The organism is Flavobacterium sp. J27 (assembly GCF_004303025.1).
Classification (GTDB): Bacteria; Bacteroidota; Bacteroidia; order Flavobacteriales; family Flavobacteriaceae; genus Flavobacterium.
Window position 1 is genome coordinate 1 of record NZ_PJQW01000018.1, and the last position, 41,456, is coordinate 41,456.

50 protein-coding genes and 1 tRNA gene are annotated in these 41,456 nt (G+C 30.9%); 33 read left to right on the plus strand and 18 right to left on the minus strand.

Features of this window, described 5'->3' with window-relative positions:
- Positions 1-228: 228 nt before the first annotated feature.
- The 22 genes from CX675_RS18420 (at position 229) to CX675_RS18520 (ending at position 14,421) form a co-directional block, all read left to right on the plus strand.
- Complete coding sequence (locus tag CX675_RS18420; protein WP_130736727.1) at positions 229-1,647, plus strand: hypothetical protein; 1,419 nt, start codon at positions 229-231, stop codon at positions 1,645-1,647.
- 2 nt (positions 1,648-1,649) lie between these two features.
- Positions 1,650-2,462 (plus strand): hypothetical protein, encoded by an 813-nt coding sequence (locus CX675_RS18425; protein ID WP_130736728.1) that lies wholly within the window; start codon positions 1,650-1,652, stop codon positions 2,460-2,462.
- Positions 2,463-2,481: 19 nt separating this feature from the next.
- Entirely contained in the window at positions 2,482-2,988 is a 507-nt protein-coding gene (locus CX675_RS18430) for a hypothetical protein (RefSeq protein ID WP_130736729.1), read from the plus strand.
- 67 nt (positions 2,989-3,055) lie between these two features.
- On the plus strand, positions 3,056-3,616 hold the full coding sequence (locus tag CX675_RS18435) for a hypothetical protein (RefSeq protein ID WP_130736730.1): 561 nt from the start codon (positions 3,056-3,058) through the stop codon (positions 3,614-3,616).
- Between the two features lie 68 nt (positions 3,617-3,684).
- Positions 3,685-4,044, plus strand: a complete 360-nt coding sequence (locus CX675_RS18440; protein ID WP_130736731.1) for a hypothetical protein — start codon at positions 3,685-3,687, stop codon at positions 4,042-4,044.
- 7 nt (positions 4,045-4,051) lie between these two features.
- A complete protein-coding gene (locus CX675_RS18445; RefSeq protein ID WP_130736732.1) occupies positions 4,052-4,357 on the plus strand; it encodes a hypothetical protein in 306 nt (101 codons plus the stop codon).
- Between the two features lies 1 nt (position 4,358).
- Positions 4,359-5,099, plus strand: coding sequence for a hypothetical protein (locus CX675_RS18450; RefSeq protein ID WP_130736733.1), 741 nt, complete (start codon positions 4,359-4,361; stop codon positions 5,097-5,099).
- Positions 5,100-5,107: 8 nt separating this feature from the next.
- A complete protein-coding gene (locus CX675_RS18455) occupies positions 5,108-5,299 on the plus strand; it encodes a hypothetical protein (protein WP_130736734.1) in 192 nt (63 codons plus the stop codon).
- Positions 5,300-5,360: 61 nt separating this feature from the next.
- Positions 5,361-5,870 (plus strand): hypothetical protein, encoded by a 510-nt coding sequence (locus CX675_RS18460; protein ID WP_130736735.1) that lies wholly within the window; start codon positions 5,361-5,363, stop codon positions 5,868-5,870.
- A 2-nt stretch (positions 5,871-5,872) separates the two neighbouring features.
- Entirely contained in the window at positions 5,873-6,310 is a 438-nt protein-coding gene (locus tag CX675_RS18465) for a hypothetical protein (protein WP_130736736.1), read from the plus strand.
- A 3-nt stretch (positions 6,311-6,313) separates the two neighbouring features.
- Positions 6,314-6,706 (plus strand): carboxypeptidase-like regulatory domain-containing protein, encoded by a 393-nt coding sequence (locus CX675_RS18470; protein WP_130736737.1) that lies wholly within the window; start codon positions 6,314-6,316, stop codon positions 6,704-6,706.
- Complete coding sequence (locus tag CX675_RS20290; protein WP_255509234.1) at positions 6,703-6,828, plus strand: hypothetical protein; 126 nt, start codon at positions 6,703-6,705, stop codon at positions 6,826-6,828. Before CX675_RS18470 ends, CX675_RS20290 begins: the two co-directional genes overlap by 4 nt.
- Positions 6,828-7,283 carry a structural protein gene (locus CX675_RS18475; RefSeq protein ID WP_130736738.1) on the plus strand — a complete coding sequence of 152 codons (456 nt, stop codon included), beginning with the start codon at positions 6,828-6,830 and terminating at the stop codon, positions 7,281-7,283. Before CX675_RS20290 ends, CX675_RS18475 begins: the two co-directional genes overlap by 1 nt.
- Positions 7,284-7,346: 63 nt before the next feature.
- Positions 7,347-8,402 carry a hypothetical protein gene (locus tag CX675_RS18480; protein WP_130736739.1) on the plus strand — a complete coding sequence of 352 codons (1,056 nt, stop codon included), beginning with the start codon at positions 7,347-7,349 and terminating at the stop codon, positions 8,400-8,402.
- A gap of 8 nt (positions 8,403-8,410) precedes the next feature.
- On the plus strand, positions 8,411-9,127 hold the full coding sequence (locus CX675_RS18485) for a sialate O-acetylesterase (RefSeq protein WP_130736740.1): 717 nt from the start codon (positions 8,411-8,413) through the stop codon (positions 9,125-9,127).
- Between the two features lie 3 nt (positions 9,128-9,130).
- Entirely contained in the window at positions 9,131-9,472 is a 342-nt protein-coding gene (locus CX675_RS18490; RefSeq protein WP_130736741.1) for a hypothetical protein, read from the plus strand.
- The gene (locus CX675_RS18495) at positions 9,469-10,026 is read left to right on the plus strand and encodes a hypothetical protein (RefSeq protein ID WP_130736742.1); all 558 of its coding nucleotides are present in this window, start codon (positions 9,469-9,471) and stop codon (positions 10,024-10,026) included. The genes CX675_RS18490 and CX675_RS18495 overlap by 4 nt, the downstream gene beginning before the upstream one ends.
- Positions 10,026-10,508, plus strand: coding sequence for a hypothetical protein (locus tag CX675_RS18500; RefSeq protein ID WP_130736743.1), 483 nt, complete (start codon positions 10,026-10,028; stop codon positions 10,506-10,508). Before CX675_RS18495 ends, CX675_RS18500 begins: the two co-directional genes overlap by 1 nt.
- Before the next feature lies 1 nt (position 10,509).
- Complete coding sequence (locus tag CX675_RS18505) at positions 10,510-10,974, plus strand: hypothetical protein (protein ID WP_130736744.1); 465 nt, start codon at positions 10,510-10,512, stop codon at positions 10,972-10,974.
- A gap of 1 nt (position 10,975) precedes the next feature.
- Complete coding sequence (locus tag CX675_RS18510) at positions 10,976-13,264, plus strand: zincin-like metallopeptidase domain-containing protein (protein ID WP_130736745.1); 2,289 nt, start codon at positions 10,976-10,978, stop codon at positions 13,262-13,264.
- 20 nt (positions 13,265-13,284) lie between these two features.
- On the plus strand, positions 13,285-13,566 hold the full coding sequence (locus tag CX675_RS18515; protein WP_130736746.1) for a hypothetical protein: 282 nt from the start codon (positions 13,285-13,287) through the stop codon (positions 13,564-13,566).
- A gap of 264 nt (positions 13,567-13,830) precedes the next feature.
- On the plus strand, positions 13,831-14,421 hold the full coding sequence (locus tag CX675_RS18520) for a hypothetical protein (protein WP_130736747.1): 591 nt from the start codon (positions 13,831-13,833) through the stop codon (positions 14,419-14,421).
- Positions 14,422-14,469: 48 nt separating this feature from the next.
- Here CX675_RS18520 and CX675_RS18525 read toward each other — a convergent pair whose 3' ends face one another.
- Entirely contained in the window at positions 14,470-14,841 is a 372-nt protein-coding gene (locus CX675_RS18525) for a hypothetical protein (RefSeq protein ID WP_130736748.1), read from the minus strand.
- 186 nt (positions 14,842-15,027) lie between these two features.
- On the opposite strand from CX675_RS18525, the gene CX675_RS18530 reads away from it, so the two are divergent.
- A complete protein-coding gene (locus CX675_RS18530; RefSeq protein ID WP_130736749.1) occupies positions 15,028-15,252 on the plus strand; it encodes a hypothetical protein in 225 nt (74 codons plus the stop codon).
- 2 nt (positions 15,253-15,254) lie between these two features.
- Positions 15,255-15,575, plus strand: coding sequence for a hypothetical protein (locus CX675_RS18535; protein WP_130736750.1), 321 nt, complete (start codon positions 15,255-15,257; stop codon positions 15,573-15,575).
- Between the two features lie 187 nt (positions 15,576-15,762).
- On the opposite strand, the gene CX675_RS18540 is transcribed toward CX675_RS18535, so the two are convergent.
- The 5 genes from CX675_RS18540 to CX675_RS18560 all read right to left on the minus strand — a co-directional run bounded on the left by CX675_RS18540 (position 15,763) and on the right by CX675_RS18560 (position 21,868).
- On the minus strand, positions 15,763-16,929 hold the full coding sequence (locus tag CX675_RS18540; RefSeq protein ID WP_130736751.1) for a site-specific integrase: 1,167 nt from the start codon (positions 16,927-16,929) through the stop codon (positions 15,763-15,765).
- Between the two features lie 124 nt (positions 16,930-17,053).
- A tRNA-Leu gene (locus CX675_RS18545) sits at positions 17,054-17,135 on the minus strand.
- 131 nt (positions 17,136-17,266) lie between these two features.
- The gene (accD, locus tag CX675_RS18550) at positions 17,267-18,121 is read right to left on the minus strand and encodes an acetyl-CoA carboxylase, carboxyltransferase subunit beta (RefSeq protein WP_130736752.1); all 855 of its coding nucleotides are present in this window, start codon (positions 18,119-18,121) and stop codon (positions 17,267-17,269) included.
- 84 nt (positions 18,122-18,205) lie between these two features.
- Complete coding sequence (gene fbaA / locus CX675_RS18555; protein WP_130736753.1) at positions 18,206-19,273, minus strand: class II fructose-bisphosphate aldolase; 1,068 nt, start codon at positions 19,271-19,273, stop codon at positions 18,206-18,208.
- A 45-nt stretch (positions 19,274-19,318) separates the two neighbouring features.
- A complete protein-coding gene (locus CX675_RS18560) occupies positions 19,319-21,868 on the minus strand; it encodes a BamA/TamA family outer membrane protein (RefSeq protein WP_205728649.1) in 2,550 nt (849 codons plus the stop codon).
- A gap of 35 nt (positions 21,869-21,903) precedes the next feature.
- Here CX675_RS18560 and CX675_RS18565 point away from each other — a divergent pair, with 35 nt between their 5' ends.
- On the plus strand, positions 21,904-22,641 hold the full coding sequence (locus CX675_RS18565; RefSeq protein WP_130736754.1) for an RNA methyltransferase: 738 nt from the start codon (positions 21,904-21,906) through the stop codon (positions 22,639-22,641).
- Here CX675_RS18565 and CX675_RS18570 read toward each other — a convergent pair.
- From CX675_RS18570 to CX675_RS18625, 12 genes are all read right to left on the minus strand, one after another.
- The gene (locus CX675_RS18570; RefSeq protein ID WP_130736755.1) at positions 22,628-23,323 is read right to left on the minus strand and encodes a porin family protein; all 696 of its coding nucleotides are present in this window, start codon (positions 23,321-23,323) and stop codon (positions 22,628-22,630) included. The genes CX675_RS18565 and CX675_RS18570 overlap by 14 nt on opposite strands.
- 1 nt (position 23,324) lies before the next feature.
- Positions 23,325-24,056, minus strand: a complete 732-nt coding sequence (gene ubiE / locus CX675_RS18575) for a bifunctional demethylmenaquinone methyltransferase/2-methoxy-6-polyprenyl-1,4-benzoquinol methylase UbiE (RefSeq protein WP_130736756.1) — start codon at positions 24,054-24,056, stop codon at positions 23,325-23,327.
- A gap of 33 nt (positions 24,057-24,089) precedes the next feature.
- On the minus strand, positions 24,090-24,581 hold the full coding sequence (locus CX675_RS18580) for a dihydrofolate reductase (RefSeq protein WP_130736757.1): 492 nt from the start codon (positions 24,579-24,581) through the stop codon (positions 24,090-24,092).
- Between the two features lie 78 nt (positions 24,582-24,659).
- Positions 24,660-25,355, minus strand: a complete 696-nt coding sequence (locus tag CX675_RS18585; protein ID WP_130736758.1) for a DUF547 domain-containing protein — start codon at positions 25,353-25,355, stop codon at positions 24,660-24,662.
- 249 nt (positions 25,356-25,604) lie between these two features.
- The gene (locus tag CX675_RS18590; protein ID WP_130736759.1) at positions 25,605-28,055 is read right to left on the minus strand and encodes a zinc-dependent metalloprotease; all 2,451 of its coding nucleotides are present in this window, start codon (positions 28,053-28,055) and stop codon (positions 25,605-25,607) included.
- A gap of 89 nt (positions 28,056-28,144) precedes the next feature.
- Positions 28,145-28,924, minus strand: a complete 780-nt coding sequence (locus CX675_RS18595; RefSeq protein WP_130736760.1) for an energy transducer TonB — start codon at positions 28,922-28,924, stop codon at positions 28,145-28,147.
- A 48-nt stretch (positions 28,925-28,972) separates the two neighbouring features.
- The gene (locus CX675_RS18600) at positions 28,973-29,752 is read right to left on the minus strand and encodes a bifunctional 2-polyprenyl-6-hydroxyphenol methylase/3-demethylubiquinol 3-O-methyltransferase UbiG (protein WP_130736761.1); all 780 of its coding nucleotides are present in this window, start codon (positions 29,750-29,752) and stop codon (positions 28,973-28,975) included.
- A gap of 11 nt (positions 29,753-29,763) precedes the next feature.
- Positions 29,764-30,588, minus strand: coding sequence for a thymidylate synthase (locus CX675_RS18605; protein ID WP_130736762.1), 825 nt, complete (start codon positions 30,586-30,588; stop codon positions 29,764-29,766).
- An 87-nt stretch (positions 30,589-30,675) separates the two neighbouring features.
- Complete coding sequence (locus tag CX675_RS18610) at positions 30,676-32,337, minus strand: NupC/NupG family nucleoside CNT transporter (RefSeq protein ID WP_130736763.1); 1,662 nt, start codon at positions 32,335-32,337, stop codon at positions 30,676-30,678.
- A 17-nt stretch (positions 32,338-32,354) separates the two neighbouring features.
- Entirely contained in the window at positions 32,355-32,984 is a 630-nt protein-coding gene (locus tag CX675_RS18615; RefSeq protein ID WP_130736764.1) for a bifunctional nuclease family protein, read from the minus strand.
- A 250-nt stretch (positions 32,985-33,234) separates the two neighbouring features.
- Entirely contained in the window at positions 33,235-34,203 is a 969-nt protein-coding gene (locus tag CX675_RS18620; protein ID WP_130736765.1) for an electron transfer flavoprotein subunit alpha/FixB family protein, read from the minus strand.
- Positions 34,204-34,234: 31 nt separating this feature from the next.
- Positions 34,235-34,981 (minus strand): electron transfer flavoprotein subunit beta/FixA family protein, encoded by a 747-nt coding sequence (locus CX675_RS18625; protein WP_130736766.1) that lies wholly within the window; start codon positions 34,979-34,981, stop codon positions 34,235-34,237.
- Between the two features lie 195 nt (positions 34,982-35,176).
- Between CX675_RS18625 and CX675_RS18630 the strand changes: the two genes are divergently transcribed.
- From CX675_RS18630 to CX675_RS18665, 8 genes are all read left to right on the plus strand, one after another.
- Complete coding sequence (locus CX675_RS18630) at positions 35,177-36,157, plus strand: PKD domain-containing protein (protein WP_130736767.1); 981 nt, start codon at positions 35,177-35,179, stop codon at positions 36,155-36,157.
- A gap of 25 nt (positions 36,158-36,182) precedes the next feature.
- Positions 36,183-36,647 carry a hypothetical protein gene (locus tag CX675_RS18635; protein ID WP_130736768.1) on the plus strand — a complete coding sequence of 155 codons (465 nt, stop codon included), beginning with the start codon at positions 36,183-36,185 and terminating at the stop codon, positions 36,645-36,647.
- A 14-nt stretch (positions 36,648-36,661) separates the two neighbouring features.
- Positions 36,662-38,026 (plus strand): DUF5458 family protein, encoded by a 1,365-nt coding sequence (locus CX675_RS18640; protein ID WP_130736769.1) that lies wholly within the window; start codon positions 36,662-36,664, stop codon positions 38,024-38,026.
- A gap of 148 nt (positions 38,027-38,174) precedes the next feature.
- On the plus strand, positions 38,175-38,561 hold the full coding sequence (tssD, locus tag CX675_RS18645; protein WP_130736770.1) for a type VI secretion system tube protein TssD: 387 nt from the start codon (positions 38,175-38,177) through the stop codon (positions 38,559-38,561).
- A 101-nt stretch (positions 38,562-38,662) separates the two neighbouring features.
- A complete protein-coding gene (gene tssD / locus CX675_RS18650) occupies positions 38,663-39,058 on the plus strand; it encodes a type VI secretion system tube protein TssD (protein WP_130736771.1) in 396 nt (131 codons plus the stop codon).
- Between the two features lie 5 nt (positions 39,059-39,063).
- Entirely contained in the window at positions 39,064-39,999 is a 936-nt protein-coding gene (locus CX675_RS18655) for a polymorphic toxin type 23 domain-containing protein (RefSeq protein ID WP_130736772.1), read from the plus strand.
- Positions 39,999-40,574 (plus strand): hypothetical protein, encoded by a 576-nt coding sequence (locus tag CX675_RS18660; RefSeq protein WP_130736773.1) that lies wholly within the window; start codon positions 39,999-40,001, stop codon positions 40,572-40,574. The genes CX675_RS18655 and CX675_RS18660 overlap by 1 nt, the downstream gene beginning before the upstream one ends.
- 27 nt (positions 40,575-40,601) lie before the next feature.
- Positions 40,602-41,315: a tetratricopeptide repeat protein gene (locus CX675_RS18665; RefSeq protein ID WP_130736774.1), complete on the plus strand. Its 714-nt coding sequence runs from the start codon at positions 40,602-40,604 to the stop codon at positions 41,313-41,315.
- Positions 41,316-41,456 lie beyond the last annotated feature (141 nt).

Here is a 41,456-nt window from a genome sequence, read left to right on the forward strand (position 1 = left end):
AATCGAAAAACGTTTAAAAAAAGAGTTAGAACAATCACGAAAGCCTGTTTTTTATTTCAACATCAATTAAAAAACCAAAAGCAACCTCAAAAAGGTTGCTTTTTTTGTTACAATCGTTTCTTTTATAACTGTATCGTTCCTAATCTAGTCGTATCGCATCCTTACGCAAATAAAATCTTTTTACCTGTTGCAATTTTGTACTCAATCCTTTAGTATTAAATTGTTTTAATGAGTTTGTTTAGAAATTTAAAAAACGGAAACCAGTATAACGCCCTTTTACCTCAATCGGCTTGTGAAAGAGTTAATCTAGGTAAGGGCGATACTAGTTTTTCTGTCGAAATGATAGTTAAACAAGCGTTGCAACACCGTGAACAAGTAACTGAATTAGCTGAAAAACTAGTTGCAGAAACAAACGGCTCTTTAGAACAAGTTTGCAACAATATTCATTCATTTTTGTATTGGCATCTGCAATATAAAGCAGACGGAGAAGCGCAATTACTAAGAAGTCCTGCTTGTGCATGGCAACAACGTTATGTAGGCATAGATTGCAAAAGCTATTCCATTTTTGCAAGTGCTATTTTGTTGCAACTCGGTGTAAAACACTACATAAGAAGAATAAAACAACCCACACACAACCCCGAACATTATAGTCATGTTTATGTTATTGTTCCTGTTAATCAAAAAACGGGAAAGTTAGACAAAGGCTACTACACTATAGACGGCACGCTACCTTACACCATTGAACCAATTTACACATTTAAAGATGATTATTACATGGATAAATTACAACATTACGGGTTAAATGGAAGCGATATTAACCTATCAAACCTAAACTTCGATAGCATTAAAAACCTTTTTTCAACGCCTATTTCGTGTTGGAATGGCACTTCGTTTGATGGCGCAAGAGCGCAAGAAGTAGCCAATAACATTGGCAAATGGCACGAAATGTTATTAACCAATATTAACAATGCAGTTCAAAGCGGTAACTATTCTGCAATATCCGATTTAGAAAATAAATTCAAAGGAAAGTTAGAAGCTGGCTTATGCGGTTATCAAAAAAAGATAACAGAGGGTTATAACGCTTGTACAAGGGAATCAATTACTAAAATGATTGAAATTCTAAACTTCTATAAAAAAGTAGTTTGGACTGGTTATGATGCTTGGATTACAACCTATTTCGATTTTGAAATAGTAGGCGAAAAAAAATACTCAAACTGGGCAGTCGAAGACTTACCAGTCGGTATGTGGTTTGCTTATACTGGCGAACCTTGTTTTGCAAAAGTACCATTAAGAAAATTCGCCATAAAAGCAGGTGTAACAGCTATACCACAATTTGAGTTTACACCATATTTAGAAAGTGCAGTTCAAAACCCTAGTTCATTCGACCCGTTACAGTTTATACAAGGGCTGTCTACTATTTTAGTTTCATTCACAGGAAACAATAGTACAGGTACTTCAGGCAACGGGCAAGTGTATGACAACAACAACCCTAACGTTCCAGTTGAGCCAAAAACAACCAAAGCAGGTTTTAGTTTAATACCTAGTCTTTTATTGTTTTCAGGTGGAGTTTACGCGTGGTCGCAAATGAAAGATAAAGACAGTAAAGAGAAACAACCCGCTAACAGTAAAACTTCTAAAACTAAATAATTATGAATAGAGGTTTAAACGGTTGGTTCGGTAGATTTTTAAAAAGTGTCATTGTAAGAGTGGCAACGTTTGTTGATGCAACGGTTTCGACTTCGACAGGTACAATTGTAAATGCCAATTTTACAGAATTTGCAAATAGTATCGGTTCGGGTGGTTCTTCCTTTTGGAACAAAGGCGCAACCTATAATGAAACGCTAGCAAACATTGAAAACGACCCACGTGCAAATTATGAGCCTACTTATGAAGAGGAAATAATTTTAAATAAGTTTTCCGAAGAAATTACACCATTAATAACCAATCTAGCTACAATTACTGCTAGTATAATTAATACACCTTTTACAGAAGAAAAATTTACCATAGCAAATGAGTTGTTGCAACGTTTTGCGGTTATTAAAAGATACTATAGAGGTTCTGAAAAACAAGGTTTGTCTGCTGAAGCTATTAGTTTAAGAGATTTAATCATTGAAGTTTTATTACTTAAAATAGAAATTGACTTAACTAATGAAATGGCAAAAGAGCCAGCTTTAGTTTTAGCACCAGTTTCAACCACTTCAAATGCCAATGAAATAGTACAAGAATTATACCCACTTTCAAAAGTAGCCGAAACCACTTTTGGTACAAAATTTCAAATCTACAAGTGGCAAAAACTAGACTTACCACCAAACGACACAACACCAGTTGACACAACGCCAGTACAAACAATAAACACAAATACAACGGTTAAACGCTTTGGCTATGACTGGATTTTGTGGGGTGTGGGCGGTTACGGTGCTTTAAAATGGCTTTTGAGCATAATAAATAAAAATAATCAATAATCAAAAATCGAATAGTAAAATGAAATTACCAAAAATTAAATCAAGCGATGTAAGCATAGGTGTTGCACAAGTTGCAGGTGGCGCGGTTGGTTTTGTAATCCCTAACGGTTTGGCTAACACTTATGCTAAGGTAGATGACGAAACAATCATAACTGAAGAGCAAAAAAAGAAAAAAATGTTAGCCAATGGAGTGCTTTTAATAGGTGGTGTTTTAGCGTCCTTACTAATTAAAGGCGACAACATTCTTGCTGTAGGAGGAAAGTCTTTAGCTATGGGAATTGCATCAGGTGGTGCGGTTGGTTTAATCAAACCAGCGCTAGCTAAAAAAGTAGCTGAAAACACTACAGACGGAACGGCTGGTAGCCGATTTATTAAAGGCGCTTTAGGTTGCCCAGATATGAATACTAGTTTTTATAGTAAAACGTTAAACCGTCCTAGATTAAACATGGCGATAATGGAAAGCCAAACGCCAGTTTATAGCAACTCAAATAGTAAAGATGCTTTTGCGTCATTCACATTGAGTTAAAACGAAATAAAAATCATTTAAAAAAAAACGAATAGTTAAAAAATAAAAATCATTCAATCTTAAAATTATGAACAAAGATTTAACACCAAATGAAATTTTAGACATAGTAGCAAAAGTTAGAAAGGGAAAAAATAACCCAACTACTCCTGACGGATTTAAACTAAAATCAACTGTTAAATATGTAGCAGGTTTGTCCGATGCTATAGAACAAAACCAATTATTGCATCCTAAAAATGCAGAAGAAATAGGTATTACCAATATCGATAAAGCAAAGCTAAGTTATCCTTTCATTGTAACAGGTATAACAATTAAGTTTGACACGGCTACTGGTGCAGGTGTAACAGAATTGACTGCTGTTTTCGATGATAAAGCGCCAAATTACTGGGCAAATGGCGAAATTGAAATTAGCCAAGATGATGTATTGTTTGAATCTCCTGTTTCAGCAATTGCAAATTTAGGTTCTCCAACCTCTGTAAAAGATGATGTGTATACTGTGATTCCTTTTGTACTTAGAGAGGAAAAACCATTCAAAATCACACCTTCTTTAGTGGGTAATGCTGTTGTTAATCAAGTTTATAGACTTGAATTGCACGGTATTGAATTAGTGCCAGACGCTACTATTAGATAATATTAATCAATCATCAATCAACAAAAACCCAAAGCATAGGTTTTGGGTTTTTTTAAACAAAATTAAAAATGAAGTACACAGAGGAAGTTATAAATATTTCAGTTTCCACAGGAACAAATGGCGATACAGTAACCGAAACCACAACTCCTGACGGTACACAAATTGTGGGAGTAGCAATTTTTCATAGTGGTTTAACTGCTAATACAGACATTATAAATGCAATGGTTAGTGTTGATGGTGTTGATGTTTCAAAAATGCAACACATTGAAAACTACAGAAGCAGAGAAGCTGGTTACAATTCTAGTTATAAACCTTTAGTTCCTTTTCAATCAGGGAGAAAAGTAAAATTTGAAGTTCGTTCAGAAACAAATTTTACATCAGACTTTAAAGCGCAATTAATACTTATTAAAGAACCAAATAACTGTTAAAATAATCATGGCTAAGGTAAATCTACAAAGCGAAGAAATAAGAAAAATAGCAAAAAAAAACTATAAAAAAGTAACGCTAGTTGTGGTAAGTAATTTATCAGCTAACGCACTCTATTTTTTCTTTAATGGAATTAAAAGAGTTTTACCTGGTTATGATAGTGAAGCAGATTTAGGCAATATACCAACATTTGAATTTAGTTGCAACGGTCATTATTTTGATTGTGAGCTAAATTTTAATGGCTCTAATAATAATGTAACAATTGATTATGCAGAATTAATAGATCAAGAAAATAACCCATTAAATCCATGTTAAAATGAGGCAAGAATTTAACATTTTGGTTAACAAATTAAATACTGACCCGTTAACGGCAGTTTCAATATTTGACAACGATACGTTTACTCAAATATTAAAACCTACCTATGGTACTGATTTAAAACAGCAGTTTGGCAGCATTAAAGAATATTTTGAAAAGTTAAACCGTGAGGGTAAAAGAAATCTTACCGTACAGGAGTATCGAAAAAATGGTACTTCAAAGGAAAAGCAAGGAAATGCTTTTCCAGTTACTTTTTCAGAAACCCCACAAACATCACCGCAAATGCAAAATAATAACACAGTTGGTTTAAATGGAAATTTCGGTTTAGGCTTTTCAGATATTATGAATTTAAACACGAATTCGGTATTAAAGGAAAGGCTGGAAGTTGAGAATGATTTTTTAAAAAAAGAAAATAAACGTCTTGAAGAGAGTAACAAAGCATTAGAACGTAAAATTTTAGAAAACGAATTTTCAGACACTAAAGCATCAGGAAACAAAGAATTATTAAAAGAGGCAGTAAATACTTTTGGACCAGTTCTACAAATGCTAATGCAAAATAATTCCAGTTCCGCTTTAAATGCTCCTGCTAGTCAGAACTTAACCCCTGAAAAACAACAATTCATAACCTTAATTAGTAATCCTAATTTTTCAAATGAAAACGTGATTTTTTTGTATGAAGTAATTAATGCGATTAATACAAAAGAGGATTTTTACGATCAATTAGAAGCACTTTTAAAATAACACAAATTATGGCACAAAAAATAACATTAGAAATTAATAATTCAAACCCTATTGAGTTAAAAGCAAAAGAAAAATCGTTGCAACAAATTGCAACATTACCAACGGACGTAATTGTCTTTTTAGGCGAACTCGCAGGAAGTAAAAAAGCGGTTGATAAATTAATGAGCAATCAGAAACTTATAAAATCAATGTTGCTGTAGAGTGTTGTTTGAACCGTACGGCACACTTGCCGTGTCGTGCGGTTTTTTTAAAATTGGAAAAATGAGAAAAGAAAAATTAGGAAATCCAGCATTAATAGCAAGTGTCGCTAATTCAGAAGCGGGGCAAACTGCCATTAAAAACGCTTCAGAAAATCAAAAAGCAGTCGTCGAAACTGCAAAAAATGTAATTCCTTTTTTAGTAAAAACACTTGTTTTTTTGGGTATTGGATATGTGATTTATAAAAAAATATCCAACCGTTTTGAGCCATTACAAGAAAATAAGAACTATCCAGTTTCAAACATTACAGACAATCAGGCAAGTGCTAAAGCTGAAACTATTTACCAAGCTATGAAAGGTGCTGGAAATGGTTTTGAAACCGTAAAACAAGCTATTGCAGGCGTTAACTACAATGGGTTTTTTAAAATTTACAACGCTTTTGGCAATAGAGAGGGAGCAATTCCTTTTACTTCAAAAATGAACTTGATAGAATGGTTTAACGATCAATTTAATACATACGAACTCCAGCAGCTTAATTTTTTAGTACCTAACATTTTTTCAAAAACTATCTAACTATGAAGTTAACTAACCAACAAATAAAGTACGCAAAAAGAATAGGAGGTATTTCCTTAGCTGGTTTTTTACTGTACTTGTTTTTTAAACCTAAAAAACAAGATACTGGTGGTTTAGTTACCGACCCAACAAACAACAACGATACTTGGGGAAATAATAATAACACGAACACTTATTTCGACCCTCAAAAGGTAGCTGAAAACCTGTATCTCGCGATGAAAGATTTAGGTACGGACGAAGATTTAATTTTCAGTTCGTTAAAAAATGTCAATCAATCGCAATTTTCACAAGTTGTTGAAGCTTTTGGAGTCAGAAACTACAATCCTTTTTCTGGCAATACACTAAGCTTCGTGAAGCATCCTTTAAGTGTTTGGCTAAAGAGTGAATTGTCAGATAGTGAATACAATACCTTGAAATTAAAATACCCTAACTATTTATAAGTTATGTTGATACAAGGAAAAATAACAGATTTTGCAGGAGAACCTATACACATGGCAACGGTATCAATTAAAGATTCTAATCCTTTAATTGGTGTATCAACTGACTTTGACGGCAATTATGCTATTAATGCCCAGTCAGGGCAAGTTTTAGAGTTTTCTTATGTAGGAAATGTTCCTGTTCAAAGAGTTGTTAACAGCTATAACAACATCATTAATGTAACTATGGCAAACGAAATTGCGTTGCCTGAAGTTACGGTAACGGGTAAAAAACCGACGAATTATTGGACTTTGTTTTTAGAACTTTTATTAGTTGGTTTTATAATAAAATCGGTTGTTGACATCAACAAGCAAGAAAAAGAAGAAAAAAAACCAAAACCTAAAAAAATAACGATATGAAAGATATATTAATGCTAGCGTTGTGCTTAGGTACTTCTTATTTGCTAATTGGCAGAAAAGAAGAAAAATTAACTGAAACAACCACAACTGAAAACACAGAAAATTTAAATCTATCAAAATAATGGAAAAATCGTATTTAAATAATGGTACTTTGCCTCGTGGGTTGAGAAATAATAATCCAGGTAACTTGGTGCAAACTTCTATTACATGGCTTGGTAAAGTTCCGTTATCACAAAATACAGATTCTCGTTTTGAACAGTTTTATGAGTTACGTTACGGTATTCGTGCGTTAATGCGTGATATTATAAGCGATGTTAAAAAAGGAAAAACCACTGTTACAGGCTTAATAACTGAATTTGCACCTGCTTTTGAAAACAATACTACTGCTTATATTAACTCTGTTATTGCTTCTGTAGGTAGTAATATCATTGGAGAATTAACACAAGAAAAATTAATCGCTCTTTGTAAAGCTATTGTTTTGGTCGAAAACGGAGCAATAGTAAAGCAATATATCGATGATTCAGATTACCAAAAAGCTTTAGATATTTTGGGCATAACACTTAAAAAAAAAGCATAATTACGTTTACAAATGTTTCAATTATAGCTGGAATATCATTTATAATTTATAAACTTAATCAAAATGGGAATAGGATATAAAACAAATTTTGCTACAAAGAAAATCCCTAACAATGCTACTTTGCTGGCAGAAAATGAATATGATTTAGAAAACATTGTCCTAGATAAAGATTATATTTTAGCAGATCATACCATAACTGAAAACATTTCATTTGGATTTGTCATTGAAGAGGCTAGCAATGGAAAATCGGCATACATAAAGATTAAAGGCAACGGTATTCATGCAGTTGTTTTTAATGTAGTTAATGTTAATGCGTTAGTAGGTATTACTAATGGCGAAATTTTAGAAGAAAACAAATACTACGCCTTTAATTTCCTGTTCAACGGCACAAAAGTAGATGTTTTCGTAAGTCAAATTAATGAGTATTTAGTACAGCCTAATTTGCCCGCAAATGTTGTGAATTTATTCGACTTTACAAATGCAACTTCTTTAGTTTTAGAATCTTCTTCTTTAGTTACTCAAATTAATGAATTTTTTGCCAATGGCAATAATTTAAACCAAGCAACAACTACAAATAAACCGACTATTGTAGGTTCTTTTGCAGATTTTGACGGTACAAATGACGTGTTAAAATCGAATATTGATAATCTAGCTAATTTCAATTTGACTGGCACGCAATATACAATAGCGATGAAAATTCAGTTAAAAGAAATTAAAAACTGCGTTATTTTAGATTTGTCGCACACAGAGCCTAGTAATAGTTTGTCGATTCATGGATTATGGATTAAAAACAGTAAACTTGGTTTTGGCGCTTACTATCGTTCTACTACAAACATTACAAAAGAAGTGGCAACTTCTTCGCTAACATTAAATGAAGACATCATTCTCATTATGGAAAACGACAATTTAAACCTCTCTTTTTCTGTAAATGGAATTGCAGCTGCTACAACAGGTCAAAATCCGTTTTTTGGCTCAGGTACAAATCCTAATTTACAGTTAGGTTGTGGCGCACTTACTAATACGCTTTTTTCCAACTTTAAGTGTAGTAAAATAGTGCATTATGATAGATTATTGTCTGAAGCTGAAAAAACAGAACTCACGGAATTTTTAAATAATTAGAACTAAAAATGAAACTAAACTTTTTTTTAGGAAATAATCAAAATACTAAGAAAGTATTTCATTTAATCGGACAGTCTAACATGGACGGGCGAGGTATTTTGTCTGAATTGCCAGCCGAATTAATGGGTAAAATTCCGAATACAAAAGTTTTTTTTAACGGCAATTGGATTGATTTAAGCAACGGCTCTGCCAGCAATGAAAATTTAGCGGGTCCAATTTTAAAACTCGCTTACGAAATGAATCAACAATTCCCAAACGAAGTAAAATATTATGTAATTACCGCTTTAGGCGGAACGGACTTAAACAATGATTGGTCTAGTTTAGGAAGTATGCGGGTTTTAGCAAAAAACAATTACACTAATGCTGTTAAAAGCTTAGGGAAGCATACCTGTGAAGCTATCTTTTGGACGCAAGGAGAAAGCGATTGTGACAATTTAACTAAAGCTGACAATTACGAAGTTAACGAACAAAATTTAATTAATGACTTTAAAGATTATTGTAGTTGCAATTTTTTTGCAACATCAAACATACCCGAAATAGATCTTGTAAGCTATCCTTACAGGGAAACGGTTAGAAGTGCTAAAAACAATAATTTTCCAGCTTACGCTTCAAGTGTTATAGATACGAGTTTGTTTGATTTAAAAGCAGACAATTTGCATTTATCAACTGCGGGGCAAATTGCACTCGGTAACGCTTTTTTCAATTCATACATTAATACGATTTAAAATATGCTACAAATAATATTAACTATCATTTCATCTTCAGCAGTAGGTTTTATACTATCAATTGTTGCATTCAAATATGAAATAATAAAAATTAAAGCTTCTTCAAGTCAAGAAGTTTCAAAAAGTGACCAAGAAAAAATTACAACTGCTGAAAAAACAATTGACTTGGTAGATAAGCTTAGGGAAAGAATGGATAGCGAATTTGAAAGAATGACAAAACAAATTTTAACTGTGCAGGCAGAAAATAAAAGAATTTCGGATGAGAATAAAAAAATAAAAAACGAATTAAATCTTTATAAAAATCAATGCTCAAAATGTTCAAATAATAAAATAGATAAACAATGAAAAATATATTAAAGATATTAAGCTTTTTTGTTACAGTTGCGTTTTACATGTATTTTGTTTTTTTTCTTTTTATGGTACTTTCTTGTATAGTTTCTTGCAAATCGAAACAACCGGTAAAAGAAATTCATACCGTTGAAAAAACTATTGAAAAGCAAAAAGATAGTACTTCGGTTACAAAAATTTCAAACGCAATTATTGATAGTTTAAAAGTAAAGATAGCAGAAATTAAAACTGCTAAGCCTGAATGTGACAGTATTACTAATGCGAAAATTCAGGAACTTTTATCGCAAATTGAAGTTTCTAAAACTTCAGGAGATAACGAAATCGGGTTTTATTACGATCAAATAAAAAAGATGTTGGTTGCTTACGCTAAAACTGGGCAAAGCACCAACAAAGAAACGAATACAAATAACGTAACCAAGGAAACTGAAAAAGACAATTTAATTAAAGAAATCCCTGTACAGTTTACCCCTAAATGGGTCAAAATACTTGCAGGCTTAGGGGTCTTATTTATCATTTTCCTTGTGTGGCGTTTTTCAAAAATATTTAGATAATGAAAAAAAGTACCTGGTATATACTCGGTGGCTCTTTACTAATATTCTTAATTATGGGAACTCAAAAAGCTTTTGCTAAAATTGTAGATAATCAAAAATTTAGAGATTGTGACCCTCAAGGTTGTGGTTCTTTTGATGCAAATAGAGTAGGTCATAAACATCAAGGTGTTGATATAATCACTCTACCAAATCAAATAATAAAGTCACCAATTACAGGGCAAATTACAAGGTATCCTTTTCCTGACGGTTCTGATTTGACTAAAAAAGGTATAGAAATAGTAAACAATATCTATAAGGTTAAAATATTTTATGTTGAAGGAATTGTTCCAATTGGTACTAATATTGTCGCTGGTGAAAAAATTGCAATTGCTCAAAATATAATGGTTAAATACGGTGCAGGAATGACTAATCACGCCCATTTTGAAGCTTATAAAAAACAAGGTAACAACTGGGTTTTAATCGACCCGACAAATTTATTTTAAGATGAAACCTACAACAAAAAAAATATTAATTGGCGCTGGTATTGGTTTAGCAATAGTTTCTTATTTAGCTTACGAAAAGATTAATAAAATTAAAGAGATTTTTGCGCAAATCGATATTGTACCAAAAGCAGTAAGAAATCTTAATATAAGTTTTTCTTCAATTTCTTTTCTTACCGATGTATTGTTAGTTAATCGTTCAAATGAAGCGCTTTCTGTACAGGGTTATTTTGCTAATTTAAAGCGGTTAAACTTTTTTTATAGTGGTAAGTATATAGGAACTGCAAAACCTGTTGTTTCAGAAATTGAAATTCCAGCAAATAACGAGTTATTATTTAAAAACATACCTGTTGAGTTACCAGCTTCAACAATTTTAACAAACATTGTCGAACTTTCTTCTTTTGACTTTAATAAACTTGCAGTTGAAGCAGTTATTGAAGTTGCAGGAAAAGAATTTTATATAAAATAAAATGAGTAAATCTGTAAAAAAATTTAATGCCTTACATGGTGTTGTTGCAACTCGTGTACAACTTGAAAAGTTATCTGATTTAGCAATTAAAGAAGAACAAATACACATTTTTAATAAAATTCAAGATGTGTTGCTTTATAATGAGGAAGATTTTTTTGAAATCAATATCAAAGAACAAGCTTTTGAAATAGTTCCAAAATCAATGTTGAATGGATTGCATTTTGAAGAAACTGAAGAAGAATTTACAGGTTTAAATAAAGCGGTTACCCCGAGTGATATTTATCAAATGATTACAGATCGAATGCTTAAAATGATTAAAGAAGCTTCGGGTAACGGTTACAAAAAGAAATGGAGTGCAAAATCTTACGGTAAAGGCTATACTATACCTTTTAATTTTGAATCTAAGAAACGTTACAGAGGTGTAAACGTATTTTTGTTGACAAATTTCAAGCCTTTAGAAAATCCTTATTTTATGACTTTTAAGCAGATTGAAGCAAATAAAGGGAAATTGAAAAAAGGTTCTTCAGGCTATCCAGTAGTTTATTTCACTAAGCTTTACAAAATAGAAGATGCTGAAAAAAACATCGATTTTGGAACCTATAATTTTGATAAAGCAAAACAATTTGCTGATGATAATGGAATTAATTACGATTTAATTAAAGATTTGCCAATTTTAAAGTATTATAATGTTTTCAACGGTAAAGACATTGAGGGCATTGATTTTGATTTAAAAAACTTTAAAATTGGTTATATAGAAAATGAATTGCCACCAGTTGAAAAACTCACTATACCTGAAGCTATAATTGCTAACTATCCAAAAAAAGCGCCTGTTTTAAGACATGGTGGAGATAGGGCATTTTATAGACCTTTCGATGATCTTGTTCAAATGCCTTTTTTAGCTGATTTCGATACTGCACAGGATTATTATAGAACATTACTTCATGAGTATTCTCATAGCACAGGGAATGTTGAAAGGTTAAATAGAGATTTTACGGGTAGGTTTGGGAGTAAAAAATATGCTTTTGAAGAATTAGTTGCCGAATGGGGTGCTACTTTTTTAAGTGCTGAAGCTGGTATTATTTGGCATACTGATAAAAATCATGCGGAATATATTAAAAACTGGAATGGCGCTCTTACGTTTATAAAAGAAGATACAAAGTTTATAATGAAAGCTTGTACAAAAGCCCAAGAATTAACCGATTTTATTTTACAATTTGATGAAAACGGAAATCCAAAATATTTAAAAGACTTGCAAGCTATTGAACCTAAAATTGATATAATTAAGCCTAATTCTAATGGCCAAAAAAAGACCAATAAAATAACAGTAAAATCTAAAAAAAAGAATAAAACACCTTTAAAGTCAACAGTTATAGCTAGTTCTAATGGCCAAAAAATGGCCAAATTAGTAAAAGAACCAGCAGTAAAAAAAGTTAGGAAAAGAAAAGCAGCAGATAAGAGTAAACAAATAGCACTTTTTGATCCAAAAGAAAAATTGGCTGGTGTTCCGATTATTGAAGAAGCCAAAGAACCAAAAAAACCTTTAATTGTAAATCCAAATATTAAACCTATTTCTTCTACTGGTGCCACGCCAAGTGAATTTTTTACGGTTAATGGAGAGGTAGGAAAGTTTCTACAAGCTGTTGAAAGAAAACCGTTTCATAGTGTTGTTATAACTATGGACGGAATGCAAGGAGCAGGAAAAACCACAACATTATATAAGTTTATCGATGCTTTTGCAAGTGCTGGCAACGAATGTTTGTTTATAAGTGGAGAAGAGCATCCCGATAGTAGCTTAGCAATCGAGAAGCGAGATAAGTATTTGTCAAATGAAGCGTTGCAACATACCTCGATTGTTGGTTCTGTAAAAGATGTGCAACAATTATATGAATTTATTGAGCCTTTTGATATAATTTTTATTGATAGCTGGCAAAAATTACTTCGTATGGTAGGTGCTTTGCGTTTAGATGAAGATTTAAGACAAAAGTTTAATGGAAAAGTATTTGTTGTGATTTTCCAGCAAACAACAACGGGTAGAACCAAAGGCGGTGCTGAAGTTGTTTTTGACGGCGATATAATTACAAAAATGGTTAAAGAAGAACGGTTTGAAGATAACTATGCTTATTTTGATAAGAATAGATATACTAAAGTTCCAATTGAAACCATTCGATATAACATTGCAACTGGAACAACTTACAATCCCTTACAGAATGAAGACCCCGAAGATTTAGAAAATAATACTGAAGAAATACCAAATATTTTGCCAGTAGATTTTTCTTTTCAAGTGAATTAAAAAAATAATAATTAAGAAATATGGAAATAGTAGAAATTAGAGAAAAAATAACAACGTTAGAAAGTGAAGCTGCTTCTATAGTTTTAAAAATGCGAGCAATACAATTAACTGGCGGTGTAGGCGGTGTTTTTGTAGCAAAAGAAAAGAAAATACTTGGTAAAATAGGTTTTTTTCTTCTTGGCGCTGTATTGGGCGGTGTTGCTTCAACTATGGTTTACTCCAAGAGATTAACACAAATTTTAGGAGAAATTGAAAATTTAGAAGCCCAAATAGAAGTTAAATTAACTAATCCGAACACATAAATTAATCATTGTTATTGATTTAAGAAAAACCACAAAAAAGAAAGGTACAGTTTCAAAAGATTGTAGATGGTGGCTTGTGTAATTAGTTAATTCCTCACTTAGTGTGTTTACACTTGTTTATTAAAATAAGAAAAGCATCCCGAAAGACGCTTTAATTACAATTTTGAAAGCACAAGGAAGTTAAACTTCATTCACAACATACACTGTATCTTTGTTATGCTAACTTTGCAAATATAAAAAAAGTAACATTTAAAAGAGAAAAAAATGAAAACAATTATTACAAAATCATTTATTCAAGGTTTAAGTAAAGAAATTAAATATACTGGTGCTGGTACTGGGTCTGTATATTTAGAATTTAAAAATAAAAAAATTAGAATTTCAAATCACGAACCTAATGAAGCAATGAAAAGAATGAGAGGAAAATCGGATTTGGAAATATATATTACTGATTTAGTAGGTAATCCATTGAATGATAAGTTTGATATTTTAGAAATTGTTTCTAAATTTTTTAAATTAGAAATTACTGGAACTTTAAAAGCTTCACTAACCAAACACTTAAATAAAAAAGCAAAAGAACAAGAGCAAATTAATAAATACAAAAAAGATCATAAACAATTTTTGAATGATTTTCAAACAAAACAACAAGAACTACATGGATTAATAAAAAAAGTCGTTGGAAATAAAATTAATAATGTAAAAGTTATTATTAAAAATGCTGTTGACTATGGTAATTTAGGTTCAAATTCGTCAAAAAGAAATCAACGAAGAAGAAGTTTTTTTAAGCAAGAATTTAAAAAACAATTTGGTATTGAAGTTGAGTTGTCTGATGTTAAAGATGCTCTTTTACTCGATTAGTTCTTTAATTTAATTAATATTCATAAAACCGTTGCAATAGTGTAACGGTTATTTTTTTTCTAGTATTCTAATGCGTTCTTCTAAAGCTTCGATAAGCTTGTTTTTAGTTGCAATACTGTCTTTAAGAAGTGAATTAGTTTCTTCCAATTCTTTTATTTTTTCTTCGCTGGTAATATCTTCTTCTCCTAAAATCATTTTGCCCTCTCCAGTAATTAACCAATATAAATTTAAATTAGGGCAAACTGAAATTATATTTTCAATAGTTTTCGAATTTAAAGGTGTATTTGAAGCATTACCTCTAAAATTTGCAGATGTAACATTTATTTTTTCAAAAAACTCATATTTTTTAAATCCTTGATTTTCAATAAAAAACATCACTCTTTCTTTAATATTTGAAAATTTATTTCTCTTTTCTTGCATAAATGAAAATATTTTTTCACATTTGCTACATCAAAACGAATTGATTGCGAATTAAATGCGAATTTAAACCCTGTTTTAACCTCGCTAAAATACTAAAAATTACAGTATACTGTACCTTTTTAAATCTTTCATTCATTCGTTTGTAATAAGTGTTTAAAAAAAGTATTAAATTTATTGGTGTCAATTATGAGAAATTTAGGCAAAGTTACCCCAAAAGCAATTGTAAAAAATCTTATTATTACTGATGATGTTGCAACCATGCGAAAACATGTTACAGAAATGTTTATTTCGTACTTAATTCATAATGATTGTGATACTGAAGAAAAACTAAACAAAGAAAGAACCTATGCAGCACTCGATTTTGCGCTGGAAGAAATAGGAAATTTAAAAAATAATAAACAAATAGCTTAGTTATGGAAAACGAATTAAAAGTATATGTTATTCAATGGCATAATAGAAAAAATTTTGATGATAAATTTTTCGGAGAAGATTTTGAACAAGCAAAAAGAGAATTTGACGAATGTAATTCAAAAGATTCTTTTGATACAATTGTTCTTATCGAGGTAACTTATATTGGTAAAAAACCAATATTTAATAAAGATTATTTAATAGAGCATCTTAAAGGGTATTATCATTTAAGACTTAAAGAAGTTGATTTATTTAAAAAAAGCATTTCAAATAATGGATATTCTCCAAAACTCGATACAATAGATTTGGCTAATGCAATTTTTTAATATAATTTTAAAAATATTCTTACAAAAATACACTATAATACAAATTTGTATTTTTGTATTATAGTGTAAAATACAAATTGTATTTAGTTTTAACTTATTGTTATTCAGTATTTTAGGGTTCAAAAAAATACATAATACAAAAAATACAAAAAAAATACACTTTAAATCAGCCTACAGAAAAAAATATTTAAAAATCAAATTCGCTGTTCATTACATCAAGGTCAAAAGTTTTATTTCTTGCGGTGTATTTTTCAGTAATTTTTAAATCATGGTGTCTCGCTTGGTCACGCACTTTTATAGCTGGTAAACCCGCTTTTAGTAAATCGGTAATTCCTGTATCTTTTAAGCTGTAAAACTGGTAGATCATATCAATATCATTTTCCAACCGAAATTTATCCCACGTGCTAGAAATTTTTGCAGGTTTTAACCTAGTATCGCAAGCTTTAAAATTTTCTCCAAATAAATAATCTGTATTTTTAGCTTTTTCCAAATGTTTTATAAGCGTTGGTAAAAATTTTCTTGGAATGGTTACACTTTCCGTCTTCTTGTTTTTGGAAATATCGGCACGCAAAATAATTCTATTGTTTACCAGTTCAACATCAGAAACTTTTAACTTGGTTAATTCGGTTCTACGAATAAAACAATAATAAATGAGCATACATAAGGCGTAAAAATGAAAGTTTTTTGTTTCTAGTTCTTTTACTTTTTCTTTTACCTCTAGTGGCAAAACTTTTCTTTTCTTTTCACTTTCCTTTCTCTTCGGAATTTGTTTTACAAAATTCTCTTTAATCCAGCCACGATAATTGCAATAGTTTACAAATGTTGCAATAAAATCTAAATGATTGTTGTGTGTCCGTGCGCTATTATTTCTGTCATAGAGAATCCAGTCTAAATAATTTACTACAAATTCCTTATTTAAGTGCAAAGCCAGCTTTAAATCGATTTTTTTTTCTTTTGCGTACAAATCAATCATTTTTAAAAAAGATTTATACGTGCGCAAAGTATCTATTCTTTTTAAGCCTGTTTTTACATCTTTTTCGTTTTGATCTAAAAATTTCTGCTTACAGTATTCGTATGTTTTAAATTCTGCGCTCTTAACATCAGAATAGTAAGGAAGCCACCCAGTATACAATTTGTTGTTTATTTCTAGAACCATTTTTTTACCCAGTTTTTTACGCTCCTTATTGTTTTTCAAAGCAGGTACATAAACTCGAAAACGTTCCATTTTTTCTGAAAGTGGATTTTTAGCATAGTATACGACTATCCAGTCTTTACCGATGCATAATTCAGCAGGTCTGAAGCTTATAAAAGCTGTACTATTAACGTGTGAGTAATTTTTGTGAGTGTTAGGCATTTTTTTTTATGGCTCAAAAAATTAATATTTTGAACTATAAAAGGTTAATGACTGTAATTTGACGGAGTTTTTTTATAAAAAACCCAAAAACCCCTTTATTTTAAAGGGGTTTTGCGATTTGTCGTGCGGGTAAAAGGACTCGAACCTTCACACCTTGCGGCACCAGATCCTAAGTCTGGCGTGTCTACCAATTTCACCATACCCGCTAAATTGGAGTGCAAATATAAGTATTTTTAGATATAATCAAAAAACTTTTAGCTTTTTTTTGAAAGGAATTATAGTGCTTTTCTGCTAAGTCGTTGTAAAAGAAAATGCCAGCTATTTAGCTGGCATCTTTTTATCGAATTTCTTGATTTAAAATCAAATCAATATATAAATTGATTTTATTTTTTAACTCTTTTCTGTGAGAGATAAAATCTAAAAAGCCATGTTCTAGTAAGAACTCAGAAGTTTGAAATCCTTCTGGTAAATCTTTACCTGTCGTATCTTTTACTACACGCGGACCTGCAAAACCAATTAACGCACCAGGTTCTCCAATGTTGATATCTCCTAACATGGCATAAGAAGCTGTTGTTCCTCCTGTTGTAGGGTCTGTACAAAGTGATATATAAGGTACTTTTGCGTCTGCAAGTTGGGCTAATTTAGCAGAAGTTTTGGCTAATTGCATTAAGGAATAAGCGGCTTCCATCATTCGGGCACCACCCGATTTAGAAATCATTACAAAAGGAATTTTGTTTTGGATAGCATAATCAATTCCTCTAGCAATTTTTTCTCCTACAACAGCTCCCATGGAACCCCCAATAAAAGCAAAATCCATACAAGAAACTACTAAGTCTTTCCCTTTAGATTTGCCCACAGCAGTTCTTACTGCATCTTTTAATTTGGTTTTCTCCATGGCGTCTTTTAAACGATCGCCATATTTCTTTGTGTCTTCAAATTTAAGAGGGTCTTTAGAAGTCATTTTGGCATCTAATTCTTTAAATTCATTGTTGTCAAACAAGATTTCAAAGTATTCAGCACTACCTATTCGTACATGAAAATCATCTTCCGGACTTACCCATAAATTTTTTGCTAGTTCCTCAGTGTCTACAATTTTACCTGTTGGCGATTTGTACCACAAGCCTTTAGGAACGTCTTTTTTATCTTCTGTCGCTGTTTGAATTCCTTTTTCTTTTCTTTTAAACCAAGCCATAATTCTTGAAGTTAGAAGTTAGAAATTAAAATTTAGAACTAGAAAAACATAATTTCATAATTCTAAACTCTAAATTCTAAATTATTATAAAGTGTTTACGTTATTTAAATCGGCAAATGCTTGCTCTAGTCTTTTGTTAAATGTTACTTCACCTTCTCTAATCCATTTTCTTGGATCGTAGTGTTTTTTGTTAGGGCTTTCAGGTCCTTCAGGACTACCTATTTGAGTTCTTAGGTATTCGATGTTTTTAGTCATGTAATCGCGAATCCCTTCCGTGAAAGCAAATTGTAAATCAGTGTCTATATTCATTTTTATCACACCGTAAGAAATGGCTTCTCTAATTTCTTCTAGTGTAGAACCACTTCCTCCGTGGAAAACAAAATCAACTGGGTTTGCCGTTGTACTGTATTTGTTTTGAACATATTCCTGAGAGTTTTTCAGGATTTTTGGAGTTAATTTTACATTTCCAGGTTTGTACACACCGTGAACGTTTCCAAAAGCAGCTGCAATGGTAAATCTTGGGCTCACTTTCATTAATTCTTCATAAGCATAAGCTACTTCTTCTGGTTGTGTATATAATTTAGAGCTATCTACATCAGAATTGTCTACACCATCTTCTTCACCACCTGTAATACCTAATTCAATTTCTAAAGTCATGTCCATTTTACTCATGCGCTCTAGATATTTTTTAGATATTTCGATATTTTCTTCTATTGGCTCTTCTGATAAATCTATCATGTGAGAACTAAATAATGATTTCCCTTTTTCTTTATAGAATGCTTCAGATGCGTCTAATAAGCCATCAATCCAAGGAAGTAAGTTTTTTGCACAATGATCAGTATGTAAAATTACGGTCGCACCATAAGCTTCTGCTAATTCATGAATGTGTTTTGCTCCTGCAACTGCTCCTAAAATAGCCGCTTTTTGATTTTCGTTTGAAAGCCCTTTTCCAGCATTAAATTGAGCTCCACCATTTGAAAATTGAATGATTACTGGAGCGTTTAATTTGGCAGCGGTTTCTAATACACCGTTTATTGTGCTTGAACCTGTAACGTTAACAGCTGGCAATGCAAATCCTTTTTCTTTTGCATAAGCAAAAATTTCTTGTACTTGATTTCCAGTTGCTACACCAGGTTTTATTGAATGATTCATAGTTAGTTTGTTTAATATAATTTACAAAAATAATAATTTATAAAATTAGAATGGATAATTAATTCCAAAATTTAAAACTGTTCTGCTAAAGTTGATATCTCTAAACCATCTTTCACTTTCTTCTTTTGCAGGATTATAGGCTTTATAGCCAAAATCAATTCTAAAAACAAAGAAGTCAAAATCATATCGTAATCCAATACCTGTTCCTAAAGCAATGTCTTTTAAGGATTCAATTCCATTAAAAGTATAAGATTTGTCTTCCACATTATCAAAAACATTCCAAATATTTCCAGCATCGGCAAACAAGCCACCATTAATTTTTCCAACAATATTAAAACGATATTCTACACTAGCCGCTAATTTTAAATTAGCTTCATTAAAATCGTTAATTCCACCACTTCTACCAGGACCTAAGCTATATGCTTGCCAACCTCTATTATCATTTGATCCTCCAGCAAAATAGCTTCTGGAAAAAGGTATTGATTTAGCATTACCATATGGAATAGCAATACCACCAAAAGTTCTGAAAGCTAAAATGTTCTTTTTTCCTAAATCCCAGTGTTTAATAAGGTCTACTTCTCCTTTTACATATTGGGCATACTCAATCCCAAAAAGCGTTTTGTTGCCATTGTCGCTTTCTGGTTGGGGTACTTGTTTTGCAATAAGGCTAGCTAAATTTCCTGCGGTTTCAATCTTTGCTTTAATGGCATAAAACGTATTGTCTATAAAACCTTTTCTGGTATTTTTGTTATAGGTAAATGCAGATGATACAATTAGGTTGTTTTCTATTAATCGTTTTCTGCGTTCTCCAATACTTCGTATCGAATTAAAATCGGTTGACTGACTAATAGGTATTGTTCCATTAACTACAGCATCAATAAAAGATACAGCGCTGGTATAGGTTAAATTGCCTGAACCATCTAGATAGTTTCCTGAAGTATCATAAACTCTTGCTAAGTCATTTAATCGATTATAGGAAGAATTATAAACATTGAAATAATTATCAATGTTAAGATTTCTTACAAATTGGATATTGAGCATGTCAAATCGTATGGTCGTGTCATCTTTTGGTAACCAATTGTAATTAATGATACTAGTAAAATTTTCTTTATCTAATCCAATATTTTTCTGATTGGTTAAACCAAAACTCATTTGAGTTGTAGGTAACATTTCTTTTTTAATAATATTTGTGGTTTTGAATGGAAGAAATATCCTTGGAAAAGTTAATTTTACATCAGCACCATATTCAGAAAGGTTGAAAAATGTTCCGTTAGGATTAGGTAAATCTCTTGATGACCCAATATTTCCTCTAGTTGATATTTCTAAGGTTTCAGCTCTTCTAAATAGATTTCTAAATGTAACAGAAAGATTGCCGGAAACACCAAAATCCTGAATATTAGAATGATTAAAATCTATAGATGCATTTAAATTTTTCTTTTTTAATGGTATAAGATAAATATTTGCAATTAAATTATTTTCACCATTTGTAATGGTGTCTACAACATATTCAATTGTTGGGAAATTAAATACTTTAAGGTTGCTTAAAGATCGAGATGTTAACGTTTTGTCTTTGTCACTAAAATAATTGCCTTTTTCGATGAAAATTGCATCAGTTATGGCTTTGGGTTTATAATTTAATTTACCTATAGAATAAATATGATAATTGTTATAAACCACACTATCACTTATCTTATATTTGCCTCTTTTTATAATGCTGTTTGTGAAAATATTTACTTTGCTTATTTTATATATTTTAAATGGAGTTTTAACTAGGGTGTCACCTCTTTTTATTTTTCGATCTTCAATGTCATAAACGATATCTATTTTAGTGTCTTTTTCGTTAGTAATAACATCATAGCGGACATGATTTACTTGGAAATCGTATACTCCATTATTTCGGAAGTAGTTTGTTAGTCTTGAGCGTTCAGCATCAAATTTTTCATCATTAAATTGTTCTCCAGATTTGATTAAAGATCGGCGTTTTGCTTTGCTAAAAAGACTGTCTAATTCTTTGGTTTCAATTCGGGTTGAAATACTATCAATGATATAAGGCTTTCCAGTATCTACTTTGTAAGTTACTTTTCCTCTTTTTACTCCCACAGAATCTACCTCCGCATTTACTTTAGCATCAAAATAGCCTTGGTTATTATAAAAGCCTTGTAATCTGCTTTTTGTAGTTCCAATCTTAATAGAATCTATAATAACGGGTGCTTCTCCTGTTTTTTTTAAAAATCGACTTAAACCCGATACAAGAAAAGATTGACTTAATCGATCTACTTGTTTGTTGGAAATTATTTTGGCTAAATTTTCTCTACGGTTAGGTTTTCTATTCAGCCAAGCATAATATAGTGAATCGGGATTGTCTTTTGCCATATTATATAATCCTAAACGAAGTGGAAAACCTAGTAATTTTCCATTTGGTTTTTGACTTAATAAGCTTTCAACTCTTTCGTTTTTAACTACGGTATCATTAGTAATAACCGTGTTCTTAAGTAAGAGTTGTTTGTTCTCTGGTACTTTTTTTACAATTGAACAAGAGTAAAAGATAGTTCCAGTTAGAAATATAAATACTATTTTTGGAAAGATTTTTTTCAATGCGATTAATATAGTTAGTCAAAAATACAATTTTTATGGTTAGTAAAAACCAAATTAAGCTTATAACGAGTTTGCAACAAAAAAAATATCGAAAACTCCATCAATTATTTTTTGTTGAAGGTAAAAAAGTAATACAAGAGTTTCTAGATGCTAAGTATGAATTGCAAAGCCTTTTTACAACAGATGCTTCCTTTTGGTCAGTTGATTCAAACAAAATTCATGCCATTACACCAGGTGAATTAAAAAAAATTAGTGCACTAGCTACACCTAATACTTGTTTGGGTTTGTTTGCCATACCAGCAGATAAAAGAGCGAATATGTCGGGTCTTATTTTGGCTTTAGATGATGTAAGAGATCCTGGGAATTTAGGAACAATCATTCGTTTGTGTGATTGGTTTGGTGTTGAAACTATTTTATGCTCCGAAGCTACTGTTGATATTTATAATCCTAAAGTGGTGCAAGCGACCATGGGGTCGCTCAGTAGGGTAAATGTAGTATATACAAACCTTGAGAAAAAGCTAATTGGGAATAAATTACCTGTTTATGGAACGTTTATGGATGGTCAAAATGTTTATAATGAATCGCTTCCAAAAGAAGGGATTATTATAATGGGTAATGAAGCCAATGGTATTTCTGCCAACATTGAAAAATTGGTAAACAAGAGAATAGCAATTCCAAGGTTTGGTAATTTACAACTAACTGAAAGTTTAAATGTAGCTACAGCTACAGCAATTATTTTAAGTGAGTTTAAGCGATCTGTTAATGAAATGTAAAGTTTACAAAGACGCCTCTTGTTTTCATAGACTGAACATTTCCTGTCCAAGGACTGTTTGGGTCGTTGTCTCTTATTAATTCATCGTTTAGGCTAAAAACACCTCTAATAGACGGCGAAAACTTGAAATACTCTAGATATAAATCGATGCCAAACCCTACTTCGTAAAAATTTGTCCATTTTTTCATTCTAAAGCGATCATTGTAATTGTCATCTGGTGCTTGTGAGTTGCTGCCTAAGTTTAAAGCTGTAGATAATCCTCCTACTACATACGGTCTTATGTTTCCTGCTCGTTTAGCGGAAAACTTTAACAATAAAGGAAAGAATATATAAGTTGATTTTACTTCTCGCAAAGCATCAACAGGGTCTTCAAAGCCTGGGAATGTTAAATTTCTTTGAGTGATATATAAACCTGGTTCGAATCGTAAATCAACGTGATCTATGATTCTAAGGTTTCCAACTAATCCTACGTTAAAACCAACTGTTGTTTCAGAAACAACATCTTTTGTTGGTTGTAAATAATCAAATTTAAAGTCCAAGCTATTAAATCCTAAAAAATAACCCCAATGCACTTTTTGCTTGTCGAAATTTTCAAGATTAATAATTGGGTCTTTTCCAAACAAACCGCCTTGGGCAAAGCCGATTGTTGAGGTTAGTAACAATAAAATAAACTTTCTTTTCATACTATTTCTTGGATGCATGATAAATTGTAGCAACACCAAATGTTTGAGGTAGATGCTTTACATCTATAAACCCAATTTTTCTTAAAATATTGTTCAAAGCTTCTCCAAAAGGGAAAATATTAGCAGAATCTGATAAATATTTGTATGCTACCTTGTCTTTAGAGAATAATTTTCCAATAATTGGTAAAATAAATCGAGTGTGAAAAGCATAACCTTGTTTAAAAGGAAATTTAGTAGGTACGGAAGTCTCAAGGATAACAAAAATACCATTAGGTTTTAAAACACGAAGAATTTCGGCTAATCCTTTTTCTAGATTTTCAAAATTTCTAACTCCAAAGGCAACAGTGATAGCATCAAAGTAATTGTCAGGGTAAGGAATGTTTTCACTATCTCCTAGTACCATTTCGATTTTAGAATCTAATTGCTTTTCTTTGATTTTTTCTTTACCTACTTCAAGCATTCCAGCAGAAATATCTAAACCAATAATTTCTGTAGCAGTTGTTTTGGTCATCAAAATAGCTAAATCTCCTGTTCCTGTTGCTATATCTAAAATTGTATTTGGGGTTTTATTAGCAACAAGTTGTAATACTTTTTTTCGCCATGATACGTCAATTCCAAAAGAAATAACACGGTTTAACCCGTCATAATTGCCAGCAATTGTGTCAAACATTTGTGCAACTTGTTCTTTTTTACCTAATTCAGAATTTTTGTATGGAGTTATATTTTTTGACATGGTCTTTATTATATGGATGGCAAAAATACAAATTTAATTTTCATTTCTAATGTATGTAAGATAGGTAAAATCATAAATATGTTTTTCATCTTTAGGATGGTATTCTTCTTTTATTAATTTCCAGTCTTGCAATTCTAATTCGGGGAAAAAGGTGTCTGCTTCAATTGAAGTATGTACTCTGGTTAATTCAATTTTATCGGCTATTGCTATTGATTGTTTGTATATCTCGCCGCCACCAATAATAAAGTTTTCTTCTTCCTGTGAGCAGATTTCAATTGCTTTATTTAGATTGTCTATAACAATGCAATTTTCTGGAGCTTTATATTCTTTTTGTCTTGTAATTATGATGTGTTTTCTATTTGGTAATGGTTTTGGAAAGCTTTCAAAGGTTTTTCTTCCCATAATGATAGTGTGACCAGTGGTTAATAATTTAAATCTTTTAAAATCATCTGGTAAATGCCAAACTAAATCATTGTCTTTACCAAGAGCATTGTTTTCTGATGCAGCAGCAATTATTGTAAGCATTGTATTGTTTTTTGAAATTAAAATCGAAAATGCCTGTTTGAATTTCAAACAGGCATCGAGGATTATTTTTTTTATAAATTATTTATATAAATTCCAATCGTATTCTTTAAAAACTAATTTAGTATTGTCATTAATTTTTACAGCAGAATATTTATTGATGAAACCTACCATATTCATTGGGCCTATAAAATCAGTGAAATACCATTCGAAAATTTTTGATAGCTCACAGGTTGCTGTTCCAATTGTGTTTTGCGAGGCATCATTAATATAATTACTTGTGGCAACATCTAAATCATAATCGATGCTGTTTGAAGAATAAGCAGTATTTCTTAAATGAGGTGATGAAATTGCAGTAGAATATAATGCAAAATGAATTCTTGGGTCGTTCATTGGCCTTAAAATTTCATGTTCAATATGATCTAGTGAAATTTTTTCTCCATCAAAATCGATGAATTGCATTTTGAATGGATCTCTAATATAATTGATGCTTTTTATCGGATAATTTTCTACTAATAATTTGATAATGTTTGCGTTGTAAACATTAATCCAATACGTTTTTACTTCTGCTTCTGACCAACTTTTATTAGGTGAAATTTTTGAAAAATTTTGAGCAATATTGTTTATCTCTCTTATGTTTTTTAAAACTTTGTCATAATCAACAACCCCTTTACTCGATACATGTTTTTTTAAGAAATCATCATATTCTGAAAAATCAATAACCTGACAATAACCATTCAAACTCACAACTAATAATAATAGTAAAATTTTCTTCATAAGATTTTTTAATAATTTTTTAATAATTTAAAAAAAAACGATTGCAAAAATAATAAATCTATTTTAGAATTGCAGTAAAAATAAGTTAAATTTAATAATTTGTTAAAATTAAATTACTGTAAATCATTATAATAACTTTTACAAACCGCTTTATATTTAGTTATGCAAAAAGTGAGCCAAAAAATAATATTGTTTTGGATTTTTATTTGAATAAAAAGTTATAATTTTTGTTAAAATGTTGATAGAAAACTAATTTTTAACTGTTGTTACATTTTCTATTCGATTAATACTTTGTAAGACATGATATTTGGTTTCTGGATGAGAAATCGTGTTTTTTAAATTTGATAAATAAGTTTTAAGTTGTATTAATTCTCCAAACAATAAAGATTTGATGTCAGACAAAACAACATTATAAGATGTGTTGTTACTTTCGTCTGTATATAACTTAATTATTCTTTCCAAGTGTGCTTTTTGAATGTTTCTCTCTGAAATTGTATTGCCTTGATTTCGATTAATTTGCCAAATACCTTTTCTAATTTGTGATAAAAATTCGTTAAGAGTATAGTTTTTGGAATCCAAAAAGGCAGCATCTAATAATCTACCCATACGGTCATAACTTAAAAGGTTATTTAAATGTCTTGTTTGATATTTTAATATTTCTTGTGAATATCCGTTAGGTGAAAATTTATTTAAAATAGAGGTATCAACTAACCAGTTTTGATCTTTAAAAGCATTTTCAAGTAACCATTCAACTGCTGCTTTTTGTTTTTCTTTCGGAATTACAGTATAAACATTTCCTTCTTGATTCGGTTTTTTTTCGATTTCGTCAACGCCACCTACATAGGTTACAACATGGCCAATGTATCTACTCCAAACATTTAAAAGTTCACCATATAATTCTTCTAAGTCTTCATAATTATTTGTTTCCTTACTGGTCCAATCAGGAAGATTTGAAACAACTATTTTTAAATTACGTATGCCATAACTGCTTGCTTGTAAAGCGTTATTACTAATATCTTCTGTTTGTGAATAAGGATTAAAGGAGCTTGATTGTTTGCCAAATTCATATTTTGGATCTCCTGCTTTTTCTTCTATCCACTGATTTAGTGTAGGTATTTCTTCTTCTGGAGTTTTTGTATTTGGAATGATCCGATATCCCCAATTTACGGCATAATTGTCATAAGGTCCCATTTGTCTTATGAATCGTACATTTGTGTCGCCAGGTTGAGCAATATAATTGAATCTTGCATAATCCATAATACTCGCTGAAATACCATTTAATTTGGTAAAAAAAGGCTTTCTATAGTCTTCAACATTGTAAGCACAACTAGCACTCATATTGTGTGGGAATCCTAAAGCATGTCCTACTTCATGAGCAATTACCATTTGCATCATTTCACCCATTTCTGCATCACTAGTATGTAATGTGCGTGCAGAAGGGTTTGCCGCACCAGTTTCTAATAAATATCTGTTTCTATAGGAGCGAAGATGATTATGATACCAAATAATGTCACTTTCAATAATTTCTCCTGTTCTTGGATCTGAAATGCTTGGTCCAATGGCATTTCTTGTAGTACTGGCAACATAACGTATGACGGAATAACGTATGTCTTCTGGGTTAAAATCGGGGTCTTCATTAGTAGTAGGTGGATCTTTTGCGAGTATAGCATTTTTAAAACCTGCTACTTCAAAAGCTTTTTGCCATTCTTCAACTCCTTTTTTAATGTAGGGTCTAAGATTTTCGGGTGTAGCTGGATCCAAATAATAAATAATGGGTTTGATAGGTTCTACTAATTCTCCTCGAGCATAAGCTTCAGGATCTTTGGGTTCTAGTCTCCACCTTCTGATGTAGGTTTTTTTATCTGATTTTAATTCATTACTACTATAATCATATTTGTTTAAAGTAAACCAGCCTACACGAGAATCAAAATAACGAGGGCGCATAGGGTTTTCTGGTAGTAGAATGAGTGATTGATTCATTTGAATACTAATCGCTTCCGTGTTTTCTAAAATAGAGGGTTTTGAGGCATTATAGGTAAAATCTTGAAGAATTTCAATGTTTAATGGGAAGGTTTTTATGTAATTGATAAAACTTCTATTTTCATCGAGGTTTTTTACTTTGTAAACCTCTCTAATTCTAGGTGATAAGCCACTAATTCCTTTAACATCTGTAGAAAAAAACTTGGTTACATCTATCACTGTCGCTGTTGAATCTTTGGAAAAAGCGGTAATGTCAAAAGCATATAGAGTAACATCGTTATTGTTTGCTTTAACTGAAATACTTATTGGTAGACTATCATTGGCAATACTATTAGCAGATTTTACTTTAATAAGTAATTTGTCTTCAAAACGATCCCAAATAACCATTTGAGAACTTGTTTCTGTTCCTGCATTTACATAACCGCCACCAAGGCCTTCAGGAACTTTAGCAAACTTGCTTACTAGTAACATGTCTTTATTTAAAAGATGATTGGGAATTTCAAAATAATATTTATCTGCTACCTTGTGTACTTTGAAAAGGCCAGAAGTTGTTTTAGCCTCTTTTGTAATGATACTATTATAGTCTTTTATTTTTTCGTTTTTTTTCTTCTCTGTAGTATTACTTATTGTTGTTTTTGTGTTTTTTTTCTTTTTCCAAAATTGAGCTGAAGTCGTTTGGAAAATAAAAAGTGCCAAAAAAAGGAATGTAATTTTTCTCATCTGTTCCAAATGTAGTTTTTGCTAAAATACTAAATTGACAAAAAAAGATAGAGATAAGGATATTCTTTTAAGAAAATAATAACAAAACGCTATTCAAGTCTAAAAGTTAATGGCAATCCATAACTAACTCGAATCGGTTTTCCTTCTGAAATTCCTGGATTAAGTTTGGGTAGTTTACTAATAATATCTATTCCTGCGAAATGTAAGACAGGGTTTGATTTTGTTACAATTATTCTTTCTATGCTTCCTTCTTTTTCTATAATAAAAAAGACAAATGTTTTTCCGGTAATATTATTATTACGTGCATATTTTGGATATACAAAATTTCTTACAATGTGTTTTGATATATTTTTATTGAAGTCTTCCATTGATTTTTCTTTATCTGTACCCTTTTTTAACATACCAAAAGACGGATAAATATCAAGATTTTTTATCTGTTTGATGGTGTCCGTTTCTTTTTCGAATAGAATACTACTTAATGCAGATAAATCAGTATTTGGATGTAAAGTAAATTTACAAGTTATAAATTCTTCAGTAATCTTTGCGTTGTTTTCATCTGAGATTTCAATTAATGGAATTTTTTCCAAAATTGTTGTAAAAAAAGATTCTAAATCGCTGCTTTTATTTTCAATAAAGACTAAATTTAGTTTGCCAATAGAATCTAGTTTCATAGTCATTATTACTTGTCTTGTGCCATCTTTTCTTGATTTAACATAATTATAGTCAAAGACATTTAGTAATTGGTTCGCATGTAGGGTTAAACTGTTTTTTTGTATGCTGTCAAAATTGGAAAATATTTTTGAATAATCTTCTTCTTGAGAAAAAACAAAATGGGAAAGAATAAGGAAGAGGAATGTAATTTTTTTCATCTCTAGTTTTTGTAACTTTTTATGAGGCAATTTGTATTGTTGATACAATTATATTTTTTTAATAACATAAAATAAATCAAGACAGTCTTTGGTGTGATTTTTTAAATAAAAATCTTGTTGATTAATTGTTGCGCAAATGTCAGGTTGCTTTTTCATTAGCATAATTCTATTTATCCTATTGAAAAATTCGTAAACTATTTTAAATAAAAACGAGGGGAGTAGATTTCTTATGTTTAAGAAATCGTATCGTAAAATTTTGAGCGTGTTTTTTTTATTCAATTCAAAATAGGAGTCTACTTTTTTATTGCCAAATATACCATACTCTTTTTCTACTGTAAATTGCTTAGGATTAAAAATGTTTCTAAGTTCAATATTATTATATTCTCTAATGTGCCATGGGTTTTTGGTAATGGTTTTTTCTTTGTTTGGAGTAGAAATAATTAATATTCCACTAGGTTTTAAAACTCTGTAAATTTCATCTATGAATAAGGTGTCTTTCTCAATATGTTCAATTACATGGAATGTTATAATGGTGTCAAAACTATTATTTTTAATTTCTAATAATGGAGGAACTGTACCATGTATAAAAGAATTTTCAGGATAATTTTGAATTTGTTCTTCGATTAATTTTTTGTTTTTATCTATTCCTGTGTAAGTTTTACTCTTTTTAACTACAATTTCTAACCCTCTACCAATACCACAACCTATTTCTAATACATCACCTTGAATATATTCTTTGGCAGAATGATAGCCAAAAAGCAACCTTTGATGTACAGGATTATCTGATTTTATTTTTGCGGAAGTTACTTCTGTACTATAATGTGACATTAAAAATCTAATTAAACTGCTACAGCACCTTTTATATGCGGATGAGGATCGTATCCTTCTAAAGTGAAATCATCAAAATCAAAATCAAAAATATTCTTGATTTCTGGGTTTAATTTCATTTTTGGTAATGGTCGACATTCGCGAGACAATTGTAGTTCTAATTGTTCTATATGATTGTTATAGATGTGTGCGTCTCCAAACGTATGAATAAAATCGCCAACTTGTAAGTTGCAAACTTGAGCCATCATCATAGTTAATAGTGCGTAAGAAGCAATATTAAATGGTACACCTAAAAATATATCGGCACTTCTTTGGTATAGTTGGCAACTTAATTTTCCATCAGCAACATAAAATTGAAAGAATGCATGACAAGGCGGTAATGCTGCTTTTCCATTAGCTACATTTTCTGCAAACGAAATAGAAGTATTTGGCAATACACTAGGGTTCCAAGCTGAAACCAGCATTCTACGGCTATTTGGATTGTTTTTTAACGTATCAATTACTTCTTTTATCTGATCGATTTCTTCACTATTCCAGTTTCTCCATTGATGTCCATAAACAGGGCCTAAATCTCCATTTTCATCTGCCCATTCATCCCAAATTTTAACACCATTTTCTTTTAAGTAATTGATATTAGTATCCCCTTTTAAGAACCATAGCAATTCGTAAATGATAGATTTAAGATGTAACTTTTTTGTAGTTACCATAGGGAAGCCTTCACTTAAATCAAATCGCATTTGATATCCAAACACACTAATAGTTCCCGTTCCTGTGCGATCACCTTTTTGGTTCCCGTTTGCTAATACATGTTTTACTAAGTCGTGATATTGTTTCATTTTTTATTTTTTATTTGTCATGTTGAATTTGTTTTGGTATCTAATTTGTTTTGATTCTGAGACAAATTCGAGAGTATTAGATTGTGCTTACCCAATAATCATTCCAGCTATTGTTGCAGATAATAGGGAAGCAATACTTCCACCAATAACCGCTTTTAATCCAAACTCAGATAATGTTTTTCTTTGATTTGGAGCCAAAGAACCGATGCCACCAATTTGTATTCCAATAGAAGCAAAGTTGGCAAAACCACAAAGCATATAAGTAGCCATTATCACTGATTTTTCATAGGTAAAATGAATTTCATTAGTTGCGTTTTTTAACTCTGCTAATTGAATGTAGCCCACAAATTCTGAGGCTGCTAATTTAATGCCTAATAATTGCCCCATGAGCATCATGTCTTCTTGCGCTACACCGATTAACCACATTAAAGGAGAGAAAATAAGACCGAGTATAGTTTCTAATGAGAATTTAGAATATGGAGTGTTATCAGCAATAACGGTATTTAATCCAGACCAATCTCCAATCCATCCTAAAGTATAGTTAATCATGGCTATAAAGGCGATAAATACAAGCAACATAGCAGCTACATTGGCTGCCAATTTTAATCCTTCTGTGGTACCGGTTGAAATAGCATCTAAAATATTGGAGCCAATTTTTTCTTTTGAAACTTCTACATTGGTGTCGATTGATTCAGTTTGAGGATATAATATTTTTGAAATAACAATGGCACCTGGTGCAGCCATAACTGATGCAGCTAATAAATGTTTAGCAAATTCTAAACGTAGAACAGGATCATTACCTCCTAGAAAACCAATGTATGCCGCAAGTACTCCACCTGCAACTGTAGCCATTCCACCTACCATTACGAGTAAGATTTCAGACTTGTTCATTTTCTCTAAATAGGCTTTAATCATTAGAGGTGCTTCTGTTTGTCCTAAGAATATATTTCCTGCTACAGATAAACTTTCAGCTCCAGATATGTGCAGTAGTTTTGTTAAAACTTTTGCTAATCCTTTTACCACAACTTGTATTATTCCTAAATAAAATAACAAGGAAGTTAAAGCAGAAAAGAAGATAATTGTAGGTAAAACTTGGAATAAAAAGATAAAACCAAAACTTTCAACATTCATCATTCCGCCTAGAAGAAATTCGCTACCTGCTCTGGTAAAATCTAGTACTAAAACAAAAAGGTTTCCTACAAATTCAAATGCAGATTTAACAAATGAAATTTTTAGTACTCCAATAGCCAAAATTAATTGTGCACCCAAACCAATGAAGACCGTTTTCCAGTTTATAGCTTTTCTGTTGGCGCTAAAAACGAATGCAATAGCTAGTAATGCTAACATTCCTAAAATACCTCGAGCGATTCCACTTGCAGTTATTCCAGTGCTTTTTACTAAAGTATTGGTGGTTTCTGTTGTTTTCTTAATTTTATTTGAAGAGAAAAAAGAATAGGCTTTGTCTCCTTTTTTTAAAGTAAGGGTAGAATCAGTTTTGGTCTCTATTACAAAACGTTTTGTTGGTGAGTCTGAACCATTTTCAAAAAGAAATAAAAATTTGTCTTGTATTAGGTAGTCTCCTTTTTGAAAAAGACTATCTTTTGATAATTTAAGTTGATAGGTGCCTTCTTTTAGTTCTAGGAAATCATTTTTTGAAGTGTTTAATTGCCATTTTTTTTCAATTTCCTGTGCGTTTATATTTAAAAATGTAAATATAAACGTTAAACATAAAAATATATTTTTTATCATTCGTTTGTGAAGTTTTGTTAAGATTCTTTTTTAGAGATTTCATCTCTTATTTTTGCGGCTTTTTCATAGTCTTCATTTTGTACAGCTTCTTCTAATTTGTCATAAAGTTCTTGTAACGAAAAACCGCTATATTCTTCTTTTTGAGGTTCTAAAGGTTCGTTTGCTCCAAACGTTTCTGGAGATGATAATACGTCGTCAGATTCGTCATTGTTTTCTTCGTCTTTTGATGGGTTTATTTTTAAATAAATACCAGCTTTATCAAGAATGTTTTTATAAGTAAAAATGGGTGCACCAAAACGAAGGGCTAATGCAATAGCGTCCGAAGTTCTTGCGTCAATAATTTCTTCAATTTTATCTCTTTCGCAAATAATACTTGAAAAAAATACACCATCAACTAACTTGTGAATAATTACTTGTTTCACAATGATGTCAAATCGATCTGCAAAATTTTTAAATAAATCGTGAGTTAAAGGTCTAGGTGGTTTAATTTCTTTTTCTAAAGCGATGGCAATAGATTGTGCTTCAAAAGCACCAATAACTATAGGTAATTTTCGTTCTCCGTCAACTTCATTTAAAATAAGAGCATAAGCTCCGTTTTGTGTTTGGCTATAGGAAATGCCTTTTATTGTTAATTTTACTAAACTCATTATATAAATAGTGTCAAGTATTCGTTTTGTAATACTGAAAGATTATAAAAAATAAACTATTGTTCTAAATTAGCCCTGATGGGAGCGGTATCTTTTTGTTTGGGAGTTTATCCAAACAAAAAATATAGCGTACAGCAGGAAAATGGCTGGCAAATATACTACAAGTCATTCGCTCCAAAAATAAAAAAAAGAGCTATCTTAACAAAGATAACTCTAATTTTAATATAATATATTTTTAAACAGCTAAAAATTAAGCATTATTCGCTTTGAAAGCTTTTAATTTTTCTATTAATTTCGGAACTACATCAAATGCATCTCCTACAACACCATAATCAGCAACTTTGAAGAATGGTGCTTCTGGATCTGTATTGATAACTACTTTAACTTTAGAGGAATTGATACCTGCTATGTGTTGGATTGCTCCTGAAATTCCCACAGCAATATATAAATTGGCAGCAACAGGTTTACCAGTTTGTCCCACGTGTTCACTATGAGGTCTCCATCCGATATCTGAAACTGGTTTCGAACAAGCAGTTGCAGCTCCTAATACTGAAGCTAATTCTTCAATCATTCCCCAATTTTCAGGACCTTTTAAGCCTCGTCCCGCAGAAACTACGATTTCAGCATCGGCAATCGTAACTTTCCCAGTTACTTTTTCTATGTTTTCTACTTTAATTGTAAAATCTGCATCATTTAAAGAAGGAGAAAAGTCTTCTTCTGTTAATGTTGCTTCTGATTCGAATAGACCGAATGAGTTTTTAGCAATTCCAATTACTTTTACATCGGTTGTTATTTCAGTAATGTTAAAAGCTTTATTTGAAAAAGCATTTCTTTTTACTTGAAATGGACTTGTGTTTACTGGTAAAGCAACTACATTTGATGCGTAACCTGCGTTTAGAGCTACTGCAACTAATGGGGCAAGATATAAACTGTCTGTTGTTGAAGATAAGACTACTAATTTAGTGTTTTCTTTTTCTGCAGCTTGTTTAATAACATCTGCGTAGGCTTTTGCATTAAAAGTGGCTAACTTGTCATTGCTTACTTTTAAAACTTTGCTAACACCATATTTGGCTAAGTCTGCTGTGTTAGTATTGTTAACAGTTACTGCTGTTACAGTTGTACCCATTGCATCGGCCACTTTTTTGGCATAAGATGCGATTTCTAAGGCTACTTTTTTAAATTTTCCTTCTGCTGATTCAGCATATATTAAGATAGACATGATTTTTGTATTTAAAATGGTTGATGATGATTTAGATTACCTTCGCTTCGTTGTGAAGTAACTCAATTAATTCGTCTAAGTTGTCTGGGTTAACTAGTTTTACAGCAGACTTTGGTGCTGGTTTTTCAAATTTAACAGCTTGTGTTGCATTGCTATCGCCAGTTGGTTCATTAACTGCTAATGCTTTTGAACGAGCCATCATGATTCCTCTCATGTTTGGAATTCTTAAGTCTTTCTCTTCTACTAATCCTTTTTGTCCACCTATAATAAGAGGGAGTGTTGTAGATAAAGTTTCTTTACCACCGTCTATTTCTCTAACTGCGGTTACTTTTTCACCTTCAATTTCCAATCCAGTGCAAGAGTTTACAAAATTATATCCAAGTAATCCTGCCATCATACCAGGAACCATTCCGCCATTATAATCTAATGATTCTTTACCTGCAATGATTAAATCATAGCCTCCTTGTTTTACAACTTCAACTAATTGTTTTGCAACAAACATGCCGTCTATTGGGTTTGCATTAATTCTAATTGCTTCATCTGCTCCAATTGCTAAAGCTTTTCTCAAGGTAGCTTCAGCGTCAGTACCTCCTACATTTACTACAGTTACAGTAGCGCCTTGTTTTTCTTTGAACCAAACTGCTCTTGTTAGGCCAAACTCATCATTTGGATTAATAACAAACTGAACTCCATTTGTATCAAATTCAGTGTCATTGTTGGTGAAATTGATTTTTGATGTAGTATCAGGTACATGACTGATGCAAACTAATATTTTCATTGTTTTATTTTTGAGATTTAATGTCACGAAATTACAAAAAAAATGTTTAAAAATACTATGCACGCATAATATTTTTTTAAATTTTAATTTTTTTTGCTTAATAATCAAAATAGTGCAGATTATTGTTTAACCTCTGAATATTTTTTTTATATATTTGGAGTAAAGTTATAAATCGAAAAGTTTTCTCACTAAAAAATGAACGCAAATAATCAAATAAAAACGCACTTTGATAATAAAGTTATCATTACATTTATATTAGTCTTTATATTATCGTGTGGGTTATTAGCCTTTAAAAAATCAAATGAAATAGATTGCTCTGTTTTTGATTTTAATACAGATACAAAGCATTATATGGTTGATAATGTTATTACTTTTTCTGAGACTTCAGGTAAAGCCTATTCTTGGAGATGGTATTTTGGAGATGGATCAGATATATCATATAAGTCAAAGGAGTTACATTCTTTTAATAAACCAGGGACTTATAAAGTGAAATTATTAATTAATGAAACTTGTGAGATTGAAAAAACGATTAAGGTTTTGCCAAAGCCAGTTGTAGAAGTGAAAGAAGCGCTATTGGTAAATTTTGAAGCTCCAGATAGAGTAGAGCAAGGAGAAATAGTGGAGTTTGTAGATCATACAGAAGGAGCAGAAACATGGGAATGGAAGTTTGGTGAAAATAGTAAAGTGGATAGTAAAGATAAGAATCCAAGATATAAGTTCTCGACTATAGGCGTAAAAACGGTATCTTTAATAATTAATGGAGATAAGAAAAATAGAGCTTTTAAGGATATAGTGGTGGTAGCTAAGACAGGGAAGCCTAAAACAAAAAAAACTTCGACTGTTAAATCGATTCCTCTAGATACATTGCCAAAAGTAGTTATTGAAGAGAAGGCTCTGGTAGTAGCGGTTAAATCGATAAGTGAAGATGAATTAGAGCGTTTGTTGTATAGTGTGTCTGATAATAAAATATCTTTAATTAATTTTAAAAATCAATTTTGTTTAGATAACGCGCCAAAAGTAAGAGTTAATTCGGATAGTCGATTTATGACTTTAGAGCAGTTTTATAAATCAATAAAGAATAAAGGTATTAAAATAAGACAAGTTAAAATATATAAGGATAAAGATCAATGTATAGAAACTATATATGTTAGCTTTAAGTATAAAACATTTTTTTAAAAATCTATAGACTAAAATTAATATTATGGCAGACAGATTCTCAGGCAGTTATGGAATTGGAGGAAATGAAGTTAGAGTGGAAGGTCAAGAAGGTATTCTTGAAATTCCTCAAAATAGAACTTTAATAGCTCAAAAATTAACGCCAAATACACCAGTGAAACCTGAAATAGTTACAGGTTTAAAAAATATGGATGAAGTATTTGAACATTTTGACCCTAAAGTAAAGGTGGCTTTTGAAGATGAAAATGGACAAATCAATAGAGAAGAGCTACAGTTTAAAAATGTAGGTGATTTCTCTATTAATGGGATTATTGATCAAAGTTCTTTTTTATTAGATTTAAAAACTAAAAATGAGCAGTATCAAAAATTAATTAAGCAATTAAAAACAAATAAAGTTTTAAAACTAGCTTTACAAGATCCAGATGCAAAACAATCGATTATTGAAAGTTTAGAAACTTTAATAGCAGAAATTGAGGCATCAGACAAATAAAACAAGAAACAATTATGGCAAACCATGAAAGTAGTAGCGCAGCTTCTAGCGCAGACAAACAGCATAAAGAAGTAGCTCGTTCCTTAGAACAAACTTTAGATTCATTTATTCAATATGGCGGATTTGATTTATTAGAAGGTTCAATAGAAGGAGTGCAAAACTTAAATCCAAGCAGAAAGGCAAGAAAAAATATTTTTTTAACAGAGTCAAGTAAAAAGGCGGAACGCGATAATCTGAAAAAAGTTTTAAAGATTTGGGCGGAATCTTTGAAATCGGCAGATAACTTAGTTGATTTAGTAAACGATTGTACTGCAAAAGCGGAAGAAGCAGAAAAAACGTTGAAAAACAACTTGAGAATAGCTGTTGATGAAACGAAAGAATTAGAAGAAAATTACAGAAGTATTGCTCTTTTTTATAAAAATACAGAAGAAAGCAAACTTAAAAATATATCCATAGTAAATGCAGAATTAGATCAGTTAAAAGATTTAGATAATACGCGATTTATTGATACAATACATGAAGAATTAGTTAATGGTTTTGATCGCCTAGATTTAAGACAAAATTATTCACTATTGGTTATTCCTGGATATTTAGGTTCAAATAAAGTATTAGAGAAATGGGCTAAGATTGCTTTTGAAAATAAAGTAATGTTAATTACTGATTTTCAGCATTTAGATGAGCCAGATGATGTGATGGAGATGTTTGAGGCTGCTAATTTAACAGGAGGAGATGTGTACAGGTCGAATGTTATGATGGCGTGTAACTGGCTTGTAGGTAGAGGTAAACATGATGAGATTGAAGAAGAAGATGATTTGTTTGTTCCTCCTTCAATGGCGTTAGCAGGAAAAGTGTACAATACTTTGATGTCTCAAATAACAGCGGGTAAGAAATTTGGTGGGATTAATGAAGTGGATGGAGTTAAATTTGACTTAAAGAAAAGTGAAATTGCTAATTTAGAGAGCCTTGGATTAATTCCTATGGTTAACGAATATGGGAAAGTAATGGCTTTCTCAGGGAAAACACTCTTTAGTGGTGATAACCTTGGTTTACAAACGTATTCAGTAGTAAGGGTTTTTGATTATGTGACCAAAGTATTAATGGATTTCTTAAATAGAAGGGCTTTTGAAAATTTTAATGCTAAAACTAGAAAAGAGATTTTAGGACAAATTGTTAAATTCTTAGACAATGTTACAGGTCCAGATAAACTAATTGAAGATTTTGATATCAAAAGATTTGAGCAAGATCCTAATCAAAAAGATAGAATATTCTTAGATATCAGATTAAAGCCTTATTTCCCTGCTAAAAACTTCTTAATTAAGATGGATGGGCAAAAAGGAGACGATGGAAACGATTGGGATACCGAATATGCAGAATCATAATCATAATTTTAATATAATTTAACAAGAAAACATACATTTTTTTTCAAAAATTAATATATTTGTACTATATTTATTCTTGAGTAGATTTACTGACAACCACACAAATAACAAATAACAAACATTTTTTTTAATCTTTAAATTTTACATTATGTCATTTAAATCAAAACTTAAAGTTGGCGGAAAGGAACTTAACATTTTAAAAGTTTCTTATGATTTATATCAAGAAATTGATGCAAGTGGAAGACCTTCTTCTGTAACAAGAGGAGGTACAATTAATCTTTCAGTAGAATCTACAGGTGATTCATTCTTTTTTGAATGGATGACTAATAATTTCGAAAGAAAAGATGGTTCAGTTCAATACGTTAAGCGTGATACTGATGCCAAATTGAAAGAATTAAACTTCAAAGAAGGTTATTTGATAAAATACAAAGAAGAGTTTGATGCTACAGGAACTAATCCATTAGTTGAGACGTTTACTATTTCTGCTAAAGAAATTGGAGTAGGAGCTGGTGAACATGTAAATGAGTGGGTATAACATTCCTATTTTAAAATGAAATGATAAAGAGTTGGTTTTGTTACTTACTCTTTATCATTTATTTGTATTTTATATATTTAATAACCTTATACTTTATACATATGTCTTTTTTAGCAAAGCTTGAAATCGATGGTGAAGAAATGAATGTATTGGAGTTTCAGTTTACTATTGGTCAAGAGATTGATAAAAGTGGGAAGCCCTCTGCAGATCCGACAGGAGGTAGATTCAGGGTAGTTGTAGAATCAACTAAAAGTACCATGCTATTCGATTGGATGACTAGTAATAATCAAACTAAAAACGGAAAAGTTACTTTTTTTAGGAGAGATGCGGTTTCTAAAATGAGAGAACTTCAATTTAACGACGGCTATTGTATTGGTTACGATGAGGTGTTTTTATCTCAAACTAACAATCCAATGAGTGTAGAAATAGTTGTTTCTGCAAAAGAAGTTATTATGAATGGTTCTAAATTTACAAGAAACTGGCCTCTTAAATTCTAGAAGTAATGGACGAATTAGAAACTAATTTTTTTATTGGGTTAAGCTATCATTTTGGAGGTCCAAAAAATTATATGAGTGGAACAGCTGGAGTTGGAATAAGTCAACGTTTTGGCAATTTCAATCCTGGTGCTAATCTTGCTGTTAATTTTTATAATGGTGGATTAGGTTCCCTTTCTAATGATTCAAGTTTTAATATTGATACTGTTTTAACAGGTAAATTAACCATTGGAGACGGAAAAGGAAATCCAATGGATGTTTATCCATTGCATTTAAATAGTGGAACTGGATTAGAAGATAACTATAAGTATTCTGCAACCATTGGAACTAACTTTATTTTCAATAATCATGAAAGGAATCAACATGTAGGATTTGTACAATTACGAGCTAGTGATTTTAGCTTTCAAACCTATAATGATTTTAGTGGTTTCAAAAAGCTTGGAATCAGTGATGGAAATGATCGTTGGTGGACTGGAGGCGGCAATATAACATTAGGAGCAAAGAATAGCGATTATCAATTTGTTATTGCTAGCGATGTTTTTACTGCCGATACAGATTCTGAAAATGACTTTGATCGTAACACTGCCAATAAAAATTTAGAAACTTTTTTAAATAATAATCAAAATAATTCTAAATTAGAAAGGTTGAAGAATAGAGTTACTGATTATACACCAGCAACTGCTTCTCAAGTAGATCAAACTTTTCTTGACTTGAATAGAGACGGGGTTACTTGGACGCCTGAAGCACATTCATTTGATTTGAATCAAGGGAGAACTTCATTTCGTTTGAAAACACCTGATGGTACTTTTGGTATGAATAGTTTAGGAAAAAGTAATATGTATAGTCAAGATATTATACATAGAATCATCAATTTTCATTTGATACCTTCTGAAAGACCAAATTATTGGGAGTTTCAATATAGTCCTACGATAAATCAGTTTTAATGAAAAGCCTAATTGCATTGCTTTTTTTAGTTTTTGCATTTAATTCTTGTAGTTCAAAATTTTACTCAAAGAAAGACTATTCTTTCTATAATCAAAATTTTGAATTAGATAAAGAATCTTTGTTAAAAACAAATGGTATTTATGTGTTAGATTCGGTATGGTCACAATCAAGTACAGAAATCCCAATGGAAAAAAACATAAAAAAAGTATGTTACATTTTCTATAAAACTGGTCAATCTAATATGATTATATCTGAAAAGGAAGACGATTTAGATTACAAGCAGTTTGTTTTAAACGATTTTAATCGGTCCAAAAACAATAAAAACGTAGGAACTTTATTTCAAGGATATTATAAATTAAAAAACAATAAAATTGTTATTGAGAAAGTTAATACATCTCTTAGAAGATTTAATTATTCCTATGGTTATCTTGAAAATGAAAAATTAATAATTGTAAAGCCAAATTCTTTACAAGGGGAAGGAAATTTTGAAGATAAATATTTCTTAGATACATATAAAGAGATTTATACATTCATTCCAGTTGAAGATTTAGATTCTATTTTACCATATTGGTAATTAGAAAGAAAACATAATCTTTTTAAAATGAAAATTCTTTTTTCAAAAATAATTGTATTCTTTTTTATTTGCTTTCAAGTATCATTTAGTCAGTTGCTGTCTGAGTTTGATTTGGATTCTGCCTATAGAAATGAGTTGCTTGTAGAAAATAATGCTTTAAAACAAAGGATTTCTAGGTTCCCTTCTGAAGCCAAATCGATCAATGCAGCGATAGCTCAATTTATCAGGCAAAAAGATTATAACAATGCATTAGAACAGGCAAATCAATTAAATCAAATATTGCCTAATAATGCAGACGTCAAATGTTTTCAAGCGAAAATGTATTATAAACTCAATAATACTGAATTGGCTATTCAATTGTATAATCAAGCTATTCAATTAAATCCAAACAATAAATGGTTTTATATAAATAAAGCAGGATTATTATCTGAAATGAATCACATTTCAGAAGCAATTGAAACAGTAGATACATTAATTAAAATACACAAAGATTGGAGTATTGCTTATAATTTGAAAGCCTCTTTATTATTACATGAAAATAAAAAACAGCAAGCACTATCAGTTTTTAATCAAGCCATTCAATTAAGTCCTAAAAGTGCTTTAATATATACAAATAGAGGTGATTTATTCTTAGAAATGAATGATAAAGAAAATGCAATTTTAAATTATCAAAAGGCACTTGAAATTCAGCCTGATTATTTGTCTGCAAAACTAAAATTGGATACAATTCGTCTGAATTGAATTAACATTAAAAAACATGACGTATGGCAATAAGTACAAAAATTCATATAAAAATTGGTTCTGAAACACTTACGCGATTTTCAAAATTAGTAATCCATCAGAAAGTTCACACGCACCATACTTTTTCTATTTTGCAACCTT

Coding starts and splice junctions, on each gene's coding strand:
- CX675_RS18435 (WP_130736730.1), top strand. CDS start 3,056: ATGAACAAAGATTTAACACCAAATGAAATTTTAGACATAGTAGCAAAA.
- CX675_RS18470 (WP_130736737.1), top strand. CDS start 6,314: ATGTTGATACAAGGAAAAATAACAGATTTTGCAGGAGAACCTATACAC.
- CX675_RS18445 (WP_130736732.1), top strand. CDS start 4,052: ATGGCTAAGGTAAATCTACAAAGCGAAGAAATAAGAAAAATAGCAAAA.
- CX675_RS18655 (WP_130736772.1), top strand. CDS start 39,064: ATGGACGAATTAGAAACTAATTTTTTTATTGGGTTAAGCTATCATTTT.
- fbaA (WP_130736753.1), bottom strand. CDS start 19,273: ATGAATCATTCAATAAAACCTGGTGTAGCAACTGGAAATCAAGTACAA.
- CX675_RS18515 (WP_130736746.1), top strand. CDS start 13,285: ATGGAAATAGTAGAAATTAGAGAAAAAATAACAACGTTAGAAAGTGAA.
- CX675_RS18475 (WP_130736738.1), top strand. CDS start 6,828: ATGGAAAAATCGTATTTAAATAATGGTACTTTGCCTCGTGGGTTGAGA.
- ubiE (WP_130736756.1), bottom strand. CDS start 24,056: ATGTCAAAAAATATAACTCCATACAAAAATTCTGAATTAGGTAAAAAA.
- CX675_RS18420 (WP_130736727.1), top strand. CDS start 229: ATGAGTTTGTTTAGAAATTTAAAAAACGGAAACCAGTATAACGCCCTT.
- CX675_RS18620 (WP_130736765.1), bottom strand. CDS start 34,203: ATGTCTATCTTAATATATGCTGAATCAGCAGAAGGAAAATTTAAAAAA.
- CX675_RS18660 (WP_130736773.1), top strand. CDS start 39,999: ATGAAAAGCCTAATTGCATTGCTTTTTTTAGTTTTTGCATTTAATTCT.
- CX675_RS18460 (WP_130736735.1), top strand. CDS start 5,361: ATGAGAAAAGAAAAATTAGGAAATCCAGCATTAATAGCAAGTGTCGCT.
- CX675_RS18540 (WP_130736751.1), bottom strand. CDS start 16,929: ATGCCTAACACTCACAAAAATTACTCACACGTTAATAGTACAGCTTTT.
- CX675_RS18625 (WP_130736766.1), bottom strand. CDS start 34,981: ATGAAAATATTAGTTTGCATCAGTCATGTACCTGATACTACATCAAAA.
- CX675_RS18425 (WP_130736728.1), top strand. CDS start 1,650: ATGAATAGAGGTTTAAACGGTTGGTTCGGTAGATTTTTAAAAAGTGTC.
- CX675_RS18570 (WP_130736755.1), bottom strand. CDS start 23,323: ATGAAAAGAAAGTTTATTTTATTGTTACTAACCTCAACAATCGGCTTT.
- CX675_RS18635 (WP_130736768.1), top strand. CDS start 36,183: ATGGCAGACAGATTCTCAGGCAGTTATGGAATTGGAGGAAATGAAGTT.
- CX675_RS20290 (WP_255509234.1), top strand. CDS start 6,703: ATGAAAGATATATTAATGCTAGCGTTGTGCTTAGGTACTTCTTATTTG.
- CX675_RS18535 (WP_130736750.1), top strand. CDS start 15,255: ATGGAAAACGAATTAAAAGTATATGTTATTCAATGGCATAATAGAAAA.
- CX675_RS18580 (WP_130736757.1), bottom strand. CDS start 24,581: ATGCTTACAATAATTGCTGCTGCATCAGAAAACAATGCTCTTGGTAAA.
- CX675_RS18505 (WP_130736744.1), top strand. CDS start 10,510: ATGAAACCTACAACAAAAAAAATATTAATTGGCGCTGGTATTGGTTTA.
- CX675_RS18480 (WP_130736739.1), top strand. CDS start 7,347: ATGGGAATAGGATATAAAACAAATTTTGCTACAAAGAAAATCCCTAAC.
- CX675_RS18615 (WP_130736764.1), bottom strand. CDS start 32,984: ATGAGTTTAGTAAAATTAACAATAAAAGGCATTTCCTATAGCCAAACA.
- CX675_RS18530 (WP_130736749.1), top strand. CDS start 15,028: ATGAGAAATTTAGGCAAAGTTACCCCAAAAGCAATTGTAAAAAATCTT.
- CX675_RS18510 (WP_130736745.1), top strand. CDS start 10,976: ATGAGTAAATCTGTAAAAAAATTTAATGCCTTACATGGTGTTGTTGCA.
- CX675_RS18630 (WP_130736767.1), top strand. CDS start 35,177: ATGAACGCAAATAATCAAATAAAAACGCACTTTGATAATAAAGTTATC.
- CX675_RS18450 (WP_130736733.1), top strand. CDS start 4,359: ATGAGGCAAGAATTTAACATTTTGGTTAACAAATTAAATACTGACCCG.
- CX675_RS18490 (WP_130736741.1), top strand. CDS start 9,131: ATGCTACAAATAATATTAACTATCATTTCATCTTCAGCAGTAGGTTTT.
- CX675_RS18605 (WP_130736762.1), bottom strand. CDS start 30,588: ATGAAACAATATCACGACTTAGTAAAACATGTATTAGCAAACGGGAAC.
- CX675_RS18640 (WP_130736769.1), top strand. CDS start 36,662: ATGGCAAACCATGAAAGTAGTAGCGCAGCTTCTAGCGCAGACAAACAG.
- tssD (WP_130736770.1), top strand. CDS start 38,175: ATGTCATTTAAATCAAAACTTAAAGTTGGCGGAAAGGAACTTAACATT.
- CX675_RS18525 (WP_130736748.1), bottom strand. CDS start 14,841: ATGCAAGAAAAGAGAAATAAATTTTCAAATATTAAAGAAAGAGTGATG.
- CX675_RS18595 (WP_130736760.1), bottom strand. CDS start 28,924: ATGAAAAAAATTACATTCCTCTTCCTTATTCTTTCCCATTTTGTTTTT.
- CX675_RS18585 (WP_130736758.1), bottom strand. CDS start 25,355: ATGAAGAAAATTTTACTATTATTATTAGTTGTGAGTTTGAATGGTTAT.
- CX675_RS18500 (WP_130736743.1), top strand. CDS start 10,026: ATGAAAAAAAGTACCTGGTATATACTCGGTGGCTCTTTACTAATATTC.
- CX675_RS18440 (WP_130736731.1), top strand. CDS start 3,685: ATGAAGTACACAGAGGAAGTTATAAATATTTCAGTTTCCACAGGAACA.
- CX675_RS18590 (WP_130736759.1), bottom strand. CDS start 28,055: ATGAGAAAAATTACATTCCTTTTTTTGGCACTTTTTATTTTCCAAACG.
- CX675_RS18465 (WP_130736736.1), top strand. CDS start 5,873: ATGAAGTTAACTAACCAACAAATAAAGTACGCAAAAAGAATAGGAGGT.
- CX675_RS18665 (WP_130736774.1), top strand. CDS start 40,602: ATGAAAATTCTTTTTTCAAAAATAATTGTATTCTTTTTTATTTGCTTT.
- tssD (WP_130736771.1), top strand. CDS start 38,663: ATGTCTTTTTTAGCAAAGCTTGAAATCGATGGTGAAGAAATGAATGTA.
- CX675_RS18495 (WP_130736742.1), top strand. CDS start 9,469: ATGAAAAATATATTAAAGATATTAAGCTTTTTTGTTACAGTTGCGTTT.
- CX675_RS18565 (WP_130736754.1), top strand. CDS start 21,904: ATGGTTAGTAAAAACCAAATTAAGCTTATAACGAGTTTGCAACAAAAA.
- CX675_RS18600 (WP_130736761.1), bottom strand. CDS start 29,752: ATGTCACATTATAGTACAGAAGTAACTTCCGCAAAAATAAAATCAGAT.
- CX675_RS18430 (WP_130736729.1), top strand. CDS start 2,482: ATGAAATTACCAAAAATTAAATCAAGCGATGTAAGCATAGGTGTTGCA.
- CX675_RS18485 (WP_130736740.1), top strand. CDS start 8,411: ATGAAACTAAACTTTTTTTTAGGAAATAATCAAAATACTAAGAAAGTA.
- CX675_RS18455 (WP_130736734.1), top strand. CDS start 5,108: ATGGCACAAAAAATAACATTAGAAATTAATAATTCAAACCCTATTGAG.
- CX675_RS18610 (WP_130736763.1), bottom strand. CDS start 32,337: ATGATAAAAAATATATTTTTATGTTTAACGTTTATATTTACATTTTTA.
- CX675_RS18520 (WP_130736747.1), top strand. CDS start 13,831: ATGAAAACAATTATTACAAAATCATTTATTCAAGGTTTAAGTAAAGAA.
- accD (WP_130736752.1), bottom strand. CDS start 18,121: ATGGCTTGGTTTAAAAGAAAAGAAAAAGGAATTCAAACAGCGACAGAA.